The organism is Aureimonas sp. Leaf427 (assembly GCF_001425485.1).
Classification (GTDB): domain Bacteria; phylum Pseudomonadota; class Alphaproteobacteria; order Rhizobiales; family Rhizobiaceae; genus Plantimonas.
Genome location: NZ_LMQW01000003.1, coordinates 113,181 through 156,726, shown reverse-complemented (window position 1 = coordinate 156,726; position 43,546 = coordinate 113,181). Strand labels below are relative to the sequence as shown.

Here is a 43,546-nt window from a genome sequence, read left to right as displayed (position 1 = left end):
AGAGGTGGTCCTGTTTTTCAGACCATCCGGCGGCGGATTTAGAGTGGAACGCGGTTGTCTTTATGCCGCCAATTTCTCATCGGCCCGGCTCATCGCATAGGCTTCATTCGGTGTCGCGTCTCGCAGGCTCGAATGCGGTCTCTCGGCGTTGTAGTAGCTGATCCAGGAGCCGATTTCACGCCGAGCTTCGGAGCCAGTCTCGAATGCGTGCAGATAGACGCATTCGTATTTGAGCGACCGCCAGAGACGCTCGATGAACCGATTGTCGATCCAGCGACCACGGCCGTCCATCGAGATCCTGATCCCGGCCGCCTTCAGCTTGTCGGTGAAACTGGGCCATGGCCTCCTCCAAAGCCTCGATGCAGAAGCCAGCGTCCATCGTGTTCGACAGCCGCCATGCCAGCACCTTCCTCGTTGCCCAATCCATAATGGCGACAAGATAGAGAAAGCCCCGCCGCATCGGGATGTAGGTGATATCGGTGCACCAGACGTGGTTCGGCCGTTCGATCGTCAGATCCCGCAGAAGGTAAGGGTAAATTCGGTGCTGTGGGTGCGGCTGGCTGGTCTGCGGCGCCTGGTAGATCGGCKACAAGCCCATCTTGCGCATCAGCCGCCGAACGCGATGACGCCCGACCAGATGACCCTGCCGGAGCAGCCAGCGTGCCATCTGCCGAGAGCCATACCACGGCGTCTCCAGGAACTGCTCGTCGATCCGTCGCATCAGGGCGAGGTTCTCGGTGCTCTCGCCCGCCGGCATGGCGTAGAGCGTCGAGCGCGTCAGCGATAAGAGACGGCACTGGCGCCGGACGCTGAGACGAGGATGGTTCTTCTCGATGCCAGCCTGCCTTCGATCTCGGCTCATCGACCGAAGGCCTTCTGCAAAAAATCCCGCTCCACGACGAGCTGACCGATCTTGGCGTGGAGCTTCTCGAACTCCGCGTCGCGGTCGCGAGCCGTCTCGGCGACGCCGCCTCCAAACGCTGTGGCCATGTTCTCGATGGCCAGGCGCTTCCACTGGCCGACCACGTTCGGATGCACCCCATGCTTCTTGGCCAGTTCGGCCAGCGTCTGCTCCCCACGGATCGCATCCAGCGCGACCTTGGCCTTGAACTCCGCGGAATACCGCGCCCTCTTCGACATTCTAGGATCGTCCCTATCAGCAGGCGATCCACTCTAAACACTGGTCCGGTTTTCCGGGACCACCTCTCCCGCGGAATACCGCGCCCTCTTCGACATTCTAGGATCGTCCCTATCAGCAGGCGATCCACTCTAAACACTGGTCCGGTTTTCCGGGACCACCTCTGAACCCCTGACCGGAAGCGGTTACCTGAACCCCGCCGCTGCTCCGCACGAAGATCTTGACGTCCAGCATCGCCTCCAGATCCCGAATGCGTCGGCTGACGGAGGAGGGGCGAACCCCGAGCGCCCCGGCCGCGCGCCGGAAACTGCCATGGTCGGCGGCAGCGAGTGCGCAGCGGAGATGGCGCAGCTCGATGGTCACATGCGGTCCGGGCGGATCTTCTCGATCACCACCATTTCGGCGCGGCCCTCGGCAGCCGTCCGCCGAAGAACGTCGTTCATTCGCTCAACGGCCGCCGCTGCTGCCGTGGGTAGCGAACGACCCTCTCCCAGAGCGCCGATCATGAAGGCCGTCAGCAGGTCACCCGTCCCGGCAGGCCGGATGTCCAGACGGCGCGACCGAAGGAAGGTCATGCCGTCCGGCTCACAAACGACCGTCGTCAGTTCGTCGGCCCGTTCGCCGACGAAGTGGCAACCTGTCACAACGGCGCGCGGGCAGCCAGCCACTACCAGACGAGAACGGGCACTCGCGAGGTCCTCTCGCGTCGCGATCGACCTTCCCGTCAGCAGTTCCAGTTCGAACTGGTTCGGCGTGACGATGTCGGCGGCGGGCATAAGGCGGCTGGCGAATACCTCAAGGATGCCATCGGCGACATAGACGCCGGTATCGCTGTCGCCCATCACGGGATCGCAGACATAGATGAGCTTCGGGTTGTGGGCCTTCGCGCGTGCCACAAAATCCGCAACAACCTCGGCGATCGCCGCCGATCCGAGATAGCCGGTCACGAGGAACGAGGCTTGCTTGACGATCCCGCGCTCCTCGACGCCGAGCAGCAGATCGGCAACGAGCGCGGCGTCGAGCACCTGCCCGCGTATGGTCGGATAGTGCGGGTGATTCGAAAATAGCGTAGTCGGAACCGCCGCGACCTCGATGCCCGCAGCCTGCATCGGGAAGACCGCGGCGCTGTTGCCGACATGCCCGTGGACGACTTGGCTCTGGATCGAGATCACCTTCATGGCACATCATCACACGGGCAAAGCTGGCAGGGACCGGCGGGCGCGGTGAGACGCTCTGCCGGGCGGAGCATTCTACTCACCGTTCGATCGGGTGGCGTGTGGTCAAGCGTGCGACGCATCCACGGATGCCCTCTTCATCGATCGATCCGGTACGAACACCGTCCAACACCGCGAGGATCAACGTCCCGACTTCTTCGAACTGCGAGGTTCCGAAGCCGCGTGAAGTCGCGGCAGGCGTGCCCAAGCGAATACCCGACGGGCGTGCCGGCGGGTGCGGGTCGAAGGGAATGGCGTTCTTGTTCACGGTCAGCCCGACACGCTCCAAAGCATCGGCCGCGGTGCGACCGTCGATGCCGAAAGGCGTCACGTCCACGAGCAGCAGATGGCAATCGGTGCCGCCGGTGACTAGGCGCAGGCCGCCGTCCTGAAGCACGCTGCCAAGCGCCTGCGCATTGTCGATGACTTGCGCAGAGTAGCGTTGGAAATCAGCGCTCAGCGCCTCGCCGAAGGCAACCGCCTTTGCAGCGATGACGTGCATCAGAGGACCCCCTTGGATCCCCGGGAATACCGCCTTGTCGATGCGGCGTCCGATCTCCTCCTCATTGGAGAGAATGATGCCACCACGGGGCCCGCGCAGCGTCTTGTGCGTGGTCGAGGTCACGACATGGGCATGCGGGACGGGGTTGGGATAAAGGTCAGCAACAATCAGGCCGGCATAGTGGGCGATATCGGCCATGAGGAAGGCGCCGACCTCGTCGGCAATGGCGCGAGCACGAGCGAAGTCGATGCGTCGTGCATAGGCCGATCCTCCCACGAGGATCAGCTTCGGCCGCGTCTGCCGCGCGATCCTTGCCAGATCGTCATAGTCGATGCGTTCGTCGTCGCGCCGCACCTGGTAGGTTACGGCCTTGAACCAGCGGCCCGACACGGTGACGGGCGAGCCATGGGTCAGGTGGCCGCCGCAAGCGAGATCGAGGCCGAGAATCGTGTCGCCCGGCTGCAGGAGCGCAAAGAACACCGCGAGATTGGCGCTCGCACCGCTATGCGGCTGAACATTCGCCCAGACGGTGTCGAACAGCCGGCGGACGCGGTCGATCGCCAATTGCTCGATTCGGTCCGACGGGCCGCAACCCCCGTAGTAGCGGCGCTCGGGATAGCCTTCGGCATATTTGTCGGTGAAGACGGAACCCTGTGCTGCGCGAACCGCCCGGCTGGCGATATTCTCTGAGGCGATCAGTTCGATGCCGTCATGCTGCCGGGCCTCCTCAGCCTCGATGGCCATCAGCACTTCGAGGTCGCCAGCAAGCGAGTGAAGATCGAGCGCAGTTTCGACCATGGGTGCGGCTGACGTCATCGCAAATCCTTCGATATGATTTAGGCAGTCGGGACGGGTGGCGTGCCATCGAGGCGCGGGCTCCAGTCCTCGACGGTTCGGGTGGAAAGGCGGTGTTCCGCGAGACGCCGCCAGCTTTCCGGCAGTCCCGGCAAGGCGGCCATGCCGGCCAGTTCGTCGCGATCGAGTGGGGCGACGTAGAGGAGGTGCCACAGGCGGCGAAGGGACCAGTCGGGCAGGCGCCGGTCGAGGAGCAGGATTGTATCGCCCGGGGAGACGAGGCCGTCCTCCAGAACGCGATAATACCAACCGGTGCGCCCGGTCGTCTGGACCCGTCGCGCCATGTCCGGGACGCCGAAGCGATGATTGAGCTTCCAGCAAGGCTGCCGGCCCTGCGAAACCTCGATCACCGAAGAGCCGAGCCGAAAGACGTCGCCGATCGCGACCGTTTCTTCGGTCAGGCCGAGGGTCGACAGGTTCTCGCCGAACGCACCCGGCGCGGCGAGCATGTCGCGCGTCCCGATCTCGGCCAGCCACTTGGCGTAGTGCTCGGAAGGATAATGATGGACGGCCTTGTCGGGTCCACCATGGCGCTTCCGGTCGCCTTGCGCGTCGCCGAAAAAGCCCTCGCGGCACAAGCGAACCGGGGCTTGCACGGGGCGCTTGTCGATGCCGCTCGGCACACTCACTGGACCGAATGGGCTGATATCGCCGACGAGAAGCGCGCCCAATATGGTCTTCATGGCGTGCGTAGGCCGTCCAGCCATTCGGCGAACATCGCGCGGCCAGCGTCGCGCAGGCGAAGCCCATGGCGCTCGGCATCCGCCCTCAAGGCTTGCGGGTCGATGCCGGCGACTGCCAGTTCGTGGGCATGTCCGATCAGCCAGCGCTCGAAACCGGCCGTGGCATCCACTTCCGGGTGGAACTGCACACCCATCACGTTGCGCCCGTGCGCGAAGGCCTGGTTGGGGCAGACCGTCGTCTCCGCAAGGCGGTCGGATCCATCGGGAATGTCGAACATGTCGCCATGCCAGTGCAGCACCGGCACATCTTTCAGATGACGCAGGACGAACGCTTCACCGTCCGTGGTCAGGCCCAAGGGGGAGAAGCCGATCTCCTTGGTGCCCGTCGGGCGGACCTTGGCGCCGAGCGCGGTGGCGATCAACTGGGCGCCGAGGCAGATGCCGAAGGTCGGGCGATCCGCCGCAAGCCGGGTTCGCAGGAAATCGAGTTCGTCGGCGAGGAACGGATAGGTCTCGGTCTCGTAGACCCCGATCGGGCCGCCGAGCACGATCACAAGCTCCGTCTTCACCGGTTCCAAGGTCCAGATCTCGTGGACGCCGATGTCGTAGTAATGGACCTTGTAGCCGGCGGCCGCGAGCACCGCCTCGAAGGACCCGAGATCCTCGAACGCCACATGGCGCAGCGCCACCGCCGTCTTCAGCATCAGCGCGGCTCCAGCGCCGAGAGGTCGGCTCCATGGTTGATGTGATAGGCGGCACCATCGATCACGAGAGCGGGGACGGAGCGCACGCCTGCCGCCTTCGCCTCTGCGACACGAGCCGGAGCCTCGCCGAGATGGACGCTCTCCACCTCGTAGCGGCTAAGGTCCAAGGCGCCGGCGACGTGCTGCTCCGCATCGACACAGACCGGGCAGCCCGCGTGATAGAAGATCGCTTTGGTCATGATGATCGTCCTTTGGATTGTCGGCGGGAACGATCTATGGCTTACTTTGGTCGTGGCTGGTATGGATGTGCCGGTTTCGAGAATGGAGCTAGGCCGGTCGATGCTGGAGATCGCATTCGAGTTGGACGAGCATTCCACGGCTCCGGTCTTCCTCCAACTCAGCCGGGTCATCATCGCGGCGATCGACAGCGGCCGACTGGAGCCGGGCCGAAAGCTGCCCGGCACGCGGGCGCTGGCGATGTCTTTGAGGATCCACCGCAACACTGTCGATGCCGCCTATCACGAGGCAGTCATGCAGGGCTGGCTTGTCGCCGAGCCATCGCGCGGCACCTTCGTCGCTCGCGATCTGCCGGCGATGCCGACCGCCGGTTCGATCCATCTCGGTCCTGCAGCGGAAAAAGGTCGGGTTCGAAGCACGGTGTCTCTGCCGACGTGTGGTGGTCCGCCGATGCTGTTCTTCTCGGACGGCGCGCCCGACGCGAGGCTGCTGCCGAGGGCGGAACTGGCGAGGGCCTTCAGGCGTGCGCTGACGACGCCGGAGTTCCTACGCGCCTCGGGCTATGGCGACCCCCGCGGCGCACTTGCATTGCGGGAGGCGCTCTGCGAGCATCTCTCGGCGGAACGCGGCCTTGCGCTGGCGCCCGCCGACATCCTCGTGACACGCGGCAGTCAGATGGCGCTGTTTCTGGCCGCCGGCGCATTGCTCGAGCGGGACGAGGTGATCGCAGTGGAAGAGCCGGGCTATCCGCTTGCCGTCACCGCCTTCCGTGCGGCGGGCGCGCGGGTCGTGGGCGTTCCCGTCGACGCCGACGGATTGTCGGTCGAGCATCTCGAGCGCTTGGCGGTATCCCAGCCGAAGCTGCGTGCCGTCTACGTCACGCCGCACCACCAATATCCGACGACGGTGACGATGGGCGCCGGGCGCCGGATCCGTCTGCTGGATGTGGCTCGTCGTCACGGCCTGACGATCGTCGAGGACGACTACGATCACGAGTATCGCTTCGACGGCAAGCCGGTTCTGCCGCTCGCCTCGCGCGCAGGCGACGTGCCGGTCCTCTATGTCGGATCCCTGTCCAAGGTGCTCGCGCCGGGCATACGCCTTGGCTACGCGACGGGACCGGTCGACCTGCTCCAACGCATGGCCGACGATCGTCAGGCGATCGACCGCCAGGGAGACGTGCCACTGGAGCACGCCGTCGCGATTCTCCTGCGGGAAGGTGACCTCGGCCGCCATGCTCGCAAGACGCGGAGAATCTATCAGGCCCGGCGTGATCTCTTGGCGCGCTCGTTGACGAGCAAGCTCGGCGCTTACCTCGATTTTGCGATCCCGCCGGGTGGTCTCGCGCTGTGGACGCGATTGCTACCCGGGCTCGACGCTGAACGATGGAGCCACGAAGCACGGCGTCACGGTTTGGCTGTCACGCCTGCGATGTCGCAATGCCTTGACCTCGTGCGTGCCCCGCAAGCCTTTCGGCTAGGCTTTGCGAGCCTTGACGAAGTTGAAACGAGCCGAGCTGTCGAAATCCTCGCAATCACGATGCCATAACGTATGGAAGAAGCATCTTCGATGGCAGGTGTCTCAACCTCTAGACTCCTGGTTCGAGAACATCCTCCGAAACAGGCGGTCCGATCGCACGATGCATTCCGTGGTGAGCACGACAGGCTTTGCCTCGCTCACCGGATCGCTGATCGTTTGATCGCACCCTCATCGATCTCCACGTCACCTCCACCAGCGCGAATCCGGAAGGAACCTTTCATTAGAGAACCTGACCTCTGCCAGTTTGTCTCCACAGGTGGCCGTTGTCTCCAAAGGGGCCGACTCATGTCTCCAAAAGCGTATCGGGCAAAAGGTGAGACGGCAGCGGGAAGCGGGGCCGTCAACGCTACCATATCCGAAAGCCGCCGTGGGCTAGCGTTCTGCTGGAGACAATATGGAGACAAGCCGCATCCTTACAGGATATGTCTCCAGAAAGGATCCCGCAGGGATCCTCGTATATAATTGAATTCACGAGGAAAAACTGGAGCGGGCGAAGGGATTCGAACCCTCGACCCCAACCTTGGCAAGGTTGTGCTCTACCCCTGAGCTACGCCCGCCCGCTCCGCCGCAGCGACTTGCTGCGGACGAGGCGGTGTATGCCCCAGGCCGATGGGGATTGCAACAGGGTTGTCGGCTTTTCGATGCGGAATTTTCGGAAAGGCCGCACGAGGCGCGTTTTTCGCCCTGCGGCTGAGGGTCGGGGGGGCGGGCCTTGCGTGCGCGACGGCGGTGCGCGTCGCGGTTCGGCGTCGGCGCTTGATCGTGGGCGCGTCCCGGATTACCCCGGTCGCGGATGGAGCGGCAGCGCGCCGAGCGAAACCTTCGGTCTCGAGAGGCGCCGCGACGAGCGATGATCGGCAGGCCTCAGGCGCGACGCGCCCGGCGATGGTCGGCGGGCCGCAGACGATGATGACGGGGACGGGAATGGCGAAGACGCGGGCCGAGCTTGGCGAAATGCTCGAGGCGCTCGGGATCGAGACGGTGACGGTCGATCACCCGCCGCTCCACACCGTCGAGGAAAGCCAGGCGCTGCGCGGCGAGATCGCGGGCGGGCACACCAAGAATCTCGTGGTGAAGGACAAGAAGGGTTCGGTCTTCCTGATCGTCGCGGAGGAGAACCTCGTCCTCGACCTGAAGGTGCTGCACAAGGCGATCGGCGCGCAGGGGCGGGTCTCCTTCGTCGGTGCCGAGCAGATGACCGCCATGCTCGGCGTGGCGCCGGGTTCGGTCACCGCCTTCGCGCTGATCAACGATGGCGACCACGCCGTCCGGCTCGTGCTTGATGAGGGGCTTCTGTCGCACGATATGGTCAACTGCCATCCGCTGACCAACGAGGCGACGACGACCATCCGCCGCGACGATCTTCTTCGCTTTTTCGACGCCACGGGCCACGAGCCCTTGATCCTGCCCCGCGAGCTGCCCGCCGAGGCGTGAGCCGCCGGTTCGAGCCTGCATCAACGAGGACGAGAATGAGCAACAATCCCTACGGCACACAGGGCTACGGCACACAGGGCTACGGCGCGCAGACGACGGCCACGGGCGCACGCGCGCCATCCGCGCCGACTGGTGGCGGCGGCGGCGCCGCTCCTTCCCCGGCGGGCGCCGCCGATCTCGTCAAGGACACGACCACGGCGAAGTTTCCCGCCGACGTGCTTCAGGAGTCGCGTCGCCAGCCGGTGCTCGTCGATTTCTGGGCGCCCTGGTGCGGCCCCTGCAAGCAGCTGACGCCGATCCTCGAAAAGGTGGTCCATGCGGCCGGCGGGCGCGTGAAGCTCGTCAAGATGAACATCGACGAGCATCCCTCGATCGCCGGCCAGCTCGGCGTGCAGTCGATCCCGGCCGTCTTCGCCTTCGTCAACGGCCAGCCGGTGGACGGCTTCATGGGCGCGCTGCCGGAAAGCGAGGTCAAGGCCTTCGTCGATCGGCTCACAGGGGGCGCGGCTGCGGGGGGCGAGGACCCGGTCGCGGCGGCCTTCGAGGATGCCAAGGCGCTTCTGGCCGAGGGCGACGTGACGCAGGCCGCGCAGGTCTTCAGCGCGATCCTGCAGCACGATGCGGGCCATGTCGGCGCGCTCGGCGGACTTGCCGACTGCTATCTCACGATGGGCGACGCGGCCCATGCGCGGGCGATCCTCGACTCCGTTCCGGCCGACAAGGCGGCGGACCCGGCGGTCGCGGGCGTCGCGACGCGGCTGAAGCTCGCCGAGGAGATCGCGGAACTCGGCGATCCCGTCGCCCTCCAGGCGCGGATCGAGGGCGATGCCGACGATCACCAGGCGCGCTTCGATCTGGCGCTGATCGCGCAGGCGAGGGGACAGCGCGACGTCGCGGCGGGCCACCTCCTGGAGATCATCCGGCGCGACCGCAGCTGGAACGAGGACGGCGCACGTCGGAAGCTGCTCGAATTCTTCGAGGCCTGGGGCGGCGGCGATGCGGCCACCAAGGATGCGCGGCGCAAGCTTTCGACGCTGCTCTTCTCCTGACGGAGCCCGCGATTCGAACGCCGGTCCGGTCGGAGCCGGGCGGGCGTCGCCCGGCCGTGCGAAGCGTCGGCAAATGCCCACGGAGTCGCAGACGCGGCGCGGCTCTTGAGATTGCGGCCATCGGCTCCAATTCTGAAGCTGAGCCCCGCACAACGGGCGCCTCGCCGTCTCGTTCCCTCGGGTTCGCGGGCGGCAGGGTGCGAACGGGCGAAGGCGACGAGATCAGGAGGACTACCAGCTTGGTTCATGCGGGAAACTACAATTACACCGTCGAGTCCGATCTGCCGGAAACGGTGCCCGTGTTTCCCCTGTCCGGCGCTCTCCTCCTGCCGGGCGGCCAGATGCCGCTGAACATCTTCGAGCCGCGCTATCTCGCCATGATCGACGACGCCATGGCCAAGGACCGTGTGATCGGCATGATCCAGCCGCGGCTCGACGGCTCTCGTCTGGCGAACGGCGAGCCGGACCTCTGTCAGGTCGGCTGCCTCGGACGCATCACGTCGCTCAGCGAGACGGGCGACGGACGCTACATCGTCTCCATGCACGGCATCGCGCGCTTTCGCGTGGTAGAGGAGCTCGAGGTCAAGACGCCCTATCGCGCGTGCCGGCTGGCCGCCTTCGTGGCCGATCTCAACACCAGCCTCGGCGCCGAGGACGTGGACCGCGAGGCGCTGCTGCGGGCCTTCCGCATGTATCTCGATGCCAACCAGCTCGACGCCGACTGGGAGAGCGTGACCAAGGCCTCCAACGAGACGCTGGTCAACGCGATCTGCATGATGTCGCCCTATGGCCCCGCCGAGAAGCAGGCGCTGCTGGAGGCCCCCGATCTTCGATCGCGCGCGGAAACGCTGGTCGCGATGACCGAGATCGCGCTGGCGCGCGGCGCAGGCGAGGATGGCGGCTCCGGCACGTTGCAGTAGAAACATCCGACGGGCGTCTTGTGCTTCGTCTCTCCGTGAGGCGGACGAAAGGGATATCGACATGCCGCAGACCTATAGAGCCGATGGGCGGCCCGATCCGAAGTTGCTCGAACTCCTGGTCTGTCCGCTGACCAAGGCATCCCTTCGCTACGATTCCGCGCGGAACGAGCTCGTGTCGGAGGCGGCGCGTCTGGCCTTTCCGATCCGCGACGGCATTCCGATCATGCTGGCCTCGGAAGCGCGCACGCTGGACTGAGGCGCGCCTCTTTCAGGCTGCGGTGCGGAACGAGGCGAGGCTCCGGCGCTGCCGGCCGGCTTCGTCGAAATTCTCCGCTGCGAGCCAGGATTCGAAGCCCTTCGCAATCGCAGGCCATTCGCTGTCGAGAATCGCATACCAGGCAGTGTCGCGGTTCGCGCCCTTGACGATCATGTGCTGGCGGAACAGCCCTTCGAAGGTGAAGCCGAGCCGTTCGGCGGCGCGCTTGGACGGCGCGTTCGCGTCGTTGCACTTCCACTCCAGCCGCCGATAGCCGAGCTCCTCGAAGACGCGGCGGAAGAGGAGATAAAAGGCCTCCGTCGCCGCGCGCGTGCCCTGCAGGCCGGGACCGAGGCAGATGTGGCCGATTTCGACGACGCCGTTCGGCGGGTCGATCCGCATCAGCGAGGCGACGCCCTCCGCCTTGCCCGATAAGGCCGGCACGATCGCGTGGAACAAGGGATCTTCGGTTCGGTAGGTTGTGCCTGCGAAGCTCTCGAAGGCGGCGCGGTCCTCGAAGGGGCCGTAGGGCAGATAGGCCCAGAGGGTGTCGCCACCGGGCGCGGTGAAGCTCTCGTAGAGTTCGCCGAAGCGGCCGGAATCCACGATCGGCTCGACGCGGACGACGGCGCCGGACAGTGGCGCGTTGCCGGGGCGCGGGCGCGGGGTCCACTGGTCGAGCGGGATCATGAGTGCCTCTCGATGAAGGCGACGACAGCGTCGCGGATGGCGGGGTCGTTGAAGGGAAGCGCCGTCGAGAGCGCGCTGACTGCGCCGATGTGGTCGACGCCCGGCACGATCATCGCCTCGGCCTCGCCGCCCTTGCTCGTCACTTTGGCCGCCAGCGAGCGGGTGTTCTTCGGGTCCACGGTCCTGTCCGCGCTGCCGGCGATCAGGAGCATCGGCGGCTCGCGCCCGTCGATGAAGTTCACCGGCTGGCTCGCCGCGCGAAGGGCTTCCGGAAAAATCTGCCGGTAGCGCTCTTCCTTGAGCGGCAGGAAATCGTAGGGGCCGGCGAGACCCACGAAGCCCGCGAGACGGCCGGGCGCGAGGCCTTCGCGTCTCAGATAGCGCTCGTCGGTCGCCAGAAGGGCCGCGATTTCGGCGCCGGCCGAATGGCCCATGACGAAGAGCGGATGGCGCCCGGGGGCAAGATCGAAGCGCCCCTTCGCCGCCGCGGCCTCGACGAAGGCCACGGCTTTCGCTCCATCCTCGACGAAGGCCGGAAAGCGCACTTCGGGATAGACGCGGTAGTCCGGGATCGCGACGACGATGCCGCGTCTCGCCAGCGCCTGCGCGGCGAAGAGGTAGAGATCCTTGGAGCCCGAATCCCAGCTTCCGCCGTAGAAGAACACGACGACGGGCGCCGTGGCGCCTGCGCCGTCCGGCACGTAGAGATCGAGCGTGCCGCGCGGACCCGGCGCATAGCGGATGTTCGTCTCGACCGCGTATCCCGCGCTGGAGGTCAGCGCGTTGACGACGCCCGCCGCCGTGCAGCCGCCGAGGAGGAGCGGCGCAGAGAGGGCGGCGGCAAGGGCGAGCGGAAACCTGCGGCGCATGGGACGATCCGAGACGTGGCGGGCTGCGGCGCGTCAGGCGGCCGGGCGGAGCGCCGCGGCCTCGGCGGCGAGGCGGGTGATCTCGTCGTAGTTGCCGGCCGCGATCGCCGCCTTCGGCGCGACCCAGGAGCCGCCGACGCAGACGATGTTCGGCAGGGCCAGATAGTCGCGCACGTTCGCCATGGAGACGCCGCCGGTCGGGCAGAAGGTGACGGCCTGGAAGACCGGCGCCAGCGCCTTCAGATAGGCGATGCCGCCGAGCTGTTCGGCGGGGAAGAACTTCAGGACCCGGTAGCCTTCTTCGAGCATGGCCATCAGCTCGCTCGGGGTCGCGGCGCCCGGCAGGAGCGGCGCGGGGGCGCCCTTGGCGGCGTCGAGGAGCTCGACCGTCGCGCCGGGCGAGACGACGAACTTCGCGCCAGCGGCGAGCGCCTGCTCGAACTGCTTGGGATTCAGCACCGTGCCGGCGCCGCAGACCGTCTCCGGCACTTCCTCGGCGACGGCCTTGATCGCGTCGAGCGCAGAGGGCGTGCGCAGCGTGATCTCGATCGCCTTCAGGCCGCCCTTGGCCAGAGCCCGCGCCAGGAGAACCGCCTCGGCCGCGCTGTCGACGGCGACGACCGGCATGACCGGCTGTGCGGAAAGGACGCCCATCAGGGCTTCGGAGTTCTGCGCCATGTCGGGGCTCCCGGACGTTTGTCTGTTCAAGCTGGAAGGGTCGAGCGCTGCGAGGTCTAATCCCTGTCAGGAGGCTTGAACAGGGGGCTCCTCGCTCGCCGGTTGCGATGGGGCGGGGACGTCCGCCAGAGCGCCGAGAAAGCGGTCGCACCAGCGGCTCGCCGTGCCCGCGAAGACGGTCTCGCGCATGGCCTCGAAGCGCTCGATGCGCTCGTCGAGCTTCATCGTCAGCGCCCGCTTCAAGGCATCCGCCATCGTGTCGGGATTGTACGGGTTGACGAGGAGGGCGCCGCCTTCCAGCTCGGCCCGCGCGCCCGCAAAGCGCGAGAGGAGAAGGACGCCCGGATCGGTCGGGTCCTGCGCGGCCACGTATTCCTTGGCGACGAGGTTCATGCCGTCGCGCAGCGGCGTGACGAAGCAGACGCGCGCGGCGCGATAGATGCCGGCCAGCGCCCGGCGGGTGAAGCCCGTCGTCATGATCTGGATCGGCGTCCAGTCGAGGGTCGCGAAACGTCCGTTGACGCGCCCGGCGGTCGCCTCCAGCTCCGTGCGCAAGCCCGCATAGGTCTCGAGTTCGGCGCGCGAGAGCGGCGCGATCTGCAGGAGGTTCACGCCGCCGCGCATCTCCTCGTGGTCCTCCAGCAGACGCTCGAAGCCGAGGAGCCGCTCGACGATGCCCTTCGTGTAGTCCAGCCGGTCGACGCCGACGACGAGCGGCCGGCCCTTGGCGATGTCGCGCAGCATCTCCTCGTGCTCGCCGGCCTCCGGCGAGACGGCGAAGCGCCGATAGCCTTCCGCGTCGATGCCGATGGGAAAGCTGTCGACCTCGATCGTGCGGTCGCCGACGCGCACCCGGTTGCCCTCCAGAACCTCGCCGCCGAGCTCGCGCGTGCAGAAGGCGAGGAAGTTCATCCGGTCGGTCTCGGTCTGGAAGCCGACGAGGTCGTAGGCCAGCATGGCGCGCACGAGATCGTGGCTCGCCGGCAGGGCCGTGAAGATTTCGGGCGGGCAGAAGGGAATGTGCAGGAAATAGCCGATGCGCCCGGCAAAGCCCGCCTTGCGAAGCTCCGCGCCGAGCGGGAAGAAGTGGTAGTCGTGGACCCAGACGAGATCGTCGGGCCGCAAAAGGGGCGCAAGGCGCTCGGCGAAGCGGCGGTTCACCGCGTGGTAGACGCGATCGAAGCTGCGGTCGAACTGCACGAGGTCCAGCCTGTAGTGCAGCAGCGGCCAGAGCGAGCGGTTGGCATAGCCGAGATAGAAACCCTCGTTCTCCTCCGGCGTCAGATCGATCGTGGCCAGCTCGGTCTGCCCGTGGCGCTCCGTCTTGACCGGACCGTCCGCCGCCGCCTCGTCGGTCTCTCCGCTCCAGCCGAACCAGAGCCCGCCCCGGCGGCGCAGCGCGTCGGCAAGGCCAACCGCGAGGCCGCCCGCCTTGCCCTCGTCGTCGAGGGGCCCGACGCGGTTCGAGACGACGACCAGACGTGGCTCGCTCATCGTGCGTTCCCTTTCGAGTCGATCTGGGCCGCGGCGACATCGGCGGCCATCGTCAGCCATTCGTGGACGGCCTCGACGTCGTCCAGGCGGTGCTCGGCGATCGTCTCGCCGGGCCCGACCTTGATCGAGACGCCGCCGGCCTTGCGAACGTGGGCGAGCGCGAACTCGTCGGTGGCGTCGTCGCCGATATAGACCGGTCGCCGGCCCGCGAAGGGCGCGGACGCGCTGAGCATGGCGACGGCGCGGCCCTTGTCCATGCCGGCCAGATGCACCTCGACGATGTCCTTGCCCTTCATGACGACGAAGCCGTCCTCGTCGCCGACGGCCTTCTTCATCAGCTTCATCGCTTCGCCGCCCAGTTCGGGACGTCGGCGCGTGTGGAGAACGAGCGCGGTGCCCTTGTCCTCCAGCTCCAGGCCGGGCCGCGCGACGATGCCCGTGTGAAGCGTGCGGCGAAGCGGATCGAGCGTGCCGGGAACGGTCAGTATCCGAACCTCTTCGCCGGGCTTTCCTCGCTGTTCCAGGCCGTGAACGCCGGCGGCGGTGAAGGCGAGGGGGGCGAGGAAGCCGTCGAGATCGACGATCCGCCGGCCGCTGACGATCGCAAGCGCGCCGGAGAGGCGCGCCTGAAGATCGGCGAGGACGTTCAGGATGTCGGGGTCGATGCGGACGGCGGCGGGGTCGTCGCAAAAGCCGACGAGCGTGCCGTCGAAGTCGAGGAAGAGCGCGTCGCCGCGCGTGTCGAGAACAGGTTCTGTAGCCATGAGGTGAGGGCAGATAGGCCGCCGCCCCGCTTCGACCACCCTTCCGCCGACTTCGATGCCTCATTCGCTGCAGTCTTCGGTGGGATCGTCACCGTCGATCGAGGAAGAGGCGCGGTCGGCACGCCCGGGAGATCGACTTGCGGCGGGTTCTCGGACAGCCAGCGTCCGGCCGTCGCAAGTGCGTCCGCGAGCTTGGTGTCGTAGCCGTTCCTGCGGTAGGCGGGGCCGTTGTAGAGGCGGGAGAAGCCGGCAATGTCGCCGCGCTCCAGCCGGCGGTGGAGGTCGCCGACGCGCAGAAACCGCGCCATCAGCCGGAACTGTCCCTCGATGGAGCCGCGCGCCTCGGCGGCGAGGGCTTCAGGGTTCTCGTAGTTCAGCACCTTCCAGTGCGATCCCATCACCTGACCGAGGCCCCAGGAGGTCGCGGCATAGGCGGCAGCGGCGTCGATGGCAGAGGCGCGGGCGAGAAGGCGCCAGCGCGCGGCCTGCGATGCGGGATTTCGAATGGCGCCGGCCTTGGGATCGGCTAGGCCCGCCGCGCGGGCGGCCGGGCGATCCTCCGGCGAAAGCAGCCGGTCGAAGCAATGGCCCTCGAAGCGGATCAGCGGTTCGCGCCGATCGTCGAACGCGGCATAGGGCACGCAGGCCGTCTCGACGATCGCGACGGTGAGGAGGGTGCGGGCCGATACGCCGGTCTCGCCGGATACGATCCGCGCGGCCGCGATCACCGCCGCCCTGTCATCTGTCTTTGCCATGGCCGCATCTCCGCCCTTCTGATGATCGGGCGGAGTTTGGCAGGGAGCGGGACAGGCGGGGATATTCGCACCTGCCCCTTCGCTTGGGTCAGGCGGCGCTGGCCAAGCCCGCGTCGGCGGGAAGGCGCGGCGCTGCGGAGACGGGCTTGCGCAGCGTGCCGGCGACCTCGGCGGCGACGAGTTCGGCCGTGATGCCGGAGAGCGTCCAGCCGAGATGGCCGTGGCCGGTGTTGTAGAAGACGCCGGCCTTGGAGCCCGCGCCGACGCGGGGCAGCATGTTCGGCATCATCGGGCGAAGACCGGCCCAGGGCACGACGGAGTTCGTCTCGACGCCGGGGAAGCGCTGGCGCACCCAGGCGGTCAGGGGCTCGATGCGGGCCATGCGGATGTCGCGATTCTCGCCGGCGAACTCGGCCGTGCCCGCCACGCGCAGGCGATCAGGGCCGAGGCGGCTCGTCACGATCTTCGCCTTGTCGTCGAGAAGGCTGACGAAGGGCGCGGCGCGGCGGCTTTCCTCGTCGTTGAGGTTCACCGTCACCGAATAGCCCTTCACGGGATAGATGTTGACGCGGTCGCCGAGCTGCGCGGCGAAGCGGCGGCTCTGCGTGCCCGCGCAGACGACCGTCGCGTCGAAGCTCTCGCGCTCCGCCACGTCGCCGACGGTGAAGGAGACGTCGATGCCTTTGCCGTTGTGCCGGAGGCGCTCGACCGCCGCGTCGTAGACGAAGCGCACGCCCCGGCGGCGCGCGGCCTTGGCAAGGCCGACCGTGTATTTGTGGATGTCGCCGGTGAAGTCGGATTCGGTGAAGAAGCCGCCGTGGAACGTGCCGGCGAGCGCAGGCTCGATCGAGGCGATCTCCTGCGGGGTGACCGCCCGGCGATCGAGGCCGCCCTCGGCGAGGAGCGCGTTGACCTTCAGCCCGTGCTCGAACTCGGCCGGCGTCTCGTAGACATGGAGGATGCCGCGCTTCTCGATGTCGAAATCGACGCCTTCCGCCGCCGCCATGCCGAGCAGATGCTCGCGCGCGGCGATGGCGAGGCGGACCGTCTTCACCGTGTTTTCGCGATAGTTGCGTGCGGCGGCGACGAACTCGGCCATCCAGGTCAGCTTGTGCCAGGAGGGGGTCGGATGCACGAGGAGCGGCGCATCCTTGCGCAGCATCCACTTCAGACCTTTCAGGAAGGTCGAGGGATGGTTCCAGACCTCGGCATTGGAGGCGGAAAGCTGTCCGCCATTGGCGAAGGAGGTTTCCATGGCGGCATGACCCTGGCGGTCGAAGACCGTCACGTCGTAGCCGAGAGCGTTGAGTTTATAGGCGGTCGTCACGCCGGTGATGCCGGCGCCGATAACGGCAATTGTGGTCACGTCAGATCCTTCCGACCCGAGGGCTACGCCCGTTCGAGGTCTAGATGCTGTGCCCACTCCGTCACGAGCCTGAGAGCTTCACGGGCCAGGGATCATTCCCTCGTCCCGCTTTCTCCTTCGGCGGACGACCACTCGGCCGTCACTCTCCGGATCTTCGATGCCGCGCGGTCCTTTTGCCTGAGAGTTTCCGGGGCGGTTGCTCCTTCGGCGCCGGCTCGTCGCCGGTCTCTCCCGCTGCGGCGGGTATCCACGACGTTACGCCCGAGCCGTTCTGTGAGCAAGCGCAAAGAAACGGCATTGTGCATCGCACGCGGCAACATGGTGCTCGAAATCTTTCCCGAGCCCGAGCCCGAGCCCGAGCCCGAGCCCGGCGAGGGTCAGCCGGGGATTTCGTCCGTCCAGACCTTGAAGCCGGTCAGGCGGTTCGAACCGAACGTGTGCGTCAGCGGGACGTCCGCGGCGTCGCGGCCTTGCGCGACGAGGATGCGGCCGATGCGGCGCTGGTTGTTGCGCGGGTCGAACGTGTGCCAGCGGCCGCCGATATAGACCTCCATCCAGGCGGCGAAGTCCATCGTCGCATAGGGCGGGGGCAGGCCGATGTCCGAGATGTAGCCGGTGCAGTATTTCGCGGGAATGTTCATGCAACGGCAGAGCGCGACGGCCAGATGCGTGTAGTCGCGGCAGACGCCCCGTCCTTCCGCATAGGCTTCGGCCGCCGTGCGCGTGTTGCGCGCGTCGTTGTAGTTGAACTTGATGTGGTTGTGCACGAAATCCATGATGGCCTGCACGCGCGTGTGGTCCGGCGACGTGTGGCCGAAGAGACGCCAGGCCTCGTCGACGAGGAGATCGGTCTCGCAATAGCGGCTGCCGAGCAGGAACTGCAGCGTATCGGCCGGCAGGTCCTCGACCGGATGCTGGATCGCATAGGGGTCGACGGCGTCGGGCTCGCCGGAATCCCGGATGACCGCGTCCGTGCCGAGGCTGAACGGCCCGGTCGGTGCGACGAGGCGGCAGCACCAGTTCCCGAAACCGTCGCGGTAGCTGTAGACGGGAACCGAGGGGTCCACCCGCAGGTGGTCGGGATGTTCCAGATCGGATGCCCGCGAATAATGCACGTTCAGCATGACGATCATCGGGGTGGGGACAGAGAAGTTGTAGTTGAGCTCGCAACCGAGACGAATGCGCATGAATATCTGCTCCCGAGGCCGTCGCCGTTGACGTGTCCGTGGGTTTCAACCTAGCGCATGGCCGCCGCAGCGCAACATCCGGGCGTGATGCTATTTTCATCACGCCTACATATTTTGCCATGTGTGCTGATTGCAGCGCAGCGATATGCCGGTCCCACTCCGCCGACACATCCCCAACGATCGACGTGCTCAGTGGTTCCATAGGTTGCGACAAAGGCTCGGAGCATGGACGGGGACGCGGCCCGGCTCTGCCGGCCGTCCGAAGCGCTGGAGCCTGTCAGGCTCATGCTGAACCAGACAGGCTCCAGATTCCTTCATCGTCGTTTGTCTCGTCGGGATAACCGGCTCCCCCTTATCCCTGACAAACTCTAGAAGGCCGAAAGCCCCGTCACCGCGCGGCCGATGATCAGCGCGTGGATGTCGTGGGTGCCCTCGTAGGTGTTGACCGTCTCGAGGTTCAGCATGTGGCGCATGACCGGATATTCCCCGGATATGCCGTTGCCGCCATGCATGTCGCGCGCAACGCGGGCGATCGCCAGCGCCTTGCCGCAATTGTTGCGCTTGACGATGGAGATCATTTCCGGGGCGACCGTGCCCTCGTCGAAGAGGCGCCCGACGCGGAGCGAGGCCTGGAGCCCGAGGGCGATCTCGGTCTCCATGTCGGCGAGCTTCAGCTGCACGAGCTGCGTCGCCGCCAGCGGCCGGCCGAACTGCTTGCGCTCCAGCGTATAGGTGCGCGCGGCATCCATCAGCGCCTCGGCCGCGCCCATCACGCCCCAGGAAATGCCGTAGCGCGCGCGGTTGAGACAGCCGAACGGCCCTTTCAGCCCGGAGACCTCCGGCAGGAGCGCCTCTTCGCCGACCACCACCCCGTCCATCACGATCTCGCCGGTGATCGAGGCGCGCAAGGAGAGCTTGCCCTCGATCTTCGGCGCGGAAAGGCCGGCCATGCCCTTTTCCAGGACGAAGCCGCGAATGGCGCCGTCATGCGCGTCGGACTTGGCCCAGACGACGAAGACGTCGGCGATGGGGGCGTTGGAGATCCAGGTCTTGGTGCCGGTCAGGCGGTAGCCGTCGGAGACCTTTTCGGCCCGCGTGCGCATGCCGTCGGGATCGGACCCGGCATCGGGCTCGGTCAGGCCGAAGCAGCCGACCCACTCGCCGGAGCCGAGCTTGGGCAGATACTTTCGCCGCTGCTCCTCGGTGCCGTAGGCGAGGATGGGATACATGACGAGCGAGGACTGAACCGACATCATCGAGCGATAGCCGCTGTCCACCCGCTCGACCTCGCGCGCGACCAGGCCGTAGGACACGTAGGAGGCGCCGGCGCAGCCGTACTCTTCGGGAACGGTGACGCCGAGAAGCCCGAGTTCGCCGAGCTCCTCGAAAATGGCGCGGTCGGTGGTCTCCTCCGCGAAGGCCCGCTTGATGCGCGGCTGCAGCTTTTCCGTGGCATAGGCCCGCGCGGTGTCGCGGATCATCCGCTCCTCCTCGCTCAGCTGTTCGTCCAGGCGGAACGCATCGTCCCACTGGAATTTGCGGTAACCGGACATCGCGCGCTCCTGGCAGGCTCTGCGAAAGACGGATCAGGGGTAGAGAGTTCGATCTGTCCCCGCAAGCCGATGCGCGAACGGGCGGCGCGGGCGATGGAGCCGGATACAACGCGTGCGGCCTTCCTGCCGGTGCAAAGTGTCCTGCCAGGCCTCTCGAACGCACGAAGCGTCGAGCTACTTGAAGTTCACGGGAACGGTCAGCAGGCGGTTCGCCTCCGGCGGCGGCGCGGGCACGGGCGACGAGCGGTGGACGAGCGAGAGCACTTCCTCGTCGAGGGAGGAGAAGCCCGAGGAGCCCGCGAGCCAGGCGACGAGGACGTTCCCCTCGCCGTCGATGCGAAGGCGGACATAGACCGTGCCGACCTCGCCGCGCGCCCGCGCGCCGCGCGGATACTTCTTGCGGCGCTCCAGATAGGCCTTCAGCCGGCCCTCCCATCGGGCCGGGCTGGCCGAGGAAGAGAAGAGGCTGGACGAGGACTGGACCGCGGCGGTTCTGTCCGATTTGACGACGCGGGCCTGCGCCTTGACGGTGGCCTTGGAGGCTTGTGCCTTCGGGGAAGGCTTCTCCTGCGCCCGCTGTTTCGGCGGCGCCGGCTTGCGCACGATCTCGACCGGCTTCGTCACCGGCGGCTTCGGCCGGGCCGCGGGAACCGGCACCGGCCGGCCGTTCACGGGGAGATCGGGCGCCTTCGCGAGCGGCGACGGCGGAATGTCGGTCGGCTCGCCCGCGATCTCGGCCTCTTCGGGCAGAGGCTCCTTCGGCGTTTCGTCGGGCTCGCTCGTCTCCTCCGGCGCCTTCGCGTCGTCGGCAGCGTCGCTCGCCTCGTCCGATCGCTCGTCGGGGGAAATCTCGGTCTCCTCGGTCAGGACGGCTTCCGGCTCCGGCGCGAGGTCGATCATGATGGCGGGCGGCGGTTCATAGGGCGCCGGCACGACGGCGGGTTCCTCCAGAAGCCACAGGGCGACCCCGAGATGCAGGCCGAGCGCTGCCGCGCCGGCGCTGCACCACAGCGCTCGGCCGGCCGGCCCGGGACCCGCATCTCGCCCCTGGAGAAACGTCACGGCGCGGCCGGTCCGGCGATCGGGCTACGGCCCCGGCACGATTTTCGCACCTTCCCTGTTCGCGCCGTCGTCATGGCAGATGTCGCGTCACGAGGTTGTGGACCCGGATGAAGGCCTGATGGGCACCCTTGGCGAGGCGCGCCTCCTCGCTCGGCGTCATGTTCACCGCGTCGAGCGCCCCCGTGAACTGCCGCCAATGGCGCGCGCGGCCCTCCGGTGCGCCGGCGAGATGGCGGGCGCCGAAGGCCTCGGAGAGGCCGAGCTTGGCGGCGAACTTCAGGAGGAAGGCTGCGCCGAGATTGGAGCCCTCCGCGACGTAGAGCCAGCCGAGCGCCGTCGGCAGGTCGGGCGCCGAGGCGGGCGCGAAATAGGGCGCGCTCTCGGGGAGGGGAAAGCCGAGATCGGCGAGATCGGCGGCGATGCTGGAGAGCCTCCGCCGGCCGGCGAGATCGGGGACGATCGCCTGGAGGGAGCGGTCGAGATAGAGCGCGTCGATGTCGCGGTGGAAGAGATACTGCGTCGCCGCGAAGGCCGCGTATCGCTCGCGGCTCTCGAAGGGACGGGCGGCCATGATCCTCTCGTCGAGGCGCAGATGCGTGCCGCTGGTCGTGGTCTTCAGCCGCTTGCTGCGGCCTTCCTCGGCCGTATCGGTGTCGCGAACGAGAGTGTCGCTCATCATCGTGGTTCCTCGGTTTGAAAAGGGGGAGGGCGGGCGCCGGGGTCAGTCCTCGCGGAAGGCGCGGTTGATCTGGTCTGCGAGCGGCTTGACGAGATAGGAGAGCGCGGTGCGCTCGCCGGTGCGCACGAAGGCCTCGGCCGGCATGCCGGGCAGGAGGACGAGGTTTTGCAGGCGCGCGACCTCGGAGGGCGGGACCTCGATGCGCACGAGATACCAGGCGAGCCCGGTGCGCGGGTCCTGCGTGAGATCGGCCGCGATGCGCGTGACGGTTCCCGACAGTTCCGGCGTGGTGCGCTGGTTGAAGGCGGTGAGGCGCAGCGTGGCTTCCTGGCCGAGCACGATCTGGTCGATGTCCTGCGGCAGGATGCGCGCTTCGAGGGCGAGGCTGTCGCCCTCCGGCACCAGCGACATGACGATGTCGCCGGGCGCGATGACGCCGCCCACCGTGTGGACGGCGAGCTCGTGCACGATGCCTGCGTCCGGCGCGCGGATGTCGATCCGCTTCAGCTGGTCCTCGGCATTGACCCGCCGCTCCGCGAACTCGCCGATCTCGCCCTGGACGGTGCGAAGCTCGGCGCCGACCTCGGCTTTGAGGTCCTGGTCGATCTGCAGGATCTGCAGCCGCGCTTCCGCGATCTGCCCGGCGACTTGGGCCTGGAAGGCGATCTTCTCTCCCCGCTCGCCGGCGAAGGTGGCGGCCTGCGTCTCCAGCGCGTTCAGCCGCTGGATGGAGACGAGCTGGCGCTCCCGCAGGCCCTGGAGATCGGCCACTTCGCCCTCCAGCACGCCGAGGCCGCGCGAGAAGGCGGTCTCCTGCGCCTTCAGCCCTTCGATCTCGTGGCCGAACTGGAGGATGCGTTCGGCGAGCTGCGATTTGCGGCTCTCGCGCGCCTGCCGGCGGGACTGGAAGAGCCGCCGCTCGCCCTCGATGGCGCCCGCGATCTCCGGCTGCCCGGCGCGGGCGAGCAGCGTCGCGGGAAAGGCGATCTCGGACCGGTCGTCGCGCTCGGCCTCGAGCCGCGCGAGGCGGGCGGTCAGCTCGTCGAGCCGCCGCACGATGATGGCGAGGTTGGCGCGGGTCTGCGTGGCGTCGAGGCGCATGACGACGGCGCCTGCTTTCACCGCCTCGCCTTCGTGGACGAGGATTTCGCCGACGACCCCGCCGGTCGGGTGCTGCACCTTCTTGACGTAGGAGGCGACGACGAAATGGCCGCCGGCCACGACCGCGCCGGCAAGGTTCGTGGTCGCCGCCCAGCCGCCGCCCACGGCGACGAAGAGCGTGCTCGCGGCCAAGGCGAGGGCGAGGTGGCGGCGGATGGAGCGGCGGATGCTCGCGTCGTCCATGGGAGCGCTCCTGTCTATCGTGCCGCATCTGCGACGACGCGCAGGGGCGGGGTGGGTTTGAGGACGCGGGAGAGAACCTCGTCGCGCGGGCCGAAGGCCTTCATGCGCCCGTTCTCCATCATCAGGACGAGGTCGGTCGCGGCGATGGCGCTGGGGCGGTGGGCGATGACGACGGCGATGCCGCCGCGCGCCCGGATGCGGGTGATCGCCGCCACGACGGCGGCCTCGCCCTCCGTGTCGAGATTGGCGTTCGGCTCGTCCATCACGACGAGGAAGGGATCGCCAAAGAGCGCGCGGGCAAGGCCGATGCGCTGGCGCTGGCCGGCCGAAAGCGCCGAGCCGGCCTCGCCCATCGGCGTCTCGTAGCCCTCTTCGAAGCCGAGGATGAGCTGGGCGGCGCCGGCGGCCTCGGCAGCCGCGACGATCGCGCCGGCGTCGGGACTTGCGTCGAAGCGCGAGATGTTCTCGGCGATCGTGCCGTCGAAAAGCTCCACGCCCTGCGGCAGATAGCCGATGTGCCGGCCGAGCGCCTCGCGGTCCCATTGCTCGAAGCTGCCGCCGTCGAGGCGCACCTTGCCGCCGGCCGGCGTCCAGGCGCCGACGAGCGCGCGCGCCAGCGTGGACTTGCCGGAGCCGCTGGGGCCGATGATACCGAGCGCCGAGCCGGCCGGCACGAAGAACTGGACGCCGGAAACGCTCGGGCGGTTCGAGCCCGGCGGCACGATCGTCAGCGCTTCGGCGCGGATCGAATGGCGCGGCGCGGGCAGAGCCAGCCGGGGCGGCGCCTGCGGCACGAGCACGAGCAGGTCCTTGATGCGCCGCCAGCTCTGGCGCGCCATGAGATAGGGCTTCCAGCTGGCGATGGCGACGTCGACCGGGGCGAGCGCGCGGCCCATGAGGATGGAGCTGGCGATCATCACGCCGCCGGAGGCCGAGCCCTCGATGACGAGCAGGGCGCCGACGGCGAGCATGGCCGATTGCAGGATCATGCGCAGCGCGCGCGAGACCGCGCCGAGCCCGCCCGCCACGTCGCCGGCCCGGCGGTTGGCGGCGAGATAGTCGCGGTTGGCGGCCTGCCAGCGGGCGGCGAGGCGCTTTTCCAGGCCCATGGCGCGCACCGATTCGGCGTTGCGGCGGCCGGCTTCCAGCCGGGCGTTGCGCGCCATGCCGTGGGCGACGGTCGCCTCGACCGGGCCGCGCGACAGGCGGTCGGCGAGGATGGTGAGGGCGACGAGAACCACGGCGCCGACGAGCGCGGTGACGCCGATCCAGGTGTGGAAGGCGAAGCAGAGGCCGAGATAAAAGGGCATCCACGGCAGGTCGAAGAAGGCCGTCGGTCCCTGGCCGGACAGGAAGCCGCGCAGGTTGTCGAGATCGCGCAGGGGCTGGAGCCCGTCGCCCGGCATGCGCGTTTCGAGCGGCAGGCGCACCACGGCCTCGTGGACGCGCGCCGAGAGACGCCGGTCCACCATCTCGCCGATGCGCAGGAGCACCCGCGCCCGAAGCACGTCGAGCACGGCCTGGAAGGCGAAGAGCCCGCCGGCGAGGACGGCGAGCCCGATCAGCGTGGGAACGCTGCGGCTGGAGAGGACGCGGTCGTAGACCTGCATCATGAAGAGCGGCGAGGTCAGCGCCAGAACGTTTACAACGCCGCTGACGAGAGCTATTCCAAAGAGAGCTGCCCTGGCCGCCGAGACCACCGCCGCAGCTTCACGCTGCGGCGGCGTCCGTTTGGAAACTCCAAACATGTCGATCTTCGATCCGTGGTTCAGGCGAAAACGAAGTTGTCGGCGGTCAGGGCGGTCTTCGTCACGTTGGAGAGCGTGATGTCGCCCAGCGTCCCGAAGTTGATCACCGTGTTCGCGCCGACCTGGGTCGCCGCGGCATAGACTTCGGCGAACGTGTCGAAGGCCGTGCTCTGAAGCTGGAGATTGATGAAATCTCCGGTCGCGCCGGCGACGAAGCCGGTGACGGTGTCATGTCCGATCGTCGTGGACAGGGCTCCGTCGATGTCCCGGTCGAAGACGAACGTGTCCCGTCCCGCTCCGCCGTTCAGCGTGTCGTTGCCGTCGAAGCTGTAGAGCTTGTCCTCTCTATTCGTGCCGTTCTGAACGGTGCCGACCTCGCCGAAATAGTCGTAGAAGCCCGGCTGCGCGGTGCCGCTCGCGGAGGTGACGCCGGTGAAGCTGCCGCCATGCGAGAGCGAGTAAACCGCCCCGTTGAACGTGGCGTTCGGCGCGTCGCCGATCTGGACGGTCAGGCCCGCCGTGGCGAGGCTGAAGCCCGTCGCGGCCGAGCCGTTGAGATCCGTTCCGAACTGCAGGTTGTTCACCGTTCCGGTGAAGCCGCCGGGCGGAACGTAGGCGAGGTTGCCGTTCATAATGACGCCGGTATTGGTCGTCCCAGCGACATTTCCAGCCGCCCACTGGTTGCCAGAAAAGGGAAGCGGGCTGAATTCGCCGTTTCCGTTATAGCCGAAACCGTTTGTCCAGTTCGTAAAGTATCCGACGAGATCGCGGTTGGTCGTCGTCAGATTGATGGTCGCTACCATGGGAGTTTCCTCGGTTGGAATGCTGGTTCGTCGTCATGGCGAACCTTTCATCCGCGGCACAAGGGCCGGGGATTTTGTGTCGGGCGCGCTCATGGGCGACCCGGAAAGGGATCAGAACTTCAGCTTCATCGCGGCCGTGTAGGTGCGGCCGGGAGCGGGATAGGAGGCAGATCCTAAAGAGGGTACGTAGGCCTCGTCGGCGACGTTGCTGACGCCGACCCGTAGCTTGGCCTGCTTGGTGAACTCGAAGGAGCCGTAGAGATCGTAGACCTTGTAGGAATCGACGGTCTGGAGGAGCTGGCCGAACTTCGGCAGCGTGTCCGAGACGTAGGTGCCGCGGGCGCCGAGCACGAGCCGCCGGTCGAAGAGGCGCAGGCCCGCATCCACCGTGAGCTTATCCTCCGGCGCCTCGAAGAGAACGGCCGGCCTCGGCGAAGTGCCTGTCTGCGCCCACTCTCCCGGTGCAACGAGAGTGTAGCTGTTCGCCCAGTCCGTATCCATCCTCGTGTAGGCACCGCCGACATAGGCATAGCCGAGATCATAGCTGGCCTCGAGTTCGAAGCCTCTCATGGACGTCTCGCCGTCGAGATTGACAAAACTCGTCAGCAGCTTGTTCGCCGGCTGAAACCATGTATATCCTAGAGTGATGTAGTCCTCAATGCGTCTGTCAAAATAAACGGCCTTCACTCTGAAATAATCTTCGGCGGTTATTAAAGCATCTCTAGATATATTGACGCCGAACTCCCAGGTCTCCCCCTCCTCGGCCTTGAGATCGGGGTTGGGCGCGTTCTCGTAGGGCACCCCCGGATGGCCGCCGGAGATCAGGCTCTCGGTGACGGCGGGCGGCCGGTAGGTGCGGGAATAGCTGACGAAGGGCTGCAGCCAGTCGAAGGGCTTGACCGCGACCGTCGCCGAGGGAAGCCAGGCGCCGCCGGACTGGTCGACATTCACCGGATACTGCGCTTCGAACGGAACGGCGTCCGTTCCGGGGGATGATCGCCGGCATCCGGCTGCTTCAAACGAGATGTTCGGCCCTGGACCAGGGACAGCAACCCAAAGGATCTCATCCATCCATAGGCCATTAGGATCGGGCGTTCCGTCGCCGTCGATATCCTCCCATTCCAAGCAGGCGCCTGCAACCGCCGGTATGATCCCCTGGGCTTGAACGAGCGTCGATCCCTTAAGGTTGAAATGGTCGTAGCGCAGGCCTCCTGTCAGGGTCAGCCAATCCCCGTGCTCCAGCGTCGCATTGGCGAAGCCGCTGGCCATGGTGCGCTTGCCCGCCGGGTTGGGGCCGGAAAAGCCGTAGGCGAGGTCGGCGCCGTTCGGCAGTTTCTGGTCTGTGGTCGTCGTATCGCCATCGTCCTGGAAGGCCTCGCCGCCATAGTGCAGCGCGAGGTCGCCGAAAGGCAGGGTCACGCGGCTCGTGTTCTCCAGGCTGCCGCCGAGGCTCTGCATACCGTAGGAGACCGGCAGCGGATTGTCGTAGCCGCGGATCTCGTCGTTGGAAATGTCGTTGAACCAGAACCGGGCCTTGGCGTCGATCAGTTCGGAGGCGGGGTCGTAGGTGAGCGAGGTCGTCACCGTGTCGTTGGTGAAGTCCTCGTCGTCTCGCCGCAACACGCCGCCGGGATAGCCGCCCTGGGCAGCCGTCGCCTCGTAATGCAGCCAGGAGGCATCGAAGGAGAGGTCGTCGGTGAGGTTGCCCTCGGCCTTGAGCAGGCTGTTCATCACGTCGGAGCGCGAGAAGAGCGTCTTGTCATCGACGATCGTGATGCCTTGGGCGACGTTCGCGTACTTGAAGTCGCCGTGTTGTCCGATCTCGTAGTCGCCGATCTTCTTGCCGCCGATGCCGGCGAGGAGCGAAAAGTCGTCGGAGAGGCGGACGGCGGCCACGGCCGAGCCGTCCGACTTGAAGGCGTTGGTGCCCGTGCCCCCTTCCAGCTCCATGCCGAAGCGGCGGCCGGGCTCGATGAGGTCGTCGGCCATCAGCGTGCGGAAGTTCACGGCGCCGCCGAGCGAGCCGGCGCCGCCGACGCCGGTGACGGCGCCCTTTTCCACCTCGACCGCGCGCACGAAGGCCGTGTCGACATAGGCGCGCTGGTAGGAGCCGTGGCCGGCGCGCTGGAAGTTCTGCCGCGCGCCGTCGATGCTGGTCGTCACGCGGTTCTGGTCCTGCAGGCCGCGCACCATGACGGCGATGCCGGGGTTCTGCGCCTCCGAGCGGTTGGTCATGACGCCGGCCACCGTGTCCAGCGTGTCGGCCGCGCTGCGCGTCGCCGGATTGGCCTCGATCGCCTCGCGCGAGACGACGCTGGTGCTGGTCGGCGAGCGGTAGACCCAGTCCGGCGTTCCCTGGAAGCCCGAGCCCGTCGTCGCCAGCCGGTCGCCCTTGCCCTCCACCGAGATCACGTCGATCATCGTGGAGCCGTCGGCCGCGGGCGCCCCCGCCGCGACCGCGCCGCTCGTTTCCGCGACGAGGGCGGCCGAGCCGGGCGCGCCGACGCGAAGCGCGATGCCGCTGCCCGCCACGATCTGCCGGAGCGCCGCCTCGGGCGCCATCGTGCCGTTCACGGCCTGCGAGGTCCGGCCGCGTGCGGCCTCGGACGAGTAGCTGACCTGCCAGCCGGAGGCCCTGGCGAAGGCGTCGATCGCCGCGGCCAAGGGCTGCGCGGGAATCGCGAAGGCGACCGGCGCGGAAGGCCCCCCGGCCTCCTCGGCGCTGGCCGCCGGCATGCCGGTCAGGCCCGGTCCGCCCAGCGCCGTCGATGCGGCCAGCACGCCCGCCAGCCACAGGTGCCGTCGGCGCCATCTGCCGAGCGCACCGCGTCCCGTATGATCGTCCGTCATGTCGTCATCCCCTCGAAACATCGCGAGAGGAGCCCGATCCGCCCCACGCCGATCGGCCCCTCGATGAGGAAGACGACCGCGCGGCGAAAACCGGAAAAGAAACTTGAGTCTTTAGTGAAGGATTGTGATTCCGCCGGGAAGCCGGGTCGCGGAAAGGCCGGCCGTCTCGGCCAGCATGCCGATGGCGCCCTCGATATTGTCGAGTCTGTAGGAGCCGGACAGCACCTGTCGGCGGGCTTTCTCATCCACGACGAGGACGGGCCCCGGGCGGTAGCGGCCGAGTTCGGCGAGGATATCCGACAAGGGGCGGTCGGCGAAGGCGATCCGCCCCTCGCGCCAGCCGAGCAGGGCCGCCAGATCGGCGGAGCGGACGGCCGAGAGCGCCTCGCCGCCGGCCGTCACGGCCTCGCCCGGCCGCAGTTCCACGGAGGCTTCGCCCCCGCTAAGCGATGTCACGCGGACATGGCCGCGCTCCAGGGCCACCTCGTCGGCCGCCCCGTCCATGCGCACGTCGAAGGCGGTGCCGAGAACCTCCACCTTGCCGAAGCGGGAGGTGACGCGAAACGGATGGGCGGGGTCGTGCCGGACGTCGAAGAAGGCCTCGCCCGACAGAAGCCTCACCCCGCGCCGGCCGTCCGCGAAATCGAAGGAAGCGGCCGAGGCGGTGTTCAGCATCATCGTGGACCCGTCCGGCAAAGCGAAGGTCCGGCGCTCGCCCGTCGCCGTCTGCACGTCCGCCTTCCACTGCACGAGGAGGCCGGGACCGAAGATCGCGGCCGCGCCCGCCACTGCCAGGACAAGGCAGGCCGCCTGCGCCAGCCGGCGCGGCGAGAGGCCCGCCCATCGCCTCGGCGCTGCGGCGCGGGCCGAGGGCAGGGCGCGGCGGCGGGCCGTTGCGAGGGCGGGGGAAGGGGCGGGCGCGGGCCGGGGCGCGGCGGCGGCTGCCGCCAAACCGAATTCGGCGGAGTGCCAGACCGCTTCCACCGCCCGGTACGCCTCGCCATGGCGGGGATCGAGGCGGAGCCACCGGGCGAAGTCCTGCCGCGCGGGCGCCTCCGGCCCGGCCTCGCGCAGCGACAGGAACCAGGTCAGGGCCTCGTCGGCGACGGGGTCGTCCTGCCGATCGGCCGCGTCCGGTTTCTCCTCCAGGTCCGTGTCGCGTTCCACTCGTATCGTCCCCTTCAACGCCGCCTGATCCGGCGAAGCCGCACGCTGCCCGAGCATCGGACGGCGCGGCCGCGCCGGATTCGTCCTGCCTGTGTAATGAGACGATTTCTAAACGCGGACCGGAAAAGATTTCGCGCCGGCCCTGCATTTCGCGACCGAGCGGCGCTGCCGAAGCCGAAGCCGGCCTACGCGAGGCCGCAGATCCGGCTGCGTCCGGGCGATCCGGAACGGGCCGAGCCGCCCCGCCGCAGCCTCAGGCCGCTTTGGACCCGAGCGGTCGCCCTGCTCTGTGCGGCGGGGGCCAAGTCTTGGAGCCCGAAGGGCCTATCGCCCTTCGGCGCGGGTCATCGCATCCCGGCAATGGCCGAGCGCGAGCTTCAGATCGTTGAAGACGGTGCGCTCGGAAATGCCGAGATGGGCGGCGATGCGCACGTTCGACCAGTCCTCCACGCGGCTGAGTTCCAGCACCTGCCGCGCCCGCTGGGGCAGGCCCGCCAGGGCCGCCTCGAAGGAGGCCAGCCGCTCCTTGTGGATCATGGCCGTCTCCGCCGAGGGCCCTTCGGCTTCGACACGTTCGAGGATCGCCGTATCGCAGCTCTCCACGACGCCCTCGCGCTTCTGGCGCCGGCAGTGATCGACGGCGAGGTTGCGGGCCGTCTGGTTCAGATAGGCCTCGATATGCTCGACGGGCCTCGTGTGGCAGGCCTGATGGACCTTCAGATAGGCGTCCTGGATCAGATCCTCCGCCGCATGGGAATCGCGGACGATCCGCAGCACGCGCCAGAGGAGGGAGCGACTATGACTCCGAAAATGGGTCGACATCACATCGGTCATGGACCTGCCCGGCCTTCACTGGCTTTTTCCGGTCGCGTCAGCGCCCCGCGGATGCCGCCGATCCGACGGCGCCTCGCCCCACCGTCTTCCGGCCTCCGCCGCGCCTTCGTTTCTCCATAGTCTTCCGGAAAACCATCATCAAGAACAATAAGTTAGAACGTATCCAATCTGCTGCGGACCCTGCCGTCCGCCGCCTGAAAAGTGCTTTCGAGCAAAGACCTTACGAGGTGCCGCTCCGCCTTCGAACGCGCCGGCGGCTCTTTTCGGGGCGGCGGCTCGTCCGAACGGCCCGGCAGTGTCGCGCCCGACCGGGCCATCGTCCCTCCCGGCGAGGAACGCCGGCGGTTTCAACCCGTCTGCGCCGCGGCGCTCTGTTTGGCGGAAAGGTCGGTGCCGGTTGGGCCCGACAGGGACAGGCGTCGCAGCATGGCGGCTGCGAGAGCGATGCCGAGGAGGGAGAGCACGGTCGCGCTGAGGAAGAGGGCGGGATAGCCGAAGCGGTCGGCGACGAGACCGGCGATCGACGTGCCGACGAGATAGACGACGAGTTCGGCGCAGGTGAGGATCGTGAAATCCGTGCCCGGCTGGTCCGTGCCGGAAGCGCGCATGAAGAGCGAGTAGATCGCGACGAGTTCCATGTAGCGGACGAAGGTCTGGAAGGCGGCGGCCGTCATCGCCGCTTCGAAGCCGGGCAGGACGTGGAGCGCGCTCAGCGAGAAGGCGAGGAAGCAGAGCGTCCGCAGCGTGCCGAGGAGAATCAGCGTCGCGGCGAGCCCCGCCCTGCGGATGAGGAGGGCGGCGGCGGCCGCGCCGAGAAGGCCGGCGCCCGCCGCGGCGCTTCCCTGGAGATAGCCGATCCAGGACAGCGGCAGGCCGACATCGACGAGATAGGTTCCCTCCATGCCCCGCACGAGGCCTTCGCTGGCGCGGTAGCTCAGCGCGAAGAGAAAGACCGTCCAGGCGCCCGGCCGACGGAAGAAGGCGGCAAGGCTGGGGCGGGTGCGCTGCCCGGCCGGCCTCGTCTCCGGCGGATCGGCGCGCTCGACCATGAGCGGCGCGACGAGAAGCGGAAGCATCGCCAGGACGGAAACGGTCAGCAGCGCAGGCCGCCAGCCCAGATGCTCGAAGAGGACGAGCGAGAGCGTTCCGCCGACGATGACGCCGAGGGCGACCGATCCGGCCTGGATGGCATTGCCCACGGCCCGCGTTTCCTCGGTGAGGCCCCGCACGGCGAAGCCGTCGGTCGCGATGTCCTGCGTCGAGGATAGAAGGGTGATGCAGAGGGCGCAGACGAAGAGGAGCCCGGTCTGCGTCGGCGACAGGAAGGCCATGGCGGCGATGAGGAGCGCGACGGCGATCTGCGTCGGCACGATCCATCCCCGGCGATGCCCCAGGCGCCGCACGAGCGGATAGCGGTCGATCAGCGGCGCCCAGGCGAATTTCAGCACCAGGGGCAGCATGAGGAGGGAGAAGAGGCCGATCGTGGTTCGCGATGCGCCGCTTTCGCGGAGAAGCGGCGGCAGGGCGACGATCAAGAGATAGGTCGGAATTCCTTGTGCCAGATAGAGGCCGCCGAGAACGGCGAAGAGGCGGCGCGGGTCGGTTCGGGGGGACGGCGTGCCCGCCAGCTCTCGCGTTGCCATAGGTTCCTCTCCGGCAGAATCGGTCGCATCGAAGTCGTTCTCGGGTGCGAGGGCTCCGACGGGAGCCGGCTGTCCTCTACTCCCGGATGATGCAAGGCGGCAACATTAATATGAGTATTGTACTCATAAAACGAGTTTCTGCAGGCTCGATGACTCCACTGGAATTTCTATCATTCTGATATCGAACAAAGAATTCCTCATGGAGGGTTGAGCGTTTCTCCCCATGATGCGCACTTATAAGTTGACCATAGAAATCACATTTTCGTAGCGCCTTTCGACGGAAAGTCCGCTGGAGAAAGATTAGGCGATCCACGCTCGGAGAGATGCCGCCTTCGTTGGCGCGTCCTTCTCATTCGTAAGGCCTTCGATCTTCCTTCTTCCGCCGATTGCTTTGAATCGCTCCAGAAAGAACTTCGAAGATCGCATCGTCTTCGTTCGTTCCAGCATATCTCGATGCCCGGAGGACCACTTCATGCGCTCGTACCGTGCCCGTCCGCGCTGCCTGTCCCGCCTGGTGGCCGGGCCTTCGCTCCTGATGGCGATGGGTCTTTCGGCGGGCCTCATGTCTCCGGCCGTCGCGCAGGACGGGAGCGCTTCCGCGGCATCGGCACCCGCAACGGCTGCGGCCTCGTCGGCGCCGGAGCCGATCGTCCTCGACACGGTGACGCTGACCGGCGCGCGCTCGCCGCAGCGCATTTCCGAGACGGCCCGTACCCTCTACGTCGTGGAGGGCGAGACGCTTCAGGCCCGCGTTCGCTCGGGCCAGTCGCTGCAGCAGGCGCTGGGCCAGGAAGTGCCGAGCTTCGACGCCGCGAGCAGCACCGCGCGCACCTCCTTCGGGCAGAATCTTCGCGGCCGCACCGCCCTCGTCCTCATCGACGGAGTCTCGCAGAACTCGGCGCGCGGCCTCAGCCGGCAGTTCGATTCCATCGATCCGTTCAACATCGAGCGCGTCGAGGTTCTGTCGGGGGCGACTTCGCTCTACGGCGGCAACGCGACCGGCGGCATCATCAACATCATCACCAAGAAGGGCGCGGATGCCGAGCCCGGCCTGCACGGGGAGATCCTTGCCGGCGCCGAGAGCGGCTTCCAGGCCGGCAACGACAAGGACGGCAAGGCCGCCGCCGCGATCACCTACAAGGACGATCTCTGGGACACCCGCATCTCGATCGCGGGCAACAAGACCAATGCCTTCTACGACGGCAGCGGCACGATCCTCGTGCCCGACATCACGCAGACCTCGCTCGCCTTCAACGAGCGGATCGACCTCCTCGGCTCGGCCGGTCTCCAGATCGACGAAGGCCGGCGGCTGGAACTGAGCGCCCAGTATTTCGACAGCAGCCAGGACAGCGACTACGGGCTTTACTACGGGCCGAACTTCGCGGCCCTGCGCAATCCCTCGCTGTTCGAGACCCGCAAGGGCTATGCGTCCGAGGTCGATCCGGCAACGAAGCGCGTGATGCTGAACGGCGCCTACACGGACACCGACGTTCTCGGGCAGGAGCTTCTGCTTCAGGGCTTCTACCGAAGCGAGGAGATCGACTTCAATCCGTTCCCCGCCACCTCGCCCTTCTTCTATTTCGGCGCGAGCGGTCAGGACACGGACTATTACGGCTTCAAGGCCGCGCTCGTCGCCCGTCCGCTCGATAGCCTGCGCATCACCTACGGCGTCGACGGCGACCGCGATGCGTTCAGCTCTTCGCAGAGGGTGTTCGATCCCGCGATCGCCGGGCGCACGGGCGGGCTCGACTTCCAGACCATCGGCGAGACCGGCCTCTATCCCGGCATCGAGGTCTCGACCCTGGCCGGCTTCGCGGAGGCGAGCTTCGAGGCGACCGACGCCCTGACGCTGACCGGCGGCGTGCGCTATCAGTATGTCGATACAGACGTCGACGATTTCGTCGGCTTCCCCCAGCAGGTCTCGGTCCTCTTCGGGCGCGGGACCTCCGCCGACACCATTCCCGGCGGCTCGATCTCCTATGACGACGCGCTCTTCAATGCCGGCGCGATCTACCGCTTCGACGACCGTCAGAACGTCTACGCCAATTTCAGCCAGGGCTTCGAACTGCCCGATCCCGGCCGCTATTACGGGATCGGCAACTACCGGCTGGCGGGCGGGCGCTACACGCTCCTGTCGAGCGCCAACGTCGCCGACTCGGCCCTTCAGGCCATTAAGACCAATTCCTACGAGGTCGGCTATCGCTACGCGGACGGCATCCTCTCGGCGGAAGCTTCGGGCTACTACTCGCTGTCGGACAAGACCATCACGCTGAACCGCACGACGCTGAACATCAACGTGCTCGACCAGGACCGCCGGGTCTACGGAATCGAAGGCAAGCTCGGGGTTCAACTGCCCTATGGCTTCGACACCGGGGTGAACGGCCATCTCGTGCGCACCGCGTTCGAGCAGAACGAGGACTGGCGAAAGGGATCGGTCGGCGACTCCAGCCTGTCCAAGTTCGGCGCCCATCTCGGCTGGCAGGGCGATGCGCTCGGCGTCCGGCTGGCAGGGCAGCACGTCTTCGATCTCGACGACGATGCGGGCTTCAAGATCGAGGGCTATACGCTCTTCGATCTCACCGGCAGCTACCGTCTGGAAGCGGCGGACACGACCCTGAACTTCGGCGTCCTCAACCTCTTCGACAAGGATTACACGACCGTCTGGGGCCAACGCGCCAAGGCGCTCTACGGGGCGCTCGCGAGCCCGGACATCTTCGACTACAAGGGCCGCGGCCGCACCTTCACGCTTTCCGTGTCGAAGGCCTTTTAAGGGTCGTACGCGCCACCTGAGCGGTGCCGGGGTTCGGCACCGTGCGGGTGACGATCGACGTCGCTCCGAGGGGTGTCGAATAGGACGCTGACTTCAGCTGCGAGGCCTTCAACCGGATCTGCGCCGACTGGGATGTCGCGGGATCTGCGATGGTCAGCCGATCCGAAGATCGTAACGTCGCGGTCCCGATGGCTGCGGCGATCTGTGTGGCCGTTGCCGATGAACGCTGCCACAAAAACAAAAAAGCCCGCTTGATCGAACCTGATTGGTTGATCTTGCGGGCTGTTTTTGGTTGCGGGGGCAAGATTTGAACTTGCGACCTTCAGGTTATGAGCCTGACGAGCTACCGGGCTGCTCCACCCCGCGTCACCGCCGGTTGGCGCCATCAGCGCCGCCGGTGATCTCGATATAGGCGCATATCGCTCGAAAGGAAAGCCCCTTTCGCGCAAATTTGGCGTCGAAAAACACCATGCCTTCGGGTGCACCCCGAAAGCCGGCGTCATCGTTGGAAGGATGAGACCGCAAGATGCCCTGCCTGACAAGGGGTTGAGGCCTTTTTCGGCGGTTTCGGCCCCTTCGCGCAAACGGTGCGTCCGGTCGGAGCAGGGAAGGCGCACGCCATGCGCTGTCCATCCCGCAGGCGACGACGAATCATTTTCGTAGCCGAGGGTCGGTGGGCTGCGCACAGGCGGAATCTTCGGCGACTCGAAGCCCGAAGGCGGTGGCGCGTCGGTTTGGCCGGAGTTTTGGGAGGGCCGGCCGATACGGGACGTCAGGCGATCGCGTCGGAGGCCGTGCCGCGTTCGAGAAGGCGCGCGGTGCCGTCGACGTCGATCTCCACCATGCTGCCGATGGCGGGGCAGGCGGAGCTGGAAACGCGGACGTGGATGTCGCGGGTTCCGGCCGTGTCGCCCGATGCGATCAGAGACAGATGCAGGCCGCAGGTCGCGCCGCGGAACTCGGCGGCGAGAACGCGGGCGCGGATCTTTCCCGCGCCACCTTCGGCGGCGGGCCCGGCCTCGGGCGATGCGGCGAGGCGCAGCTGCTCGGGGCGGATCAGGATGGAGGCGGGGCCGACCGGGCCTTCGCCGTCCAGGCGCAGGCGGCCGAGCGCGCAGGTCGCCCAGCCGTCGTCGGCCAGCACGGCGTCGAGGATGACGGCCTCGCCGAGAAAGCGGGCGGTCGCGGCATCCTTCGGCTCGAAATAGAGCGCGCGCGGGGCGCCGGCCTGGACGAGCCGGCCGTCGCGAAGCACCGCCACCTGATCGGCGAAGGACAGCGCCTCCGTCTGGTCGTGCGTGACGAGAAGCGAGGCGATCCCTTCGCTCGCCAGAACCTTCGCCACCGCGCGGCGCAAATCGTCGCGAAGCCCGGTGTCGAGGGCGGAGAAGGGCTCGTCGAGCAGCATGAGCTTCGGCCGCCGGGCGAGGGCCCTTGCCAGCGCCACGCGCTGCTGCTGTCCGCCGGAGAGCTCGTGCGGACGCCGGGCCGCCTTGGCGGGCTCGAGTTCGACCATCTCCATGAGCTGGCGGATGCGCGCTTCCCGGTCGGGGGCGCGCCGGTCGAGGCCGAAGCCGATATTGGCGGCGACGTCGAGATGGGGAAAGAGCGCGCCGTCCTGCGAGACGAGGCCGATCGAGCGCCGGTGCGCCGGCACGATGCGGCCGCCGTCCGCCATGCACTCGCCGTCGAGCGTCACGCGGCCGGCATCGGGCGCATCGAAGCCCGCGACGACGCGAAGGAGCGTGCTCTTGCCCGAGCCGGACGGGCCGACGATCGCCGTGCGGCTGCCCTTCTCGACGGAAAGGTCGATCCCGCAGAGCGCCTGCACCGTGCCGAAGCGCTTGGCGACGGCTTCCACCTTCAGAAAGCTCATCGCCCGATCGCCTGCTTGGACTGGCGGTGGAGAAGCACCGTGAGGGGAAGGGAGGAGATCACCATGAGAAGGGCATAGGGGGCCGCTCCCACATAGTCGATCTCGGAAGTCAGCGACCAGAAGCGCGTCGCGAGCGTCTCCGTGCCGTTCGGCGAGAGCATGAGCGTCGCGGTCAGCTCGGTCGAGATGCCGAGACCGACCAGGGCCATGCTCGCGGCAGCGCCGGGCGCGGCCAGCCGCAGCGTGACCTCGCGGATCGCTTGGCCGGGCGAGCGCCCCAGCGCCTGGGCGGCCTGTTCCAGCTCGACCGGCGCCTGCGCGATGCTGGCGCGCAGCGCGACGAGCGCGCGCGGCAGGAAGATCAGCGCATAGGCCGCGAGCAGCGTCGCGGCGGTCTGGTAAAGCGGCAGGGCGACGCGGACGGTGATCGTCACCAGCGCCAGCGCGATGACCACGCCGGGCAGCGAGCCGACATAGTAGTGGCAGGCTTCCAGGACGCGGGCGAGGCGATGGCGCCAGCGGATCGAGAGCCAGGCCATGGGCAGGACGAGAAGGGTGGCGATGGCGCCCCCGGCGAGCGCCAGGAGAAGCGTCGTCGCGAGCGCGCCGCCGATCTCGCCGGTCGTCCAGACGTCGAGTCCGCCGAGAAGGAGCCAGCGGCCGAGCGTATAGGCGGGAACGCCGAGCGACAGCGCGGCGACGAGGGCGAACAGCGCGAGGCAGGGGAGCGTCGCCCGGCCGAGCGGCGTCGATGCCGCCGGACGCGGCGCGCCGGACCCGACGCGCGCATAGCGTTCGCTGCCGCGCGCCCAGCCTTCGGCGCCGATGAGGAGGAGGCAGCAGAGGACGAGGACGCCGGCCAGCATGTTCGCGGCGGGCCCGTTGAAGGAGGACTGGAACTGGTCGACGATCGCGGTCGTGAACGTGTCGAAGCGGATCATCACGTAGAGCCCGTATTCGGCCAGGAGATGCAGGCCGACGAGCAGCGATCCGCCGCAGATGGCAAGGCGCAGCTGCGGCAGAACGACCTTGGCGAAGACGCGGGACGGGGACATGCCGAGCGCGGCGGCGGCCTCCTCCAGCGCGGGATCGAGCCGGCGAAGCTGCGAGGCGACGGGCAGATAGAGGAAGGGGAAATAGGCGAGGATCGAAACGAGCGTCGCCGCGGGAAGCCCGTGCAGCGAAGGCGCGACGGAGATCCAGGCATAGCTGTGGACGAAGGCGGGAATGGCGAGCGGCGCGACCGCCAGCCAGGCCCAGAGCCGCGCGCCCGGCAGGTCGCTGCGCTCGGTGAGCCAGGCCAGCGCCACCGACAGCGCGACCGCGGGCGGCAGGGTGCTGAGGACGAGGAGCGCGGTGTTGACGAGAAGCTCGCCGACGCGCGGGCGCACGACCAGCGCATAGACCGTGTCCCAGCCGGTCTGGACGGCGATCCAGACGACGAAGCCGAGCGGCATCAGGGCGAAGAGCGAGACGAGAACGGCAGCGCCCACCATCGGCCGCGAGGTCGCGGAGATCCGCCTCAGCCGCGCGCCGCTTCCGGCGGCCGATCGGGCGGGCATGGCGTGATCGTCCGATGGCAGGACCGTGTCCGTCATCGACCGGCTTTCCGACCCTGCGAGACCGCCCGCGAACCCTTTCCGGTCCGCGGGCGGGCGACGCGGCCTTCGCCGGTCGCGAGGGCTCGGCTCAGAGAATGCCCGCCGTCGTCATCAGCTCGATGACCTTGGCATTGTCGAGCTTGTCCGGGACGACCTTGGGCGCCTGGAGGGCGGTGAGGGGCGTCAGCGCCGGATTGGACTCCGCGCCGTTGCCGACGGCATATTCGAAGGAGGTTCCGGTCTTCAAGATCTCCTGGCCTTTCGGCCCGGCGATCCACTTCACGAAGGCCTCGGCATCGGCCTTCTTCTGGCTGGAGGCGAGAACGCCGGCGCCGGAAATGCTGACGAAGGCGCCGGGGTCCTGGTTGCGGAAGTAGTGCAGGGAGACGTTGCGCGAGTTCTCGCCCGTCTTCGCCTGATCGCCGAACCAGTAGTAGTGGTAGATGACGGCGCCTTCGATCTCGCCGGCGTTCACCGCCTTCATCGCGACGCTGTTGCCCTTGTAGGCCTTGGCGTTGGTCTTCATGGCCTTCAGCCAGTCGAGCGTTGCCGCCTCGCCCTTCAGCTCCAGCATGGCCGCGACGATCGCCTGGAAATCGGCGCCGGCGGGGGAGGCGGCCCAGCGGTCCTTCCAGGCGGGATCGGCGAGATCGGCGATGGACTTGGGCAGGTCCGCCTCGGTCAGCCGGTTCTTGTCGTAGGCGAAGACGGTGGACCGGGCGGCGACGCCGACCCAGTGGCCGTCTGCCGGCCGGAACTCGGCGGGCACTTCGGCCAGCGTCTCCTGGCCGAGCGGCGCGAAGAGGCCGGCCTTGTCGACCAGCGCCATGGCGGGCGAATTCTCGGTGACGAAGACGTCGGCCGGCGAGGCCGCGCCTTCCTGCACGAGCTGATTGCCGAACTCGGAATCGCTGCCCTTGCGCAGCGTGACCGGGATGCCCGTGTCCTTGGTGAAGCCTTCCGCCCAGGCCTTGGTCAGGCTCTCGTGCTGGGCGTTGTAGACGGTGATGCCGGCACCGGACTCCTCAGCGCGGGCGCCGAACGCCGTCAGGGCGGCGCCGACGGCGAGAGCTGCGGTGAAGACGTGAGGGACAAAACGGTTGCGCATGCCAACTCCTCGAAGCCCCGCTCCTGGGGGAGCGGTGGTGCCCGCTCTTCTTCTAAGTGGATGCGCTACGTCAAGTTACTTCGTCAGCTGGCTTTCCGTCGTCTTGCGCCGGTGTTTTGGAGGCATTCCAGACGGTTTCGGACAGCGTATGGAAAACAACGCTCTCCGCCAGCCGGGCGGCCGGCTCACGGCTGGTTCGTCGTCGCGCCCGGGATGCGCCTCGTCGCGATCTCGACCTTCGGGGGCGCCTGGATGCTGCGCAGCCGTTCGAGGGCGAGTCGGGTCGCGCAGTCGGCGAGCGTCATCGGCTGATCGAAGAGATAGCCCTGTCCCTTCCTGCATCCCGTCCGGCGGATCATGTCGAGCTGCTCCGGCGTCTCGATCCCCTCGGCCACGGTGCAGAGGCCGAGCTTGGCGGCGAGATCGCAGATCGTCTCGACGATCGTCGGATTGTGCGGATGGGCCGGCGAGACGCGCATGAAGGACTGGTCGATCTTGATCGCGTCGAAGGGAAAGCGGGTCAGGTAGCTCAGCGAGGCGTAGCCGGTGCCGAAATCGTCGAGCGAGATCCGCACGCCCATCTCGCGAAGCGCGGTCAGCGTGTCGAGAACGGTCGCGTCGTTCTGGATCAGCACCGATTCCGTGATCTCCAGCGTCAGCCGGGCCGGCCGGATGCCGTGGCGCGTCAGCGCCATGCGCACGCTCTCCTGCAACTGCGGGTCGCCGAACTGGCGCGGCGAGAGATTGACGGCGATGGAGACGTCGTCCGGCCAGTGCGCGGCGGCGGCGCAGGCCTCCGCGATCGCCCAGCGGCCGATCGGCAGGATCAGCGCGGTCTCCTCGGCGATCGGGATGAAGAGGCTTGGGGACAGAAGGCCCTTCGTGGGATGGTGCCATCGCAGCAGCGCCTCGAACCCCGCGGTCCGGTCGGATCGAAGATCGACGATGGGCTGGAAGTGCAGCTCCAGCTGGTTTCTGGCCAGCGCGGTCTCCAGATCCTTGGCGAAGGTCTGGCGTTCGAGATAGGCCTCCTTCAGCGCCGGCTGGAACATCTTGAAGGCGCCGCGGCGATCCTCCTTCACGGCGTAGAGGGCAAGATCCGCCCGTTTCAGGAGATCGTCGGCCGTCGCGTCGCCCGGGTCGGAGACGGCGATGCCGACGCTGGTCGAGACCGCGAGCCGGCTTCCGTCGATCTCGAAGGGTCTCTCGAAGCAGGCGAGGATGCGCCGTCCCACGCTCTCGCCGAAGGGCTTGGGATGGAGGGCGCGGAAGATGGCGGCGAACTCGTCGCCCCCGAGGCGCGCGAAGATGACGGCATCGGGCAGCGCCGTCGAAAGGCGCCGCGACACGAGGCTGAGCAGCCGGTCGCCCGCCGCATGCCCCATCGTGTCGTTGACCTGCTTGAAGAGGTCGAGGTCGAACATGACGACGACGAGCGAGCCGGGGCGGCCGCCCCGCTCGAACTCCTCCTCGAGCGCGATGTTGTAGGAAAGGCGGTTCGGAAGCGCGGTCAGGACGTCGTAATGGGCGCTGTGGCGTGCGCGTTTCCGGGCTCGGCGCAGCATGGCCACCAGAATCATCCCGCAGGCGAGAAGGCCGAGGATGCCGACCAGAAGCTGCCAGAAAATCTCGATCAGCATGGCGCGGTTCTCGGCGATCCGCGTCGCGGAGGTCGAGGTGGTGAGCGCCGCCAGCCTTGCGGCGGCCGAGTTCAAGGGCTCGATGGCCTTGAGCACAGCCGCCGCCTCCACCGGCGTCTCCATATGCTCCATCCAGGGCGCGATATCGGCGACGGTGCGCTGCATGCGCTCGATGAGGACAGTCGCTTCCGCCGAATCCTGCCGCAGACGGCGGGACTCCACGGTGCCGAGAACCACCATGCGGTTCTCCAGGATGCCGAAGCGCAGCGCCACGTCGTCGTCGGAGATGCCGCTGTCCGGCAGGAAACGGGCCGCGACCGTCATCTGCAGGCGGGCGAGCTCCGGCGAGGTCGTCATGACCTCGTAGACGACGTTGTTCTCCGCGGCGCGGGAGATGCCGTCCATGTACTGTACGCTGGAGAACAGCATGGTAACGGCCGCGAAACCGAGGCCGGCCGTCGCCGCGATCAGCGGCAGTTCCCATTTGCTCTCAACCATCGGCATTCCGGCTCGTCCCCCTCCGCCGCGTCAGAGGACGTCGAGACGCGCGACCTGCCAGGCACACCGCATGTAGAAGCTCTGCTGCTGCAGCCGGGCCTCCCGATCGAACGGATAGAGCACGAAGAGCGGACCCTTGTTGTTGACGGGCATGAGTTCGCCGTCGCGCCGGAAGGCGAGCATCGCGCCGTCCTCGGCAAGGCCGGCCATCGGAATGTCGGCGACGTAGTCGTTCAGCGCGGTCGCGCGGATCGTCGCGCCGGAGGCGTCGACGGCCTTCATGAGCACGGCGAGAGGAACGCCTTCCCAGGTGGCGACGCCGTCGGTCCAGGGCGTGCTGGTCGAAAAACGCGACGTGCCGAGCGCCTCCAGCATGGGAACGTCGAAGACGGCCTCCTCGCCGACATTGTGGACGCCGATGCTGCCTCCGATGCGGAGAATCGCCTTGCCCGGCGGCTTGGCGAGCTCTGCCGCCCACGAGGGACGGACCAGTCCCGAGACCGTCGCACCGGCGGCGAGGGCGAGGACGAAGCGTCGGGTGAGCGGCATCGGGAAACCTTCCTTCGCTATGCGATGCCGGCACCTTGCGGCGGCAATCCTCAAGGAAGGATGAGGTTTGTTTGGCTGACTTAGTTTTAAGCTCTTGTCGAAAAAGCTCTTTTTTCTCGGCCTCGTCGCCGGGGATCGACCGTCGTCGAACGGGGCACCGCCGTATCCCCTCCGGACGCGAGGCGGCACGGAACGGGATTGAAAGATCGGCGAAAACCAGCCATCGCCAGCTCGTGGACATGCTTCGAAGACTGGACGGGCGGCGGTTTGGCGGAACTTGAGACCAGTCTTTATAGGCCGATCAAGCGTTTCCTGGAGGGCCTCGGCTACGAGGTGAAGGGCGAGATCGGCGGCTGCGATCTCCTGGCGCTCTCGGGGGACGCGCCGCCGGTCGTCGTCGTCTGCGAGTTGAAGCTCTCGTTCAATCTGGAACTCGTGCTCCAGGGCGTCGACCGGGCGGCGGCGGCCGACGAGGTCTGGCTGGCGGCCAGCCTCTCCAAGCGCGGCAAGGGGCGGGAGAGCGACGCGCGGTTTCGCCAGCTCTGCCGCCGGCTCGGATTCGGTCTTCTCGGCGTCGGCTCGGACGGCGCCGTCCATCTGCTTCTGAGCCCGGCCGCTCCGCCGCCGCGGCGCGATCCCCGGCGCCGGTCGCGGCTCGTCGACGAGCACCGCCGCCGCCGGGGCGATCCGGCGATCGGCGGCAGCACGAAGGCGCCCGTGATGACCGCCTATCGCCAGGACGCGCTGGCCTGCGCGCGGCTTCTTGCAAACGGCCCGCTGCGGCCGCGCGATCTGACGCTGATCGCGCCGAAGGCGGCGATGATGCTTCGCCGCAATGTCTATGGCTGGTTCGAGCGCACGACGCGCGGCGTCTATGCGCTGACGCCGGAGGGCCATGCCGCGCTCCTGCGCTGGCCGCTCGCCGACGAGCCTGCTGTCGACGAGCCGCCTGTGGATGGCGCGCCGGGCGATTGACAGTCCGCCCTGCAATGGCTGTTCCTCCCCGCCTGACATATCGGACGCTGGGAGGGATCGACGTCATGGCCGAGCATCGGGACGCGGAGTTTTCGGGAAAGGTCGCTCTCGTCACCGGCACGACCGGGATCGGGGCCGCTTCGGCCCTGCGGCTCGCACGAAGCGGCGCCTCGGTCATGGCGCTCGGCATCGACGCCGACGGAAACGAGGCGCTCGGCTCCGCCGGGGCGGCGGAGGGCCTGTCGCTCGCCGTTCGCCGGACGGACGTGACGAAGGCGGACGAGGTCGGCGCGGCCGTCGCCGAGACCGTCCGGCGCTTCGGCGGGCTCGATCTCATCGTCAATTCGGCGGCCATCCATCCCTATGGCGATCTCGTCGAGACCTCGCCGGAGGTCTTCGCGGCCTGCCTCGCCGTCAATGTCGGGTCCATCCATCTCACCGCGCATTTCGGCGTGCCGGAGATGCGCCGGCGGGGCGGCGGGGCGATCGTCAGCCTGTCCAGCGTCCAGGGT

The 43,546-nt window shown here is 67.7% G+C and carries 38 protein-coding genes, 2 tRNA genes, 1 pseudogene and 2 riboswitches (1 of these 43 running past the window's edge); of the genes and pseudogenes, 9 read left to right on the top strand and 32 right to left on the bottom strand.

Annotated elements, in window-relative coordinates; translation table 11 throughout:
* Positions 1 to 60 precede the first annotated feature (60 nt).
* The 7 genes and pseudogenes from ASG62_RS27975 to ASG62_RS04555 form a co-directional block, all read right to left on the bottom strand.
* Positions 61 to 1,140 (bottom strand): annotated as a pseudogene (locus ASG62_RS27975) (IS3 family transposase).
* 112 nt (positions 1,141 to 1,252) lie between these two features.
* Positions 1,253 to 1,501: a helix-turn-helix domain-containing protein gene (locus ASG62_RS04580; RefSeq protein ID WP_056700161.1), complete on the bottom strand. Its 249-nt coding sequence runs from the start codon at positions 1,499 to 1,501 to the stop codon at positions 1,253 to 1,255.
* A complete protein-coding gene (gene pdxY / locus ASG62_RS04575; protein WP_056700148.1) occupies positions 1,498 to 2,316 on the bottom strand; it encodes a pyridoxal kinase in 819 nt (272 codons plus the stop codon). Before pdxY ends, ASG62_RS04580 begins: the two co-directional genes overlap by 4 nt.
* Before the next feature lie 76 nt (positions 2,317 to 2,392).
* Complete coding sequence (gene glyA / locus ASG62_RS04570; RefSeq protein ID WP_082537533.1) at positions 2,393 to 3,670, bottom strand: serine hydroxymethyltransferase; 1,278 nt, start codon at positions 3,668 to 3,670, stop codon at positions 2,393 to 2,395.
* A gap of 20 nt (positions 3,671 to 3,690) precedes the next feature.
* Complete coding sequence (locus tag ASG62_RS04565; RefSeq protein WP_056700144.1) at positions 3,691 to 4,392, bottom strand: MOSC domain-containing protein; 702 nt, start codon at positions 4,390 to 4,392, stop codon at positions 3,691 to 3,693.
* Complete coding sequence (locus ASG62_RS04560) at positions 4,389 to 5,096, bottom strand: glutamine amidotransferase (RefSeq protein WP_056700141.1); 708 nt, start codon at positions 5,094 to 5,096, stop codon at positions 4,389 to 4,391. The genes ASG62_RS04565 and ASG62_RS04560 overlap by 4 nt, the downstream gene beginning before the upstream one ends.
* Positions 5,096 to 5,335 (bottom strand): thioredoxin, encoded by a 240-nt coding sequence (locus tag ASG62_RS04555; protein WP_244487701.1) that lies wholly within the window; start codon positions 5,333 to 5,335, stop codon positions 5,096 to 5,098. The genes ASG62_RS04560 and ASG62_RS04555 overlap by 1 nt, the downstream gene beginning before the upstream one ends.
* On the opposite strand from ASG62_RS04555, the gene ASG62_RS04550 reads away from it, so the two are divergent.
* Positions 5,334 to 6,881 carry a PLP-dependent aminotransferase family protein gene (locus tag ASG62_RS04550; protein ID WP_244487700.1) on the top strand — a complete coding sequence of 516 codons (1,548 nt, stop codon included), beginning with the start codon at positions 5,334 to 5,336 and terminating at the stop codon, positions 6,879 to 6,881. The genes ASG62_RS04555 and ASG62_RS04550 overlap by 2 nt on opposite strands.
* A 473-nt stretch (positions 6,882 to 7,354) precedes the next feature.
* Here the strand turns inward: ASG62_RS04550 and ASG62_RS04545 are convergent.
* Positions 7,355 to 7,429, bottom strand: a tRNA-Gly gene (locus ASG62_RS04545).
* 367 nt (positions 7,430 to 7,796) lie between these two features.
* Here ASG62_RS04545 and ASG62_RS04540 point away from each other — a divergent pair.
* The 4 genes from ASG62_RS04540 to ASG62_RS04525 all read left to right on the top strand — a co-directional run bounded on the left by ASG62_RS04540 (position 7,797) and on the right by ASG62_RS04525 (position 10,531).
* On the top strand, positions 7,797 to 8,306 hold the full coding sequence (locus tag ASG62_RS04540) for a prolyl-tRNA synthetase associated domain-containing protein (RefSeq protein WP_056700218.1): 510 nt from the start codon (positions 7,797 to 7,799) through the stop codon (positions 8,304 to 8,306).
* Positions 8,307 to 8,341: 35 nt separating this feature from the next.
* The gene (trxA, locus tag ASG62_RS04535) at positions 8,342 to 9,355 is read left to right on the top strand and encodes a thioredoxin (protein WP_056700137.1); all 1,014 of its coding nucleotides are present in this window, start codon (positions 8,342 to 8,344) and stop codon (positions 9,353 to 9,355) included.
* Positions 9,356 to 9,594: 239 nt separating this feature from the next.
* Positions 9,595 to 10,275, top strand: coding sequence for an LON peptidase substrate-binding domain-containing protein (locus ASG62_RS04530; protein ID WP_056700136.1), 681 nt, complete (start codon positions 9,595 to 9,597; stop codon positions 10,273 to 10,275).
* A gap of 61 nt (positions 10,276 to 10,336) precedes the next feature.
* Positions 10,337 to 10,531, top strand: coding sequence for a Trm112 family protein (locus tag ASG62_RS04525; protein ID WP_056700135.1), 195 nt, complete (start codon positions 10,337 to 10,339; stop codon positions 10,529 to 10,531).
* A gap of 12 nt (positions 10,532 to 10,543) precedes the next feature.
* Here the strand turns inward: ASG62_RS04525 and ASG62_RS04520 are convergent, their stop codons facing one another.
* The 18 genes from ASG62_RS04520 to ASG62_RS04435 form a co-directional block, all read right to left on the bottom strand.
* Entirely contained in the window at positions 10,544 to 11,221 is a 678-nt protein-coding gene (locus ASG62_RS04520; protein WP_056700133.1) for a GNAT family N-acetyltransferase, read from the bottom strand.
* Positions 11,218 to 12,090, bottom strand: a complete 873-nt coding sequence (locus ASG62_RS04515) for an alpha/beta hydrolase (RefSeq protein ID WP_056700131.1) — start codon at positions 12,088 to 12,090, stop codon at positions 11,218 to 11,220. Before ASG62_RS04515 ends, ASG62_RS04520 begins: the two co-directional genes overlap by 4 nt.
* Positions 12,091 to 12,123: 33 nt before the next feature.
* A complete protein-coding gene (eda, locus tag ASG62_RS04510) occupies positions 12,124 to 12,768 on the bottom strand; it encodes a bifunctional 4-hydroxy-2-oxoglutarate aldolase/2-dehydro-3-deoxy-phosphogluconate aldolase (protein WP_056700129.1) in 645 nt (214 codons plus the stop codon).
* Between the two features lie 66 nt (positions 12,769 to 12,834).
* Positions 12,835 to 14,262, bottom strand: a complete 1,428-nt coding sequence (locus tag ASG62_RS04505; protein ID WP_056700128.1) for an alpha,alpha-trehalose-phosphate synthase (UDP-forming) — start codon at positions 14,260 to 14,262, stop codon at positions 12,835 to 12,837.
* Entirely contained in the window at positions 14,259 to 15,026 is a 768-nt protein-coding gene (gene otsB / locus ASG62_RS04500) for a trehalose-phosphatase (RefSeq protein WP_056700127.1), read from the bottom strand. The genes ASG62_RS04505 and otsB overlap by 4 nt, the downstream gene beginning before the upstream one ends.
* Positions 14,909 to 15,781, bottom strand: a complete 873-nt coding sequence (locus ASG62_RS04495) for an N-acetylmuramidase domain-containing protein (protein WP_156381959.1) — start codon at positions 15,779 to 15,781, stop codon at positions 14,909 to 14,911. Before ASG62_RS04495 ends, otsB begins: the two co-directional genes overlap by 118 nt.
* 88 nt (positions 15,782 to 15,869) lie before the next feature.
* Positions 15,870 to 17,147 carry a D-amino acid dehydrogenase gene (locus ASG62_RS04490; RefSeq protein WP_056700126.1) on the bottom strand — a complete coding sequence of 426 codons (1,278 nt, stop codon included), beginning with the start codon at positions 17,145 to 17,147 and terminating at the stop codon, positions 15,870 to 15,872.
* 57 nt (positions 17,148 to 17,204) lie between these two features.
* A riboswitch (glycine riboswitch) is annotated at positions 17,205 to 17,298 on the bottom strand.
* Positions 17,299 to 17,302: 4 nt separating this feature from the next.
* A riboswitch (glycine riboswitch) is annotated at positions 17,303 to 17,392 on the bottom strand.
* Positions 17,393 to 17,524: 132 nt separating this feature from the next.
* Positions 17,525 to 18,334, bottom strand: coding sequence for a transglutaminase-like domain-containing protein (locus ASG62_RS04485; RefSeq protein WP_056700125.1), 810 nt, complete (start codon positions 18,332 to 18,334; stop codon positions 17,525 to 17,527).
* A gap of 368 nt (positions 18,335 to 18,702) precedes the next feature.
* On the bottom strand, positions 18,703 to 19,887 hold the full coding sequence (locus ASG62_RS04480) for an acyl-CoA dehydrogenase (RefSeq protein WP_056700123.1): 1,185 nt from the start codon (positions 19,885 to 19,887) through the stop codon (positions 18,703 to 18,705).
* 174 nt (positions 19,888 to 20,061) lie between these two features.
* Positions 20,062 to 20,949, bottom strand: coding sequence for an energy transducer TonB (locus ASG62_RS04475; protein WP_056700121.1), 888 nt, complete (start codon positions 20,947 to 20,949; stop codon positions 20,062 to 20,064).
* A 70-nt stretch (positions 20,950 to 21,019) separates the two neighbouring features.
* A complete protein-coding gene (locus tag ASG62_RS04470) occupies positions 21,020 to 21,625 on the bottom strand; it encodes a biliverdin-producing heme oxygenase (RefSeq protein WP_156381966.1) in 606 nt (201 codons plus the stop codon).
* Positions 21,626 to 21,670: 45 nt separating this feature from the next.
* Positions 21,671 to 22,972, bottom strand: coding sequence for an HlyD family type I secretion periplasmic adaptor subunit (locus ASG62_RS04465; protein ID WP_056700113.1), 1,302 nt, complete (start codon positions 22,970 to 22,972; stop codon positions 21,671 to 21,673).
* Between the two features lie 14 nt (positions 22,973 to 22,986).
* Complete coding sequence (locus ASG62_RS04460) at positions 22,987 to 24,720, bottom strand: type I secretion system permease/ATPase (protein WP_082537532.1); 1,734 nt, start codon at positions 24,718 to 24,720, stop codon at positions 22,987 to 22,989.
* A gap of 20 nt (positions 24,721 to 24,740) precedes the next feature.
* Positions 24,741 to 25,523, bottom strand: a complete 783-nt coding sequence (locus tag ASG62_RS04455; protein ID WP_056700107.1) for a hypothetical protein — start codon at positions 25,521 to 25,523, stop codon at positions 24,741 to 24,743.
* 111 nt (positions 25,524 to 25,634) lie between these two features.
* Positions 25,635 to 28,373, bottom strand: a complete 2,739-nt coding sequence (locus ASG62_RS04450; RefSeq protein ID WP_056700100.1) for a TonB-dependent receptor — start codon at positions 28,371 to 28,373, stop codon at positions 25,635 to 25,637.
* Positions 28,374 to 28,484: 111 nt separating this feature from the next.
* On the bottom strand, positions 28,485 to 29,540 hold the full coding sequence (locus tag ASG62_RS04445) for a FecR family protein (RefSeq protein ID WP_056700099.1): 1,056 nt from the start codon (positions 29,538 to 29,540) through the stop codon (positions 28,485 to 28,487).
* 324 nt (positions 29,541 to 29,864) lie between these two features.
* Entirely contained in the window at positions 29,865 to 30,374 is a 510-nt protein-coding gene (locus ASG62_RS04440) for an RNA polymerase sigma factor (RefSeq protein WP_056700098.1), read from the bottom strand.
* Between the two features lie 347 nt (positions 30,375 to 30,721).
* Positions 30,722 to 32,017 carry a RhtX/FptX family siderophore transporter gene (locus ASG62_RS04435; RefSeq protein WP_056700097.1) on the bottom strand — a complete coding sequence of 432 codons (1,296 nt, stop codon included), beginning with the start codon at positions 32,015 to 32,017 and terminating at the stop codon, positions 30,722 to 30,724.
* A gap of 541 nt (positions 32,018 to 32,558) precedes the next feature.
* Here ASG62_RS04435 and ASG62_RS04430 point away from each other — a divergent pair.
* Together ASG62_RS04430 and ASG62_RS26190 are read left to right on the top strand one after the other, a co-directional pair.
* On the top strand, positions 32,559 to 34,787 hold the full coding sequence (locus ASG62_RS04430; protein WP_156381965.1) for a TonB-dependent receptor: 2,229 nt from the start codon (positions 32,559 to 32,561) through the stop codon (positions 34,785 to 34,787).
* Positions 34,788 to 34,936: 149 nt separating this feature from the next.
* Positions 34,937 to 35,098, top strand: a complete 162-nt coding sequence (locus ASG62_RS26190) for a hypothetical protein (protein ID WP_156381958.1) — start codon at positions 34,937 to 34,939, stop codon at positions 35,096 to 35,098.
* Here ASG62_RS26190 and ASG62_RS04425 read toward each other — a convergent pair.
* The 6 genes from ASG62_RS04425 to ASG62_RS04400 form a co-directional block, all read right to left on the bottom strand.
* Positions 35,077 to 35,153 (bottom strand) — tRNA-Met (locus ASG62_RS04425). The two genes, ASG62_RS26190 and ASG62_RS04425, sit on opposite strands and share 22 nt — an antisense overlap.
* Before the next feature lie 406 nt (positions 35,154 to 35,559).
* Complete coding sequence (locus ASG62_RS04420) at positions 35,560 to 36,663, bottom strand: ABC transporter ATP-binding protein (protein ID WP_056700096.1); 1,104 nt, start codon at positions 36,661 to 36,663, stop codon at positions 35,560 to 35,562.
* Positions 36,660 to 38,261, bottom strand: coding sequence for an ABC transporter permease (locus tag ASG62_RS04415; RefSeq protein WP_056700093.1), 1,602 nt, complete (start codon positions 38,259 to 38,261; stop codon positions 36,660 to 36,662). The genes ASG62_RS04420 and ASG62_RS04415 overlap by 4 nt, the downstream gene beginning before the upstream one ends.
* A 91-nt stretch (positions 38,262 to 38,352) precedes the next feature.
* Positions 38,353 to 39,372 carry an iron ABC transporter substrate-binding protein gene (locus tag ASG62_RS04410; RefSeq protein WP_056700091.1) on the bottom strand — a complete coding sequence of 340 codons (1,020 nt, stop codon included), beginning with the start codon at positions 39,370 to 39,372 and terminating at the stop codon, positions 38,353 to 38,355.
* A gap of 185 nt (positions 39,373 to 39,557) precedes the next feature.
* Positions 39,558 to 41,510: a putative bifunctional diguanylate cyclase/phosphodiesterase gene (locus tag ASG62_RS04405; RefSeq protein ID WP_162246066.1), complete on the bottom strand. Its 1,953-nt coding sequence runs from the start codon at positions 41,508 to 41,510 to the stop codon at positions 39,558 to 39,560.
* A gap of 30 nt (positions 41,511 to 41,540) precedes the next feature.
* Complete coding sequence (locus ASG62_RS04400) at positions 41,541 to 42,059, bottom strand: molybdopterin-dependent oxidoreductase (protein ID WP_156381957.1); 519 nt, start codon at positions 42,057 to 42,059, stop codon at positions 41,541 to 41,543.
* Between the two features lie 267 nt (positions 42,060 to 42,326).
* Between ASG62_RS04400 and ASG62_RS04395 the strand changes: the two genes are divergently transcribed.
* Entirely contained in the window at positions 42,327 to 43,034 is a 708-nt protein-coding gene (locus tag ASG62_RS04395; RefSeq protein ID WP_244487698.1) for a DUF2161 domain-containing phosphodiesterase, read from the top strand.
* A gap of 65 nt (positions 43,035 to 43,099) precedes the next feature.
* Positions 43,100 to 43,546, top strand: the 5' portion of a protein-coding gene (locus ASG62_RS04390) for an SDR family NAD(P)-dependent oxidoreductase (protein WP_056700084.1). It continues 354 nt past the right edge of the window; 447 of the gene's 801 nt are visible here — the first part of the coding sequence; it begins with the start codon at positions 43,100 to 43,102; its stop codon lies beyond the right edge, outside the window.

Coding starts and splice junctions, on each gene's coding strand:
- ASG62_RS04435 (WP_056700097.1), bottom strand. CDS start 32,017: ATGGCAACGCGAGAGCTGGCGGGCACGCCGTCCCCCCGAACCGACCCG.
- ASG62_RS04420 (WP_056700096.1), bottom strand. CDS start 36,663: ATGAGCTTTCTGAAGGTGGAAGCCGTCGCCAAGCGCTTCGGCACGGTG.
- ASG62_RS04415 (WP_056700093.1), bottom strand. CDS start 38,261: ATGACGGACACGGTCCTGCCATCGGACGATCACGCCATGCCCGCCCGA.
- ASG62_RS04460 (WP_082537532.1), bottom strand. CDS start 24,720: ATGTTTGGAGTTTCCAAACGGACGCCGCCGCAGCGTGAAGCTGCGGCG.
- ASG62_RS04550 (WP_244487700.1), top strand. CDS start 5,334: ATGATGATCGTCCTTTGGATTGTCGGCGGGAACGATCTATGGCTTACT.
- pdxY (WP_056700148.1), bottom strand. CDS start 2,316: ATGAAGGTGATCTCGATCCAGAGCCAAGTCGTCCACGGGCATGTCGGC.
- ASG62_RS04400 (WP_156381957.1), bottom strand. CDS start 42,059: ATGCCGCTCACCCGACGCTTCGTCCTCGCCCTCGCCGCCGGTGCGACG.
- ASG62_RS04450 (WP_056700100.1), bottom strand. CDS start 28,373: ATGACGGACGATCATACGGGACGCGGTGCGCTCGGCAGATGGCGCCGA.
- ASG62_RS04555 (WP_244487701.1), bottom strand. CDS start 5,335: ATGACCAAAGCGATCTTCTATCACGCGGGCTGCCCGGTCTGTGTCGAT.
- ASG62_RS04515 (WP_056700131.1), bottom strand. CDS start 12,090: ATGCGCCGCAGGTTTCCGCTCGCCCTTGCCGCCGCCCTCTCTGCGCCG.
- trxA (WP_056700137.1), top strand. CDS start 8,342: ATGAGCAACAATCCCTACGGCACACAGGGCTACGGCACACAGGGCTAC.
- ASG62_RS04410 (WP_056700091.1), bottom strand. CDS start 39,372: ATGCGCAACCGTTTTGTCCCTCACGTCTTCACCGCAGCTCTCGCCGTC.
- ASG62_RS04485 (WP_056700125.1), bottom strand. CDS start 18,334: ATGCGCATTCGTCTCGGTTGCGAGCTCAACTACAACTTCTCTGTCCCC.
- ASG62_RS04430 (WP_156381965.1), top strand. CDS start 32,559: ATGGGTCTTTCGGCGGGCCTCATGTCTCCGGCCGTCGCGCAGGACGGG.
- ASG62_RS04520 (WP_056700133.1), bottom strand. CDS start 11,221: ATGATCCCGCTCGACCAGTGGACCCCGCGCCCGCGCCCCGGCAACGCG.
- ASG62_RS04525 (WP_056700135.1), top strand. CDS start 10,337: ATGCCGCAGACCTATAGAGCCGATGGGCGGCCCGATCCGAAGTTGCTC.
- ASG62_RS04440 (WP_056700098.1), bottom strand. CDS start 30,374: ATGACCGATGTGATGTCGACCCATTTTCGGAGTCATAGTCGCTCCCTC.
- ASG62_RS26190 (WP_156381958.1), top strand. CDS start 34,937: ATGGTCAGCCGATCCGAAGATCGTAACGTCGCGGTCCCGATGGCTGCG.
- ASG62_RS04470 (WP_156381966.1), bottom strand. CDS start 21,625: ATGAGCGACACTCTCGTTCGCGACACCGATACGGCCGAGGAAGGCCGC.
- ASG62_RS04540 (WP_056700218.1), top strand. CDS start 7,797: ATGGCGAAGACGCGGGCCGAGCTTGGCGAAATGCTCGAGGCGCTCGGG.
- ASG62_RS04505 (WP_056700128.1), bottom strand. CDS start 14,262: ATGAGCGAGCCACGTCTGGTCGTCGTCTCGAACCGCGTCGGGCCCCTC.
- ASG62_RS04455 (WP_056700107.1), bottom strand. CDS start 25,523: ATGGTAGCGACCATCAATCTGACGACGACCAACCGCGATCTCGTCGGA.
- ASG62_RS04465 (WP_056700113.1), bottom strand. CDS start 22,972: ATGGACGACGCGAGCATCCGCCGCTCCATCCGCCGCCACCTCGCCCTC.
- ASG62_RS04480 (WP_056700123.1), bottom strand. CDS start 19,887: ATGTCCGGTTACCGCAAATTCCAGTGGGACGATGCGTTCCGCCTGGAC.
- otsB (WP_056700127.1), bottom strand. CDS start 15,026: ATGGCTACAGAACCTGTTCTCGACACGCGCGGCGACGCGCTCTTCCTC.
- eda (WP_056700129.1), bottom strand. CDS start 12,768: ATGGCGCAGAACTCCGAAGCCCTGATGGGCGTCCTTTCCGCACAGCCG.
- ASG62_RS04405 (WP_162246066.1), bottom strand. CDS start 41,510: ATGGTTGAGAGCAAATGGGAACTGCCGCTGATCGCGGCGACGGCCGGC.
- glyA (WP_082537533.1), bottom strand. CDS start 3,670: ATGACGTCAGCCGCACCCATGGTCGAAACTGCGCTCGATCTTCACTCG.
- ASG62_RS04495 (WP_156381959.1), bottom strand. CDS start 15,781: ATGGCAAAGACAGATGACAGGGCGGCGGTGATCGCGGCCGCGCGGATC.
- ASG62_RS04560 (WP_056700141.1), bottom strand. CDS start 5,096: ATGCTGAAGACGGCGGTGGCGCTGCGCCATGTGGCGTTCGAGGATCTC.
- ASG62_RS04565 (WP_056700144.1), bottom strand. CDS start 4,392: ATGAAGACCATATTGGGCGCGCTTCTCGTCGGCGATATCAGCCCATTC.